This window comes from Clostridium beijerinckii (assembly GCF_008705175.1).
Classification (GTDB): Bacteria; Bacillota; Clostridia; order Clostridiales; family Clostridiaceae; genus Clostridium; species Clostridium beijerinckii.
This window is the reverse complement of record NZ_CP043998.1, coordinates 202,672-260,342: the sequence shown is the minus strand read 5'-3', so window position 1 is coordinate 260,342 and position 57,671 is coordinate 202,672. Positions and strand designations below refer to the sequence as shown.

Below are 57,671 nucleotides of genomic sequence, written 5' to 3'. Positions count from 1 at the left end.
CTATAAGTATTGCCTTTGTATTTTCCTTTATAGAATTTAATATATTTTTAGTAACTGTAGTATCAACGAAGGTAGCTTCTAATCCAAAATCCCTAAAAATATCATCAAACAATCTATATGTCCCACCATATAAATCATCAGATAAGATTATATGATCTCCAGCCCTAAATAAATGTATACAGGCTGTAATTGCTGCAACTCCTGAAGAAAACCCTATCGCTGATTTTCCACCTTCTAAAACAGCTAATGTTTTTTCAGCTTCTTCCCTGGTTGGATTTTGAGCCCTTGCATAATCATATCCGGTGCTATTATTAAGACCATGATGTTTAAACGTAGCAGCCTGATATATCGGAAAGCTTATAGCACCAGTTTCTTTATCTCCACCTGATACTCCACTGACTGCGATTGTTTCAAAAGATTTTTTTAAAGTCATTATTTTGCCTCCTTTAATTTGCTTTGCTTAATGCATTACTTATTGCTAATATCAGAAATAATATTAATAAAAAAAGCCACTTCCAAAACAAGAAGTGACTTTATAGTCATATTATAAGTTCTACAAAAACTTAATTCCTCTCATTTTTCAAGATATTCTCTTGCAGGATTTAGCACCAACGAAAAAATTTTTATATAAAATCTTTCAGGTTGCCGGGCTTCAAAGGGCCAGTCCCTCCACCGCTCTTAATAAGATTAACTTATCCAGATATTTTTTTGTTAATACTAATTATACATAGTTACAGAAACTTGTCAACAATTATTAGTAAAAATATCGACTTTCTATGTAATTAAATTATGAAAGTTTCATTCCTACCTTAAGACTTCTTCTAAATAAAAAAACAGATAGATATTTTAATTCTTAATAAAATATCTATCTTCACAAATTTAACCTTCATAACACTAATCATATTTTGCATATACATTTTAAATAATACAATTCATTCTTTATAGAATATATAATTTTTACTATTCACTAGTTTAAGGTGAACTTCGATGAATTAAACTTCTTTAGGATATATGTGTTTTATTTTTTATCTACTACTTTTTCATACTGCTTACTCATATCTTAAGGCTTCAATCGGATCAAGGCTAGCCGCTTTTTTAGCTGGATAATATCCAAAGAACACACCAATCGCCATTGAAAAAGTAAAGCTTATTAAAATTGTTGGAATAGATATCGATATTGGTGATTTTAATACTATACATGCAATTATTCCCATCCCAATTCCAAGTATTATACCAATTGTTCCACCAATGGTGCATATTATAACTGATTCAATTATAAATTGCATCTTTATGTGACTACTTTTAGCACCGAGAGCCTTTCTTGTTCCTATCTCTCTTGTTCTCTCTGTAACAGATACGAGCATTATATTCATTACTCCTATTCCTCCTACAAGTAATGCTATAGCTGCAATTACAGATATCCCCATAGATATCATACCAAGCACTGATGTTATTTCTGCAGCATCAGCTTCATTATTCTGAACCATTAATGTCCAATTCTTATTATTCTTGTACATCTTATTCCCATACTTTTGCATATCGCTAACTAATTTCCCTTTGTCTATCCCCATTTTAGGGACTACAGTAAAATACTCAAAGTTTTTATTTTTTTGTAGTGCTTTTTCAGTTGTTATAGGGATATATAAAGAAGTTCTTCTGTCCTTTTCTGATGTAGAACCTTCACCCATTCCAAATAATGATGAATTTTCATATTGATATACACCAGCTATAACATATGTCTGAATATCATCATTTGCATAGACTTTAATTTCTTTACCTAACGGATCAGTTTTTCCTTTAAAGATATTATTAACAAGCTTATCAGAAACTATAGCGACTTTAGAATTTGCTTTAACATCCCTATCAGTGATAAATCTTCCACTAATTAGTTTCAAGTTTTTAACCTGTTTGTATCCTTCATTTACTCCTGTGGTGCTTACATTTGCATAAGAATATCCATCTTTTACTTTTCCTTGTCCTAATTGTTCCTGTACACTTATACTATTAATTTTATCTTTAAATACTTCATTAAATGAATTTATCTGTTCCATTGTTATAAGATCACTATCTTCTGGCTGTTTACTAGTCCCATTCCCACTAGCAGTTCCGTCTTCTTTTTTTATCGCTATACCAATGTCTATATTATTTGCACCCATTTTATCCATTTGAGATGATACTGTAGATGTAATTGCACTTCCAATAGAAACAATCCCTATAACAGATGATATTCCTATTATAATTCCTAGCATAGTTAATAATGAACGCATTTTGCTTGATTTTATACCTGCTATCGCAAGTGCTATATTCTCTTTTATAAACATAACTTTTCACCATTTTGAAACCTTCTAGTATATTTGTCGTTATGTTCTTCTGATACTATTTTCCCATCCTTCAATGTTATGATTCTCTCTGTTTCTCCTGCAAGTTCATAATTATGAGTTATAAAGACAATTGTCTTCTTCTCCATTTCATGTACCTTATGAAATAAATCCATAACTAGCCTACCAGTTGATGAATCAAGTGCTCCTGTTGGTTCATCAGCAAGTATTATGCTTGGATCATTTGCAAGTGCACGTGCAATTGCCACTCTCTGTTTCTGTCCACCTGATAATTCATTTGGAAGATGCTTCATTCTATCTTTCATTCCAACAAGTTCTAGAAGCTTTTCTGCCCGTTCTTTTCTCTCCTGCTTTCCCATTCCATAATAAAGCATTGGTAACTCAACATTTTTCAAAGCTGAACTCCTCGGTATTAAGTTATAAGTTTGAAACACAAATCCTATCTTCTTATTTCTAACTTCTGATAATCCATTATCTGTTTTTTCACCAACATTTGTTCCACTTAAAATATATGTTCCAGATGTTGGTCTATCAAGTGCTCCTATAATATTCATTAAAGTGCTTTTTCCTGACCCTGACGCACCAACTATTGATACAAATTCGCCCTCTTTTATTGTTATATCTATATTCTTGAGAATATCTAATTGATTGGGAGTTCCAATATAAAAGCTTTTTACGATGTTTCTCATTTCTATTATATTATCATTCAAAAAACTCACCTTCCACTTATTCGAATTTTTTCTCCAACTTTATGAGTTGAAGGGTCATCAATTATGATAATTCCATCTGATATTCCTTCACCTGAAATTTCTACACTGAAATCAGATTCAAGTCCTGTATCTACTGGTAACTCTTTAATTATATATTCATTTGGTTTTTCACTGCTTTTTTCTGCAACATATATGCTCTTCGTATCTCCACTTTCAACTATGCTATTAGATGCAACTGTATAAATATCAGATTTTTCATTTGTAATAATATTTATTCTTGCACTCATTCCTACCTTCATATTCTCATTTGTATCATCTACTTTAATTTTTGCCTCAAAACCTGCATCTGAGTTTGCTCCTTGAGACTGACTTTGTGAATTCTCTGATTGTGCTTGAGGTGCAGATCCCCCTCCTTTTTTAGCAGCTGGACTAACACTTTCCACTTCTCCTGCAAAGGTTTCATCCCCTGTTGCATCTGTTTTTATTTCTGCTCTCTGTCCTACTTTAACATTAGCTATGTCGACTTCCTTAATTGGCACAGTTATTTCTATATTATCTAAATTTTCGATCTGAAATAAAACTCCATTTCCTGAATTTCCAACAACAGCATTTACATTTGTAACTATTCCATCACTTGTAGCCTTAATAGTACAATCATCTAGCTGCTGTTTTTGCTTCTCAATCGCAATTCTCTGGCTTTTATTATTATAGTTTGTTTGTGCTGTTTCATAGTCACTTTTAGCCTTATTAAGAGCTTGGTCAACTTTAACCTTAGCATTTTCAAGAGCTGTTTTTGCCTTCTCATAATCTGATTTAGCAGTGTCATAATCTATCTTTATCTTATTTAAGTCGCTCTCAGAAATTGCTTGAGCGTTAAATAAGGCTTTATTCTTATCATATATTTTCGATTTATCATCAAGAGTAATTTGTGCTAAACTTAGTGTTTCTTCTGCATTTTTAATATCTGCATTTGAATTGTTATTATATAAATTCAATTCATCATTATATTCTTTTTGAGCTGAATCAAGCTGTGTCTTAGCATTAGCTTCAGTTGCATCTGCTGTAGCTGTAGCCTGTTCAATATCTTTTTCTAACCCATTTGAATCTAGTACCGCTAGAACATCTCCAACTTTAACCTTATCTCCCTCTTTTACTTTTACCTCTTGGACTGGATTGTTCAAGGTACTGTATATGTTAGTTGATTCTTTACTTTTTATTTCTCCCAAAACATTAACACTATTTACAATCTTCCCCTTAGAAAGAACTGTACTCTTTACTTGCGGAGCTGACTTAGGCATAATAAACTTTCCTATTATGATAGCTCCAATTAATATAAATATTGTACATATTAATATTACTTTTTTGCTTGGCTTCTTTTTTAGTTTCATCCCCTTAAGACTTATGCCCTTAGGTTTTAACTTTTTTACATCTAATTTCGGCATTTTTAAAACTTCCCCCTATTCTTAACAGCCTTTTTATCCATGTAATAGTAATTAACTAACATTGTCATATATATGTTACTCTTTAAGCATCATTAATTCTTACACTACCCTTACAAACTTCCACTATATTGAATTTATGTAACTTTACCAATCTAATATTCATCAGTATATCACTAATGCTTTAACATAACCCTTAATAAAACATTAATTTTTCCTTAAATAAAAGCTTAATATAAATCAGTTCCTGTCATATCACTTATATAATAACCTAAGTTTAATTATTCTTATATTGATAAACCTTACATTTACCTTTCAATTCTGTAACAATAATATGGATAAAGACATATTATGAATAATTCCACTTAACATAAAGGCTGCTTCGAAGTAATTATTTCAAAGCAGCCTTTTATATTTATTAACAATAAAAACTCTATTTAATTTTAAAAAACTCATCTTTAATATTCCCATTTAGCGTCGGTGATAATTCATTTAATTTCCTTAATATGCTAGTCTTATTCTCGCCACCTGCTAAAGTTGGAATATAATCATTTTTATCATTTCTTGAAGAAATCATTGCTGGAATTACTTTATACTCAAGACTAGATAATTTATCATCTTCAATATTAACTTTAATTTGAAGTATGAAAGTTCTTTTATCTGATGGATTGGAATTTCCTCCGAAACAAAAGTTTCCCATAGAGTATGCTATAAATTTCCCCTTATAATCTTCCATACTTTCAATTACATGTGGATGAGAACCAATAACCGCATCAGCTCCATTATCTATAGAAAATCTAGCTAAACTTTTTTGGACATTATCTGGTTCATATTTTTTCTCTACTCCCCAATGAAAATATGGAATGACAACTTCTGCTCCCTGCTTTCTTAACTCACTAATATCGGTTATTATTTTAGATTTTAAATTATTAGAATATTCCCAACCTGTATATCCTAAAAATCCAAATTTTATTCCTTGAATATCCTTTAATATTTTATATCCTTCACCACATATATCAATATTCTTTTCTTTTAAAGTATTAATCGTATCATTTATACCTTGCTTTCCATAATCATAAATATGATTATTTGCTATCGTAACACCTTCTATTGATCCGCTAGTAAGAATGTTAACGTATTCCTTAGGTCCTTTAAAATTATAAAATACTTCTCCATCTTTATGTGCTTTATCTTTGGAATCTGTAAATGTAGTTTCTAAATTCACTAATGTATAGTCATCTTTACTAAATACGCTCGATACATTTTGCATAAAATAAGAATAATTCTTTCCACTGCCTATAAACGCTGCTGGTAGGCTACCATCATAAGGGAATTTAGTGTCAGTCCCTAAAGTGAAGTCCCCTGCAAAAGAAATAACAATCGTTTTCTTTATTGGTTCTTTGAGTTGATTAGTTTTATAATCATCATCAGTTGACTTATCAGTTTCTCCATTTACTTTATCGTTAGCTGTATTTTCTTTATTGCTTAATCCTTCTCTATACCTTAAATAGATTAAAGAACTAGTTAATACTAATATAGTTACCAATATAAAAGTTATATATTTAAAATAATTACTTTTTTTCTTCTTATCTCTTATGTATGTTTCTCCATGGCTGATCCTAGAGTTTTTATCATTCATATATAGACACCTAACCTTTTAGTTTTGAGTTATCTTTATACAAATGCTAACATATTATACATTTTGATTCTATATTTTATATGTAATACTCCATCTAAATCCAAACAATATTTGTTCATAAAAGAATTCTTTTATTTAAAATGTATTTCTAATATTTAATGAAACCCAATAAGTGTTGATAAAGTTCTAACTCTCATCAATTACCTGCAACCATATGAACACATACTAAATTTAAATACCACATTTTGTTACTTAAACGATTCTCTTTTTACTAGCTTAGTATCTATAATATAGTGATTTATCGCCGTATCATTATTTTCTAGAAAATCTATTAAAATTTTTGTAGCATAATACCCTAGTTCTTCAGATTTAATGTCAACTGATGATAATGATGGTATTTGAAGCTCCGCTAATGGACTATTATTAAATCCCACTACATCTATATTTTTAATTTTTCTGTCATTGAGTACCTTAAGCGTACCAAATGCTAGTACATCATCCTCTGCTATTATGGCTGTAGGAGTAATATTTTCTAACAATTTAATTGTTCCATCTATTCCTTCCTGTTCATTAAAATCATCCATAATCGCAAAATTTTTATCCTGTATTGAAATTCCGTTAATTTCGCATGCAACTTTGAATCCTTTAAATCTATCTTTTGTAACATTCCATTCCTTCTTTGCGCCTAGAAAAGCAATAGATTTATGCCCTTTCTTTACAAGTTCATTTACTAAATTGTAAGTAGCCTGAAAATTGTCATTATCAACCCATAGCAAATTTTCCGATTCTTCCGGTCTTCCTATTACTACAAATGGGAATTGTGTTTCCTTAAGATATTTAATACTTCTATCATCAGTTCTTGCACGTAATAAGCATATTCCATCAACTAAGTTACTTGTTATGAAATTATTTATATATTCCAATTCAGCTTTTTCATCCTCACTAAATGCATATGTAATATAATACTTTTTGTTTTGAGCGTATTTGCTCATTCCCTTCATAGCTTGAATAAAAAACGTATTAGTTATCAAGTCTTGAGCTTCATTAGGTAAAACCACACCTAATATTCTGCTTTTCTTATTTGCCAGACTCCTAGCTATCGCATTTGGCTTGTATTTCAATCTCTTTATCGCATCTCTAACTCTTTCCTTAGTTTCTTCACTTATCTGTGAACTATCTGATATAACTCTCGATACAGTTGATGGAGATACATTCGCTTCTCTTGCTACTTCCTTTATTGTAACTTTCATAACTTACTCCTATTCTCAATAATAAATTACTTATAAAGTTTACTAACATAAAAACATCTTAATCACATTCTAATATACTATCTTTTTAGGAATAATCGCTTAATGACAGTAAAAACTTATATATGTCACGCTTTATAACTATTTTCCTTTAATAATTTTAATATTAACATACTTAAAATAATGTTACAATTGCCATATATATGGTTTTATTAAACAGCAATCAAATAATCTTTCTTGCTATTACTAGGAATCATAAATTGAGGCACGCTATCTAATTAACAAATAAATATGTAGTTAATCTCCACCATAATTAATGAGTATATATTATTGTAGAGATTATCTTTCATATAAATTATCACTATCCTTTACTTTTGCTATAGTACCTCCTAATTATCACACCTTCCATAAGTTCTAGTGATCTGATGAATTTTTTCTGCTAATTGATCTGTCAATGCATCTTTCCTTACTCTCCAACGCCAATTATTCCCCAATGTTGAAGGCAAATTAATTCTGGCTTCATTTCCCAAATTCAAGAAATCTTGCATTTGTGCCATGGAAATATTCGCGATACTGCTCCAAGCACCCCTAATAAATCCCCAGTTATACCCCTCTTCTTTATTTAGACCTAAATACGTTATTGCTCTTTGAACTTCTTCTTTAGGTGCTGTTTTTTCAATCCATCCTCTTACAGTATCATTATCATGTGTACCAGTATAAACTATAAAGTTCTTTTCATAGTTATGAGGTAAAAAAGGATTTGAGCTATCTGAATCAAATCCAAATGTCAATATCTTCATTCCAGGAAACCCTGTATCATTTCTGAGCTTTATTGTTTCTTCAGTAAGTGTACCTAGATCTTCTGCAATTATATTAACTTCACCAAGCTCATCTTTAATTACATTGAAAACTTTTATTCCAGGGCCTTTAACCCATTCACCATTTTCTGCTGTTAGATCTCCATAAGGAATAGACCAATATGATTCAAATCCTTTAAAATGATCTATTCTAAGTACATCATATAAGTTCAAACTTTGTCTTATGCGATCAACCCACCATTTATAGTCCGTTTTCCCCATATAGCACCAATCATAGATTGGATTTCCCCATAATTGTCCTGTGGCAGCAAATATATCCGGTGGACATCCAGCAACTTTTAATGGTTTTAGTGTATTTTTATTAAGTAAGAATGCTTCAGGATTCCCCCATACATCAGCACTGTCCTCTGCCACATATATAGGCATATCTCCTATTATTTCAATTCCCAAATTATTAATATAGGCTTTTAAATTATTCCATTGTTTATAGAACTCATATTGCAAAAACTTCCAAAATCCTATTTCATCTTCTAATAAGATTTTATACCTATTTATTGCCTCTGTTTCTCTTAACCTAATGTCTTCATCCCATTCATACCAGCTCTTCAAATCAAAATGTTTTTTTATTGACATATACAATGCATAATCATCAAGCCAATAGGCCTCAGCTTCTTGAAATTTAATTAAATCCTTATCTTGTCTTAATTTAAATTTTTCGTATGCTATTTTTAATACCCTTAATTTTTCTTTAAAAATCAAGCCATAATCTATATCCTCTGAACTTTCCCCAAAGTTCACTGAATAATAATCGCTCTCATCTAAAAATCCATCCTGTCTTAAAATATCAAAATCTATAAAATATGGATTCCCAGCAAATGCCGAGAAAGATTGATATGGTGAATCTCCAAAACTTGTAGGCCCTAGCGGAAGTATCTGCCAATACTTCTGACCCGCCTTTTTTAGAAAATCTCCAAATTTATATGCTTCTTTACCAAATGTCCCTATCCCATACTTTCCTGGCAGAGAAGCAATGTGCATTATTATACCACTACTTCTATTCATATATTCCTCCTAATTTCCAACGTTTGTTTTAAATTTATTTCTATAACTAATCTCTACTCTCTTCATGCTCAAGCAACCGCTTGCGCAAAGACACATATTAAACTACATTAACAAGAATATAGTAACAATAGCTAATATACGCTCTCTTAATGACTATTTTATAGATCCTTGAACAATACCTGCAATGATATGTTTTTGAACAAAGAAATAGAATATGATTATTGGAATTATTGCTAAAATTAATGCTGCCATTGCTAATTCCCATTGTTTTGAAAACGCTCCGAAGAAATTGTTCATGGCTAATGGTATAGTATTTATCTTTCCGTTTATAGTTAAAAATGGTAATAAAAAATCATTCCATATCCATATGCTATTTAAAACTGCAACTGTAACGGTAATTGGCTTTAATAATGGCAATAGAATTTTCATATATGTCTGCCATTTACTGCATCCATCTATAGTTGCCGCTTCTTCGACTTCTTTTGGTACTCCTTTAATGAAACCATGATATAAGAATATGCTCATGCTAACCCCAAACCCTATGTACATAAAAATAAGCCCATAGTGTGTTCCTAACATTTGAAATGGTCCCAACTGGATTTTTGCCATCCATTTTACAAGTGGTATCATTACTGCTTGAAATGGAACAATCATTCCCGAAGTAAATATATAAAATATTATCTTACTCTTTCTTGACTGATCCCTTACTAACATCCATGAAGCCATTGATGAAAAAAGAATTATTAGTACCACACTTCCTATAGTTATTATCATAGAATTTGCAAATGAACTTATTATACTCATTTTTTTCATAGCATCTAAATAATTCTGAAAATTCCAAGTGTCAGGAAGACCAGTTGTGTTTGAAAAAATCTCTCTTCTTGTCTTAAATGAATTTATAAGCATCAAGTAAAATGGTGTCATATATGCTATCAATAGTAACCATGAAAATACTTCTAATAGTTTTAATCTGCCAGTATAACTATCTAGTGTCTTTAGCTTTTTATTTACTTTAACTTTTTCTATGTTATTAACAACTTTACTTGGCTCCATTATACCTCTACCTCCTTTTTCTTATTAAAGTAAACTTGAGTTAAAGAAATAGTAGTTACTAGTACAAAGAATATAATAGCTTTTGCTTGTCCTATTCCCATATTGTTCACAATAAACGCTTCATTGTAAATATTTAATGCTAACATTTCAGTGGTTTTCATTGGTGTAAGTGAAAAATTTAAATCAAATAACTTAAATGAATTTGCTAAAGTTAAGAATAAACAAATTGTGACTGCTTGTCTAACCATAGGTATTGTTATATTTTTAAATGTATGCCACCCATTAGCTCCATCAATATGCGCTGCTTCTATTAAGTCAGTCGGAACATTTTCAAGAGCTGCCACATAAATAACCATTATATATCCAGCATATTGCCATGTCGAAACGATTAGCATTGCTAGCATTGCCGTAGTTGGCGCTTGTAAAAGTGATGTCGAAAGTGTTGCACTTCCCAATGCTTTACCAACTCCTGTAAATACTGAATTAAACATAAATTGCCATATAAAACCTAAAATTAATCCTCCTATTAAGTTTGGCATAAAGAATCCGGTTCTTAAGAAACTACTAGTTTTTAATTTTCTAGTTACTATATACGCTAGTCCAAACCCTATTATATTTATAGTTATTACGCTCGCAATTGTATATAACACTGTTATCTTTAGAGAATATATAAATTGTACATCTTTAAAGATTCCTGTATAATTTTTTATTCCAACAAAATCATAATGAGGATTAGCACCATTCCAATTTGTAAATGTATAATATATACCTATTATAAACGGAATTATTACAACCATTGTCATAGCAAATAAAGCTGGTCCGACAAAAATCCAAAACTCTTTAATATCTCGTGATTTCTTACTCATACACTTACTCCTTTCTTAATAATAGTTAGCTCTATCTTATAATTTAAAATACTTATACAAAATTCATGAGGAGGTATTAATCCCCTCATGAATAAATCTTATCTAATATTATTTAGCTTTTGTAGCATCTTGAATTCCTTGTAACATATCTTTCTTTGCTTGTGGCCCCATATCTGTATTAATAAATTTAGAGAATAAAGGCGCTAAGCTATTCTTGTTAAATCCATCTGGTAGATTAGTGAATGCCCAATGAAGAGTCTTTCCTTCTTTGTTATATTCAGAAATTGATTTATTTAATTCATTATCACTTTCAACTGTAAAGTTTGTAAATGCTGGAATCATATTCATATCCTTAACTAATGCCTCTTGACCTGTTTGACTTGTAACCATCCAGTCCAAGAATTCTTTAGCTTCTTTATTAATTTTAGAATCTTTATTTACTACCCAATACATTGGAACGCCTACTGGAATAGACCCACTCATTTTTGGATCATTATTAATTGCAAGTGGTGCAAATCCCATATGGAACTTATTATTCAGATCTTCCAGCTTTTGTAAATCCCCAGCAACCCAGTTACCTTGATGCAAGAATGCAGTCTTTCCAAGTGCAAAGTTACCAACTTGAGTACTATAATCTATAGTGTCTAGATTCTTTCCTCCACCATATTTACAAAGTAATTCAACTAAGTTCATCCAGTCATTAAATTGCTTATTATTAACTATATCTGCTTTCCCTGCAAGATAGTCCTTTGTAAATTGAGCTGGATTATCTTGAGTTGCAAGTGGTATATTAAATGTGTGATTACCAGTAACCCAGAATTCTTTTGTTGTATAAGAAACAACATTATCAAGTCCTAATTCCGCTTTTTTACTATCTAATGTCTCAAACGCTGCTTTTAATTTATCAAAGGAATCTAGAGATTTGGGATCTATACCAGCCTTGTCCAAAATATCTTTATTATATAACAAGCCATACCCTTCTGTTGCTGCTGGCATTCCATATACTTTTCCGTCGATAGTTACTGTATCTAGTGTTCCTTTAACAGCATTTTTAACCCAGCCTTGATCGCTTAAATCATCAATTTTATGTTTCCAAGTTTCATAATCCCCAGCTCCTTGAATCATAAATATATCTGGTTCCGTACCCTTTTGAAATTCTGCCTTTAACGATGCGCCATAATCAGCTCCACCGCCCACTGAAGTAACTTCGACTTTTACGCCTTTTTCCTTTTCATATTTTTTAGCAAGTTCTTGAAGTGCATCATTAATTTCAACCTTTAATTGATATACTTTAATTGTTTTTCCACTTCCACCATCGCTTGAACTTTGCGAACTTGCTCCTGATGAGCTTCCGCATCCAACCATAGTACCAGCCAATAATGTAGAAGCTAAAATTGTTGATAATATTTGTTTTGTTTTCATTTAAATACCCCTCCATTAAAATTTTGTTTAACATTCTAAATGATTTTCAAGAATACCAAACATATATTTATATAACACATACCAAAAAATTTATTTAAGCATGTATGTTAATCACTTCACTTCGCAAACGATTGCGAAAGTTTTAAAAAAATGCAGTCTTTTTAGCATATCAAGCTATCCAGACCCTATTTGTTAACCTTTTCTCAAGTAAATCTACTTCCTAATGATATAAGTATATCAATCAAAGAAAACTTTTACAAATTATATTATCCTTTGTTTTTGATTAAATTTGATGGCTTTTCTATGTTTTATTACCATTTACTCAATTATAGGCCGCTTTATAAAAACGGTTGCATAGATTCTTCTCATTTATTCATACCTATTTTCGGCTTTATACGTACTTATTAATATTAACTTATCTTTTCTTGTTAACTTTTTTATTTCATATTCTCTTTTCATTGCATCTTTTCTATTTTCAAACACTTCATGATATACTAATTTAACTGGCCCTCTTCCCCTTGTATACTTTGCTCCACATCCATCCGAATGCATTTGGATTCTTTTTCTTAAGTTATTTGTCCATCCTGTATAAAGTGTTCTATCTGAACATTCTACAATATACACATAATTCATGTATTACCTCAACTCTTGACTTATAATTTACTATCTTAATCCAATTCTAAATTCTCTCTAATAAAATTATACCAAAAAAGAAGACGATCATCTACGAATCTCGTCTTCTAAAAACTTTAAATATTAGTCTACTTTAGCTGTATCAATCCAGCTCATCATTCCTCTTAATTCCTTACCAACTTTTTCAATTGGATGTTCTGCTTCCATTCTTCTTCTTGCATTAAATCCTGGTCTATTAGTTTGGTTTTCTAACAACCAATTCTTAGCAAATGTACCATCTTGAATTTCAGTAAGAACTTTCTTCATTTCTTTCTTAGTTTCATCTGTGATGATTCTTCTACCAATTTGGTAATCTCCATATTCAGCAGTATCTGAAATTGAATATCTCATCATGCTTAATCCACCTTGATATAATAAATCAACAATTAATTTCATTTCATGCATACATTCAAAGTAAGCATTTTCTGGAGCATAGCCTGCTTCTACTAAAGTTTCAAAGCCAGCTTTGATAAGTTCTGAAACTCCGCCACAAAGAACTGCTTGTTCTCCGAATAAATCTGTTTCTGTTTCATCTTTAAATGTAGTTTCAAGAACTCCTGCTCTTGCTCCTCCAATTCCATTAGCATATGCTAATGCATATTGTTTAGCTTTTCCTGTTGCATCCTGATGTACAGCTATTAAACAAGGTACTCCAGCACCTTCAGTATATGTTCTTCTTACTAAATGCCCTGGACCTTTAGGCGCAACCATAAATACATCAACATATGAAGGTGGAACCACTTGACCGAAGTGTATATTAAATCCATGAGCAAAAACTAATGCATTTCCTTCTTCTAAGTTTGGAGCAATTTCTTCATTATATATTTTTGCTTGCTTTTCATCTGGTAATAAAATCATGATTAAATCTGCTGCTTTTGCCGCATCTGCAACAGTTGCAACTTGCAACCCTGCTGCTTCTGCTTTAGCCCAAGATTTACTTCCGTTATACAATCCAACAACAACATCTACTCCACTTTCATGAAGATTTAATGCATGTGCATGCCCTTGGCTACCATATCCTATTATAGCAACTTTCTTTCCTCTTAATAAATTTAAATCTGTGTCTTTTTCATAATACATTTTTGGCATTTTAATGACCTCCTAGTTAATATTAATATCTTCTTCACTTATTATTTGGTTAATTGGCGCACCAGGTGCAACCATAGGAAAAACTTTTTTATCACTGTTTATTAGATAATCTATAAGAACTGGACCTTCTGAATCCAGAGCTTTTCTAAGTATATCGTCTATTTCATCTACTTGAGTTATTCTAAATGCTTTAGCTCCAAAAGCTTCAGCAAGCTTAACATAATCTGTAGGTCTATCTAAAGTTGTCTCAGAATATCTTCCTTCGTAGAAGAAATCTTGCCATTGCCTTACCATTCCTAAACAATTGTTATTCATAATAACTTGAATTAATGGAAGATTGTTTTTAACAGCAGTAACTAATTCATTGCAGTTCATTCCAAAACTTCCATCTCCTGCAATATTAAATACTCTTTTATCAAATCTGCCTATCTGAGCTCCAATTGCTGCTCCAAGACCATATCCCATAGTTCCAAGTCCACCTGATGTTATAAATGTTCTTTCACTTTTAAAATTGAAATATTGAGCAGTCCACATTTGATGTTGCCCAACTTCAGTAGAAATTATAAAACTTCCGTCATTTAATTTATTCAACCTATCAAAGAACAATTCCGGAGTCAAGTCACAGTATGGCACTAATTTATTATTCTCTTTTAAATTATTTATAGTATTCAACCATTCGTCATTTTTCTTTTCATCAATTATTGGTATTAATTGATTCAGTGCCACCTTTAAATCTCCTACTATACATGTATCAACTTTTATATTTTTATTTATTTCTGCTGGATCAACATCTATTTGTAATATCTTTGCATTTTTTATATGATTTTGATTACTTATAACTCTATCACTAAATCTAGCTCCAAGAGTTATTAATAAATCACATTTAGTTGCAGCAATATTTGATGCTTTTGTTCCATGCATTCCTATCATACCAGTATACAATTCATGATCATTTGGAAACTCAGACATACACATAAGCGATGTTGATACAGGACAATTTATCTTTTCCGCAAATTTTATTAATTCAGATGTTGCTCCAGATATACCTATACCTCCGCCTGCATATATAAGAGGTCTCTTGCTTTGATTTATTAACTCAACAGCTTCCTGTAATGATTTTTCTGTAATATGCTCTGATTTTCTAATTACCTCTTTAGGAATTATTTTATTATATTGAGTTTTTTCAGCAGTAATATCTTTTGGAATATCTATTAATACCGGCCCCGGTCTACCTTCCTGAGCTATATAAAAAGCTTCCCTTATTACGTCCTGAAGTTCATTAATATCCCTTACAATATAATTATGCTTTGTTATAGGCATTGTAATTCCAGTTATATCAACCTCTTGAAAACTATCCTTTCCAAGTAATGGCTTTGCCACATTTCCCGTAATGGCAACCATTGGAATTGAATCCATATATGCAGTAGCAATACCTGTTACTAAGTTGGTAGCTCCAGGTCCTGAAGTTGCAAGACAAACTCCAACTTTTCCAGTGGCCCTTGCATATCCATCAGCCGCATGTGATGCTCCCTGCTCATGGCAAGTAAGAACATGACGAATTTTATCCTTATATTTGTATAACTCATCATATATATTTAATACCGCCCCACCTGGATATCCAAATATAGTCTCTACCCCTTCATCAAGCAATGACTTTATTAATATTTCAGCCCCCGTCACTAACATTTTATTCACTCCTTTGCTTATAAAATGATCTCTGTTTGATAACTAGCAATTTATAAATTGATTTAGATTCTATTTTGTTGTCTCTAATTTCTCGCGAACTAGATTTCCCATTTCAATTGTTCCAACTTTCTTCTTACCTTCAGTCATTATATCTCCAGTTCTATATCCATCTTCAAGAACTGCTAAAACTGCATTTTCAATAGATTTTGCTTCTTCCTCTAATGAAAAACTATACCTAAGCATCATTGCTGCCGAAAGAATAGTTGCTAACGGATTAGCAATTCCTTGTCCTGCGATATCAGGAGCACTTCCATGAATTGGTTCATACATTCCAAGAGTTCCTTCCCCAAGCGATGCTGAAGGTAACATACCTATTGAACCTGTAACCATACTTGCTTCATCTGATAATATATCTCCAAATATATTTGAAGTTACAATTACATCAAATTGATTTGGATCTTTTACTAACTGCATAGCAGTATTATCAACATACAAATGATTTACTTCAACTTCTGGATAATCCTTAGCCATCTCGTTAACTACACTTCTCCAAAGTCTAGAACTTTCTAATATGTTAGCTTTATCTACACTTGTAAGTTTCTTATTTCTTTTCATTGCTGTTTCAAATCCTATTTTAGCGATTCTAGTTATTTCATTTACATTATATCTTTCAGTGTCATAAGCACTCTTTACTCCATCTACTTCCTCCAATCCTCTTTCTCCAAAGTAAATTCCACCTGTTAATTCTCTAACTATGCAGATATCTATCCCATCTTTAACAATGCTATCTTTAAGTGGTGATTCATTTTTTAGTGGAGCATATAGTACTGCTGGTCTTAAATTACAATAAAGATTTAATGCACCCCTTAATCCTAGTAGTGCTTGCTCTGGTCTTATTTTAGCAGTAGGATCATCCCACTTAGGGCCTCCAACAGCTCCGAGTAGAACTGCATCACTTTTTTTACATGCTTCTAAAGTTGCTTCTGGAAGCGGAGTTCCTTCTTTATCAATAGCGCATCCACCTGCTAATACATATTCATATTCAAATCTATGCCCAAATTTATCTCCAATAACTTTTAAAACCTTTATTGTTTCATCTATCACTTCTGGGCCAATTCCATCCCCTGGTATTACAGCTATATTACATTTCATTATGATAATCCCCCTCTTATAATTGCCTATTTCTTATTGCTTTTTAATCAAAATTTAATTATTAATTCTAGTTATTAGTATCCTTCTCTTAAGAAAATATATTAGTTTAATTTGATTCTTCTTTTAATAATCAATTTTTCTATCTATTTCTTATATATCCAATCAATCCATCATTATCGATGATTTTTTGCATAAATTCAGGGAATGCTTCCCCTTGATACTCTTGGCTCTTAGTTAAATTTTTAATAAGACCTGTTGAGAAATCAACTTCTAATTCATCTCCTGCATCAATATTTTTTACAGCTTCATCACATTCTAAAATTGGTAACCCAATATTGATTGCATTTCTATAAAATATTCTTGCGAAAGTTGATGCAATAACACAGCTAACCCCTGCTGTCTTTATTGCTAAAGGTGCATGTTCTCTTGAAGAACCACATCCAAAATTCTTATTTGCAACAATTATATCTCCACTCTTTACATTTTTAACGAAATCCACATCTATATCTTCCATACAATGTGCAGCAAGTTCTTTAGCATCCGAAGTGTTTAAATATCTTGCTGGAATTATTACGTCTGTATCTACATTATCACCATATTTGAATACTTTACCTTTTACGCTCATTACTAAATACCTCCTACACTAATTCAGGATCAGTTATTTTTCCGGTTAAAGCAGACGCTGCTGCCACTGCTGGACTTGCTAGATATACTTCTGACTCAACATGCCCCATTCTTCCTACAAAATTCCTATTTGTTGTCGATACACATCTTTCACCCTTAGCTAAGATTCCCATATGTCCACCTAAACATGGTCCACAAGTCGGCGTTGAAAATGCAGCTCCAGCCTCTACCAAGTCAGTAACTATTCCTTCTTTTATTGCTTGTAAATAAATTTTTTGAGTTCCAGGGATAACTATACATCTAATACCCTTTTTAACTTTCTTTCCTTTTAAGATATCTCTAGCTATTCTTAAATCTGAAATCCTACCATTTGTGCATGATCCAATTACAACCTGATCAATAGCTACATCTCCAGTATTATCAATTGTTCTTGTATTGTCTGGTAAGTGAGGAAATGAAACTGTTGGTCTTAATTCACTTAAATCAATTTCAAATACTTTATCATATTCTGCATCTTCGTCAGCTTCATAAACCTTCCATTCCCTAGAAGCATGATCTTTTAAATATTCTTCTGTTTTATCATCAACTGGGAAAATTCCATTCTTTCCACCAGCCTCTATTGCCATATTTGCCATTGTAAATCTATCATCCATTGAAAGATATTGTAAGCCATCACCTACAAATTCCATTGATTTATATAGAGCACCGTCAACACCAATCATTCCGATTATGTGTAAGATTATATCCTTACCACTTATCCATTTTGCTGGTTTATTCTTAAGTACGAATTTTAAAGCAGATGGAACCTTAAACCAACACTTTCCTGTAGCCATACCAGCTGCCATATCAGTTGATCCTATTCCTGTTGAAAAAGCCCCAAGTGCTCCATAAGTACATGTGTGTGAATCAGCTCCTATAACAACATCTCCAGCAACTACTAGACCTTTTTCAGGAAGTAAGCAATGTTCAATTCCCATTTCTCCTACTTCAAAGAAATTTTCTATCTCCATATTTTGAGCAAATTCTCTAATATATTTAACTTGTTCTGCTGCCTTTATGTCTTTGTTAGGAGTAAAGTGATCTGGTACTATAGCAATTTGGCTTTTACTAAATACTTTATCTGTTCCAAACTTCTTAAATTCATTTACAGCAACTGGCGTTGTAATATCATTTCCTAATACTAAATCAAGATTTGCTTCAATTAATTGTCCAGCTTTTACAGCTTCCAATCCCGCATGAGCTGCTAAGATTTTTTGAGTCATTGTCATTCCCATGTTTTAATCCCCCTTAAAAATATGCTTTTACTTTTCTTTCAATATCTTTTATTAATTTATATTCTATTGAATCTACTAGAGCTATCCAACTAGCTTGAATTACATCCCGAGATACCCCAACAGTACTCCAACTTTCAATCCCATCTGTTGATTCAATTAATACTCTTACCTTTGCCTCAGTTGCACTTTCTGAATCCAAAACTCTAACTTTATAATCCACTAATCTTGCCTGTTTTAATTCTGGATAAAAAACTTCTAGTGCTTTCCTAATAGCCTTATCTAAAGCATTCACTGGTCCTTCGCCTTCTGCTGCTGTCATCTCATTTTGTCCATCAACTGTAATGTTTATTACTGCTGTTGATGAGAACTCCTCTGATCCATAGGGTTGTTCACCAATGATCTTAAAATGATTCAATTTAAAGAACGGTTTGTACTTTCCAATAATTTTTCTTATAACTAATTCAACTGTTCCTTCTGCTCCTTCAAACTGATACCCATCATATTCTAGTTCTTTCAATCTATCTGTAATCTTTTGAACTGATTTATCATCCTTAGATATATTAGGAAATATCTTTTGTATTTCCTGTAAAATTGTACTTTTGCCACTTACCTCAGATACTAAAAAGCGCCTCTTATTCCCTACCAATTCTGGCTCTATATGTTCATATGACTTTGGTGATTTAGTTACTGCATCTATATGCATTCCGCCTTTATGAGCAAACGCTGAATTTCCTACAAATGGATCTTCATCTGATAAAGTGATATTACAAATTTCAGCAATATACCTAGATGTTTTTGTTAGATTTACTAGCTCGTTATCATTTAAAACTTTATATCCAAGCTTTAGTTTTAATGTAGGTATTATTGTGCTTAAATTAGCATTCCCGCATCTTTCTCCTATTCCAATAAAAGTTCCTTGAATCTGACTCGCTCCTCCCTCCACTGCCATGATCGAATTTGCAACTGCCATCCCCATATCGTCATGACTATGAATTCCAAGCTCAACCTTCACTGTTTCTTTTATGGTTTTAGTTATACTATATATCTCTTGAGGTAAAGCCCCTCCGTTAGTGTCACATAGTACAACTACTTTTGCCCCTGCTTCTTCTGCTGCCTTTAAAGTTGCCATCGCATACTCTTTGTTGGCTTTATATCCATCATAAAAATGTTCTGCATCAAATATTACTTCTTTCCCCTTAACACACAAATACTCAATTGTGTCTTTTATCATATTTACATTCTCACTTAAAGAAGTTTTTATAATATCTGTTACTTGAAAGTCCCATGACTTCCCAAATACGACAATTGTGTCTGCCCCTGATGACAGTAAGTCTTTTAGATTTTTGTCATCTTCTACGTTAATTTTAGGTCTTCGTGTAGATCCAAATGCTACGACCTTTGCGTTCTTAAGTTCCACATCCTTAAGCCTTTTAAAGAATTCCATATCTTTTGGATTTGATCCTGGATTACCAGCTTCAATGTAATCAACTTTCATCTCATCCAAAACTTTTACTATTTTAATTTTATCTTCTAATGAAAATGAAATTCCTTGACCTTGGGCTCCATCTCTTAGAGTCGAATCAAATATTTTCACCTGATTCTGAGCCATATATGATTATCCCCCTTTTCATTTTATTGCCTTATTGCTTTTAGATTATCTTTATTTAATGTACATTAATAAGATTCAATGGAATTTCTTATAGTTTTTTCCCCTCTTTGTAGTGCTGTCACACCTGTTCTAACCAATTCTTCTATTCCATACTCCTCCATCAGGTTTATTAATGCTGATATTTTATTTTCATCCCCAGTTAATTCTATCGTTAAAGTGTCTGTAGACAGGTCAATTATCTTGCTTCTAAAAATATTTACAGTTTCATTTATTGCGGCTCTGTTTTCTGCACTTGCCTTTACCTTAATTAGCACCAATTCCCTATAAACAGAGTCATCAGCTTTAAAGTTTATAACCCTTATAACATCTTCTAATTTATTTAGCTGCTTCTTAACCTGTTCTAATACATTCTCGTCTCCCATAAGTGTAATTGTCATTCTCGAAATTGAAGGATCTTCAGTTCTACCAACAGTTAAACTATCGATATTGTATCCTCTTCTTGAAAACAATCCACTGACTCTACTCAAAACACCAGATGAATTCTTTACTAAGACAGATAATACATGCTTCTCCATTGCCTTCCCCCCTTAAAAATGGTTAAAAAAATCCACCCTTAATGATATAAATCATAAGAAGTGGGATAATATTCCGCCTTACATAATATCACTAGGTTCTAACAAACCCTTGCATATAACGGATGCACACCGGATATCTTTTACTCAAGGAACGTTATTCCTCTTTCTGGATTCTGCTCAGGAGTGATAATTATAGAGCTAAAGTATCGATTCTCACCAGCCATCGACTCTCTGCAACTTATCTACTAAATAATTTTCTCCATCTCAGCATTTTATAGCTTAAGGACCTATTTGATTTTCCTGTTAGACTAAATTGTACTCTCGGTTTTTATTGTTGTCAACATTTTAATTATATATTTTTCATTATCATTTTTTTATATATTTACAATATATGAAAATTAACTATTTATCATTTTTTTATATGTTTTTTTAACTATTTGCCAATACACAAAGGCTTAATTTAATTGTATTAATTTTTATAGTAGCTTAAATTAACAATTTAAATAAGGTCACTTTTATTGTTTTTTTAATTTAGAGTACTACATCCTGCTAATCTTTGTTCCATAATCATCCATATATTCAACTTCTTGAATGTTTGCTAAAACTGCATCTAAACTATAATCATATATGTTAAAATTTATTTTTGCTTCACATAACTTTGAAATTATCTCTTCCTTCTCATCTTCAAAAACTAACTCTTTATTAATTTCTTCAATGAATGACACTGTTTTATATATTTCGCATTTTGCTCCCTCTTCGGCACCTAACTGCGTAAATACGTTGTACCTATATTCATCTCCACCTATTTCAGTAGCATCATTATAACCATCCTTATGAAAAACATCATCAAGACGCAATTCATAATACATATTAATATATGCTTTTACTCCTTCTATATCATTAAATCCCTTGCAATTACCGGTTGGCATCACTACTAGATATTCATTATAAGGTTCTTTGTCCATATAAATGCCTCCTTTATCAACGTATTATTATTTTATGTATTAATCTATTTATCCCCTTATTGTTCATTTGTTATTCATAAAAAATTATATGTAAAAAGACAAATTTTCAAGCAACTTTATAAACTTATAGTAATTTAAAATTAGTTTTATTTATTTTGGGTAAATAAATAAAAAGGAACTCATTTAATAGAGTTCCTCTTAACAAAATTATATATACTTTATTTAATTAATTATATTTCTTCTCGATTAAGTTTGCTAAATTATGAGCCATTTCATCTATCTCAGCTTGATTTTCTCCTTCAAGCATTACTCTTACTAGCGGTTCAGTTCCAGAGGGTCTTATAAGTACTCTTCCAACACCATTTAAAGCTGCTTCTATTTTTCTTATTTCGTTTTGTATTTCATCATCTGTCAAATATAAATCTTTTTTATCGTTTGGTATTGTTGCATTAGCTAAAACTTGTGGTAATTCCTTCATTATTGAACATAATTCAGATAATGCTTTTTCCTTTTTCTTAACTATCCCTGCAATTTGAAGCGCTGTTACTAATCCATCTCCAGTCGAATTATAATCTAAGAATATAACATGACCTGATTGTTCTCCACCTAAGACATATTTGTTTTTAACCATTTCTTCTAAAACATATCTATCTCCAACAGCAGTCTTAACAATGTTTATTTTTTCATTTTTGCATGCAATATCTAATCCAAGATTACTCATTACAGTTACAACTAATGTATCATCTTTTAACTTACCAAGTTCTTTTAAATATTTTGCACATAACATTAATATAAAATCACCATTTATTAAATTACCTTTTTCATCAACAGCTAAACATCTATCTGCATCTCCATCAAAAGCAAAACCCAAATCGCATTTCTTTTTAATTACATATTCCATTAATTCTTCTGGATGTGTAGATCCACAATTTTCATTTATGTTTGTTCCGTCTGGATTGTCATTAATTACAAATACATCAGCGCCTAGTTCTCTAAACGCTTTTACTGATGATTTATATGCAGCTCCATTGGCACAATCTAATGCTATCTTTAATCCCTTCAAGCTATAAGGTATAGTGTTTTTAGCAAATTCTATATAATCATCTAATGCTGACACTTCAATTGTCTCTCTACCCAAATCTGTGCCTGTTGGACTTGGAACTCCTTCAAAATCACTTTCAATGACTCTTTGAATCTCATCTTCCAATTCATCCGAAAGCTTGTATCCTTTATCGTTAAAGAACTTAATCCCATTATATTCTACTGGATTATGTGATGCAGAAATCATAACACCCGCATCTGCTCCATATTTCCTTGTTAAGTATGCAACAGCTGGTGTAGGTACTACTCCAAGCACTATTGCTTCAGCTCCAACTGATAATATTCCTGCTATTAATGCTGATTCTAACATATCTCCTGATATTCTTGTATCTTTTGCCACTAATATTTTAGGCTTATGAGCTCCTTCTGTTAATACATATGCTCCTGCTCTTCCAAGATCATACGCAATTCTTGCTGTTAATTCTGTATTTGCAACTCCTCTAACTCCATCAGTTCCAAACATTCTACCCATAATTTTACCTCACTTTTTTATTCTGTTATAGTCACTCAATTACTATAATATACTTAATCACTTACAATGGATAATATTATTTGTAATTTCTTCAGTGCCTACCTTAAATAGTATAATATTTTTAACACGTATTTACAATCTTCTCTTTCTGTTATAATATTACTATTTTACAATCAATTACACATAAGAATAATATTTTTAGAATCAGCGTCTATTTAGTCTATATTTTCATCTTTTAATCTTTCTAAAACTAAATTATATCCATCACTGCCATAGTTCAAACATCTATTAACTCTACTAATCGTTGCAGTGCTCGCTCCAGTTATTTCAGCTATTTCTGAGTAAGTCTTTTTACATTTAAGCAGCTTTGCTACATGTAATCTTTGTGCTAATGATTTAACTTCATTTATTGTCGCTACATCTTCAAAGAATTTATAGCATTCATCTATATTTTTAAGTTCTAAAATTGATTTAAAAAATAAATCTAATTCTTTACTTTTTAGCTTTGACTCTAAAGAACTCACTTTATCACCTCTTGTAATACTTATTTTCTCTTTAATTATAACCATCTAAAGCTTACTTTACAACTTTAATATATCAAAGCATATATTAATATGGATTATATAAAATCCGTAAAACAAAAAAAGAAGCTTATTACAAAATAAAATTTATAATACACTTCTTCTTTAATTAAATTTATAATAATATATTGATATATTCTAATTATAGATCTTCAACATTACTTTCTGCGTTTATACCACTTATCGCGTCCAATCCTTTAATATTTAAATCCTTGTATATGCTTTTTGTAGGTACTAGCCAAACTTCTCCGGTGCCTCTATATACATTAACCATACCTTCTCCACTAACTGCAGTTCCTATAATTGATTTAGATGATTTCTCCACTGAGAATTCAATGTTTCCCGTCCTTAATATAGCAAAGTTTCCATCCACCTTTAAAGTATCGTTAATTAATATACATTTAAATATTTCACTTTCTGGAACTGGGACCTTAAGAACAACTATTCCGCTACCTTCTATCCTAGTTTGATACAGCCCCTCATTCCCTAGAAAAGCTGATGATACATTTTTTTGTATTGTTGCATCAATTTCTATACCTTCTTCACATGCATAAAACATATTATCTCCCACAACTATTTCATCATCCTCTAATTCTATTAATGCAAAATGACCAAAAGAAGGCTCTAAAAATATTTCCCCAGTCCCACTATAAGTAGGCCTAAATATACTTTCCCCTATTAGTTTACTTGATATTATCTTTTTGCCAAGTCCCAACAACCCACCTGATTTATTTGTTATTTGAATCTTCCCTTTCATATAGCTCAAAGAACCTGGCTCAAGTGTTACCGAACTATCTTCTAGCAATATTCTCACTTGTTTTAATTTTATCCCACTCTTTTTCATTATGTTAAGTCCCAAAGCAGTTTGAACATCAGTCGCTCCATCTAAATTCTCGTATTCTAGGATTTGGAACCTTGATTCACATTCCATTTCAGATAACATATTTAATTTGTTAGTAAACTTTAGTGAACTTCTCATAAAATTACCCCTACCTTATAATAAGCTGTTTAATGTTTTTAATTTCCCCTTTTCTCTAACTCCTCTAAAAGAGTGAATACTCTCTTATTGAGCACAGGATGCATAAGATATGGTGCTATTTCACTTAATGGTTTTAATACAAACTCTCTCTCATGCATTCTTGGGTGTGGGAGAATCACCTTTTCATTTGAAGAAACCACTGAATCATATATAATAATATCCAGATCAATAGTTCTAGGTCCCCATTTTATAGTCCTCTTTCTATCTAGATCTGTTTCAATGCCAAGTAATACATCCATAAGTTCCTCTGCTTCTAATATAGTTTCTATTTCAACAACACCATTTAAAAAATCTTCCTGTTCTAAGTATCCCCATGGTTTTGTTTTAATAAACGATGACTTTCTTATTATTTCAATATTTTTTTCTGCAGATATTTTATTTATTGCGTCCTCTAAATACTGTTCTTTATTCCCAATATTAGATCCTAAACTTATATATGCTTTGTGCCTTCTTCTTTCAATCATTATTTCTACAGTATCTAAATGTTTTTTTATAGGTGCCCAAGGCTTTTTTAAAAACACCTTAACACCTTCTATTATCTTATATTCGTTAAGAATAAAGTCAGCTAAATTTAAAGTTGCTGTTTCTATAAGCTCATAGTTCTTTCTTTTAAATTCATCTTCAATTTTTTCACACAATTCACCATAATGAACTGTTTTAGTTAAATCTCCAGTTTTTCCTGCTAATTTCAAATCTATGTCTAGCTCAAAAGATAAAATGAACTTTTGACCTAATCTTTTTTCCTCTTCGAAAACTCCATGAAATCCAAATAACTCTAGCTCTCTTATATACATCTTATCCAAAACTCATCCATCCTATCTTCTTACGATTGCATCAGTCATCTTTGCTGCTCTTGAATTTTCAAGCACATCATGAACTCTTACAAAATCGCAAGCATCTTTCATTATTCCAATAACTGTTGTTGCAACTGTCCCCTCTATTCTTTCCTCTACAGGTAAATTAAGAGCTAACCCTATCATAGACTTTCTGGAAGTGCCAAGTAATATCGGATATCCCAAGTCCTTGATTCTTTCTAAGTTATTCATAGTTTCTAAATTTTGTTCATAGGTCTTTCCGAAACCTATACCTGGATCTAATATTATATTTTCATCTTTTACTCCAGCATCCTTAGCAATATTAATACATTCTTTCAGATCATTTAATATATCTTCCACTAAATTTTTATAATCTGTATTATCTCTATTATGCATTAGACAACAAGGTACATTATATTTTGCCGCAACTTTTGCCATATCTTTATCTTTTTTAAATCCCCATATATCATTAATAAGGTCAGCACCAGCTTGTATTGCCTGCTCTGCAACTTTAGCTTTATATGTATCTATTGATACTGATATATCAAAATTTTCTTTTATAGCTTTTATTATAGGTACAACTCTTGAAATTTCTTCTTCTTCACTTACTAACTTATATCCCGGCCTTGTAGATTCCCCTCCTACATCTATTATGTCAGCTCCATCATCTATCATTTCTTTCACATGTTTTACAGCAACATCGATGTCATTAAATTTTCCTCCATCTGAGAAAGAATCTGGAGTAAAATTTAATATTCCCATAATATATGTTTTTTCCCCTATATTAAATTCCTTGCTTCCTATTTTCATTAACTTATAGCTCCTTCTAATAATATATTTTAAAATTTTTCTTTTCATCTCCCCAATTACATTCATCAATAGACTTACAGCTAATACATAGCCGTGAGAGTTTATCTGCTCTATACATGAGCTGTGCAAAGTTTTCACTTTTTTTATCTCTATGGCCTAGTATTCCTTGTCTTATAATTTCAATTTCTTCCTCATTATATCTGTAATTATGTAAAATTTCTTTTGAAATCTCCCATGATGCTATTTCATGAGGTGTTCCAGTTTCATACTGAAGCGACTTTCCTATATCATGGAGAATTGCAGTCGTATATATGATTTCTTTGTTAAATCCTAAACTTTCTTCAATATTTATTAATTGTGCTATTCGTGCTACATCTAAAAAGTGCTTTAAATTATGCTTGCAGAACTTTCTATCTTTTTCAAACTTTTTATTTCTTTTTAGATAATATATATATTCTGTGTCATTCAAAATACAATTAAATCTATCCATATCATACCCCAATTAAACTTATTCTTTACTAAATATCATTACGATTATTTTATTATATCATTTGGTCACAGTTTAGCGATATACATATGCGAATTTTATGTAAAAAAATACACCTAGAAAATATCTCTAGGTGCATCTTTACGTCTAGTAAACCTTAGCTTGTTCTTCTCCATCAAGTACTCTTATAGCACCTTGAGCTAGAGCAAGTAATTCATCTTCTCCAGGATAAACTGTAACTGGGGCTATCCATTCAACTTTTGCTTTAAGGTCTGGAACAAGTGTTGGTGAGTATGCAATTCCTCCCGTAAAAATAATTTGATCAACTTTACCTTCTAATACAACTGACATTTCTCCGATTGCTTTTGAAATTTGATAAACAAATGCTTTGTATATTGATTCACATTCTTTATCTCCTTCTTCCATCTTATCAATAACACCTTTTACATCATTTGTATTTAGATAACCAACAAATCCACCTTTTCCTACAACCTTGCCATATACTTCTGCTTCACTATATTTTCCACTAAAACACATTTTAACTAAATCACCAATTGGAACTGATCCAGCTCTTTCTGGTGAGAATGGGCCATCTCCATCTAATGCATTATTTACATCGACAACTTTCCCATGATTGTGAGCACCAACCGAAACGCCTCCACCCATATGTACAACTACAAGATTTAGGTTTTCATATCCTTGTCCACTTTCTTTTCCATATCTTTTAGCTACTGCTTTTTGATTTAAAGCATGGAATTTACTTTTTCTTGGTAATTCTGGTACTCCAGATAGTCTTGCTACATCCGCTAACTCATCTGTAACAACTGGATCTACTATAAATGATGGAATATTTAATTCATCTCCAATTGACTTAGCAATTATTCCGCCAAGGTTAGAAGCGTGAGGTCCTTGAACTCCAACTTTTAAATCTTCAACCATTGCATCATTTACTGCATATGTTCCCCCTTCAACTGGTCTAAGCATTCCACCTCTACCAACAATAGCACTTAAAGTCTTTATATCAAAATTCTTTTCTTTAAGAACATTTAATATAACTTCTTTTCTAAATTCGAATTGATCATATATTGTATCATATCTCTTTATTTCTTCATTTGTGTGTCTTAAAGTTTCTTCAAATAGTTCCTTTTCTCCTTCGTAAACACCAATCTTTGTTGATGTTGAACCTGGATTGATTATTAATAGCTTATATGACATTCTGAATCCCCCTTAAATTTAATGCATTCTATACAGTCATAATGCATAATTTTCGGAAGAAATTATTATAGAATCTAAAAGTGCATTGCAAATTCCATATAAATCTCTCCATTAATTATGCATTAATTATTATGGATTGATTTATTACTTATTTCTTGCTGCAACTAATGCTGCAAGAGCAATTGAATTAACTTTAGTTTCGAACGAATCTGCTCTTGAAGTTAAAATTACTGGTGCTGATGTACCTACTAAAAGTCCACCATTTCTTGATTTCGAGAAATATGTTAATGTCTTATACATTACATTTGCTGCTTCTATATTTGGTAATAATAATATATCAGCTTTACCTGCTACTGATCCTGTAACACCTTTATGATGAGCTGCTTCTTCTGATATTGCATTATCTAAGGCAAAAGGTCCATCAATTACGCATCCTTTAATTTGCCCCCTGTCACTCATTTTAGCTAACAATGCTGCATCAACTGTTGATTGCATACTTGTATTTACAACTTCAACTGGGCATATAGGTGCTACTCTTGGAACATCTATTCCACATGCATGAGCAACTACAACTGCATTATTTATCATTCCAACTTTATCCTTAAATTCTGGATATGTATTAAATGCTGCATCAGTTAAAAATAATAGTCTATCCCAACCTTCCACATCAAACACAGCTACATGGGACATTAATTTTCCTGTTCTAAGACCAACCTCTTTGTTTAATACGCTTCTTAGGAATGTTGCAGTATCAACTAGACCTTTCATTAACATATCTGCATGACCACTAGAAACTAATTTTACTGCTTCTAACGTTGCTTTCTTTGGATCTTTAATATCCATTATTTCATAATCAGATAAGTCCAAGTTTATTTTCTTTGCGATTTCATGGATTTGTTGTTTATCACCAACCAATATTGCTTGTGCGATGTTATTTTCTGTAGCTTCTTTTATAGCCTCTAATACTGGTTCATCTTGTGCTACGGCTACAGCCACTTTTTTTGTTGGAACTTCCTTTAATCTTGATAATAACTCATCAAAGTTTTTACTCATTTTTTGCACCTCTACTTTAATAATTTTTAACTTTTATATATAATTAATTTAGTTGTTTGTTAAATTTATATCAATCAATGCCATGAATATTTCTTTATACCTTATTGTAACAAAAAAATATTGGAAATGTTGAATTTTCAGAATATTATTTTTATTATATTATTAATTTTATATATTCATTTTTATAAGATTTCACAACATGAACGTAATATAATATATCTTCCTCATCTTCTGAAAAGATTATACTAATTCCATTCATGTTACTTATAATCTTATTTTGGTAAATCGAATTTTTCAATTATATGTTCGGCAACCCTTATCCCATCGACAGCCGCTGATATTATACCACCTGCAAATCCTGCTCCTTCTCCAGTTGGATAAAGTCCGCATACATTTATACTTTCAAGTGAAGCATTTCTATTCAATCTAACTGGTGCTGATGTTCTTGTCTCTATTCCAGTTAAAATTGCATCTTCTCTTGCATACCCTTTTATCTTTTTATCAAAATTTATGATTCCTTCTTTAAGAGCCTCTACAACATAATCAGGTAGACATTCTTTTAATTTCCTAAATTCATACCCTGCAGTATAACTCGGGATGACCGCACCCAACTTAGTTGACACTCTATCTTTCATGAAATCTCCTACTAATTGAACAGGTGCTTTATACTTTCCACCACCTAGCTTAAATGCTAAACTTTCATAATGCCTTTGGAATTCCATTCCTTTAAGAGGTGAACTTCCTTCAAAGTCTTCTGGAGAGACAGTCACCACTAGTGCTGAATTCGCATTATCTAAATCCCTTGCGTGATAACTCATACCATTAGACACAAGTCTTCCTTCTTCTGATGCTGCCGCAACCACTACTCCACCAGGGCACATGCAAAATGAATATACACCTCTTTTTAGCTTTTCACTTTGATATGTAAGTCTATAATCTGCCGCATGTAATTTAGGATGATTATGATTGTTGCCATATTGGTTAACATTTATTAATTCTTGTGGATGTTCAATCCTTACCCCTATTGCAAATGCCTTTGCATCCATTGATACATTTTCTCTATATAACATTTCATATGTATCTCTTGAACTATGTCCTATAGCTAGCACTAAAGCCTCACATGTAATATTCTTTCCATTGACAACTATGTTCTCTAACTTTCCATCTTTATATGTTATTTTCTCTAACTTAGAATTAAAGTTAACCTCTCCTCCAAGTCTCTTTATTTCTTCTCTGATATTCTTAACCACACCTTTTAAAAGATCTGTTCCAACATGAGCTTTGCTCTCATATTTAATTTCTGTCGGTGCTCCTGCCTTTATTAGTTCATCAAGAACGAATGAGCATCTGTGATCTTTAATTCTTGTAGTTAATTTTCCATCAGAAAATGCACCTGCTCCTCCTTCTCCAAATTGAACATTTGATTCTAAATTAAGACGTCCATCCTTCCAAAACTTTTCCACAGTTTCAGTTCTTTTATCTACATCTTCCCCACGTTCATACACAATTGGTTTATATCCATACCTTGCTAATGTTAATGCTGCAAAAATTCCTGCTGGCCCAAATCCTACAACTACTGGTCTCGCTTTAATTTCTTCGGTACCACTTTTTATTGACTCAATTTCTCTAATTTCTTCAAAACTTATATCCTTATCATGTATTCTTGATAGTAACATTTTCTCTTTTTTACAAAATAAATTAACGCTAAAGCTTACCTTTATATCATTCTTTTTTCTTGCATCTATACTTCTCTTGATTATATCTAACCTACTAATATCTTCTTTTGATATATTAAGCTTTTTACATATTTTTTTCTCTAAAACATTTAAATCATCGTCTAAACTCAGATTTATATTATTTATTCTTATAGCCACAGACTTATCACCATATCCTTTCAACAAGCAATCTATAATTATATATCTATTCAATCAAACTTCATATTTTATTTATTATTTCCCATCCTACCTTACTCCAAACTAATTCAAAGAAATTATATCATAAAAAATCACAGTATTAACAAATTAATTAATACTGTGATTTTATTATTATCCCTTTTTCTTTATTGTTACACTAACATTTCCAACATCTGATACTGTTACATTATTAGCATTAACAAGTGTTGCCTGAGGTGTGTAATCAAAAGTCCCTTCTTCTTTTACATTAGCTAAATCTAGTATGACACTTAGATTTTGTGAACTTATCTTATCTAATGCTTCTTGTGTACCTGATAATTTTACATTGGATACTAAACTTTGATTTGTAACCAAAAATGTATCACTTAAATTCTTGTACTGAACATTACATTCTATATTTTTAGTTGTATTCTCTTCCTTCTTTAATTTAAATTTAGCCTTAATTGATCCATCTCCATCACCTATCGAAATACCTTCTGGTAAGTTAAGTTTGACATCGACTTCACTATCAGGCTGCAATGACGACATGTCCACGGCCTCTGTATCTATTGATTCCAACTTATTTAAAACCTGACTATCACCTAATACAGTTACATTATTTTTACTTAATTCATACCCATCTAAAACAAATCCTTGAGGTACATTTCCTTTAGTCTTTAAATTAACTGGTACGGTCTTTCCATTCGTAACCGTAATTGATAGCTTTGCGGTTTTTATATTAGATTCAATATTGCTAACTGCATTTCCAAATGAGTCTATAAATTGTATATTATAATCACCTTGCTTATTTTTATCTACATCCTTTTCTTCGCCAGTCAAAATAGCTTCAGTAACCTTATCTACGGAACTTTTACCCCCTGTTATTGTTACGGTCTTTGGATTTATATTTTGCTCTTTTTCATAAATGTTTTCTTTATAAGTTACTTTTACTTTTGAACTTATAGTAAGTTCCTTTTGGGTCAATTCCTCTAAGTTAACTTTTATACCTAACATCCCATTATTCTTTATAGTTATATTTTCAGGATAACTCATTATTTGAACTGGTATAGTATTTTCCCCTACTTTAAGTGCATAAGCCGACATATCAGCTACAATCTTAAAATCTTCTTTCTTCACCTTTAATATTTCACTTGATGGCCCCTCTAATTTTAGATCCACCGTAAATGGCTGTTTATTTACAATTGCGAATTTTGAATCTACTAGGGAGTCCTCATTAGTTAATTCTACTGGTATTCCTTTTAATTCATATGTTCTGAGCGGGTTCTCAACATTCGAGATATATAGCCACAGAACCACTGATAACAGTAAACAAATAATTTTAACAATTAACGTTCCGTTTTCACTTTTATCCATGACCTCACCTTCTCTCCCGCCGTTTTAACTCTTTTCTGGTTTCTATTTTCTACTACTTTAGTAAGTATAAGTTTTAATCTATCTTTATCATAACCTCGTGTAATTTTTCCATTGATCGCTAGCGATACTACACCAGTTTCTTCAGATACGATTATAACTAGCGCATCAGATACTTCTGATAAACCTATCGCTGCCCTATGCCTTGTTCCTAATTTCTTATTTATAGAATTATTACTAGTAAGCGGTAAAACGCATCCAGATGCTAAAATTCTATTATTTCTTATTATTGTTGCTCCATCATGTAGAGGAGTATTAACAACAAATATATTTTCCAAAAGATTCGAGGTGATTTTGGCATCTAATACTGTTCCTGCGCCAATTAATTCATTCAACCCGGTACTTTGCTCCATTACGATTAAAGCTCCTGTTTTGCTCTCTGCTAAGTTTTGTACAGCAATTGTAATTTCATTAATCATAGTATTAAAATCTTCTCTATTATTAAGATAATGATCATCGAAAGCACTTCTTCCCAAATGTTCTAAAGCCCTTCTAATCTCTGGTTGAAAAATTATAACTACAGATAATACCCCGATGGTTAATGTCTTATTTAATATAAAATATAACATATCTAGCTTTAATAAATAACTGATTGGAATAAGTGCTATAATTAATACTATTCCCTTTAATAGCTGTTCTGCCCTGGTTTCCTTTATTAGCATATATCCTTTATAAAATATATAGGACACTACTAGTATATCTAATATGGACCATATCGATATATTAGAAAAGCTTTTTATTAACATTGTTAAAAGTTCTTGCAAATTTCTCACCTCTTTTTCTCTCACAATAAAATTATACAACAAATACTATGATATTAGATATAAAGAGAATTATTATTTTCTTACTTTTTAATTATTTTTATAGTAATTTTTTATTACTATTAATTAATTATAGTTTATATCGTTATAAAATCCTATAAATGATTATACGAATAAATAGTGTATATAATTACTTTCTTTGGCAATAATATTATTTGTTGCATTATACCGAAGGAGGTTTTTTATGAAAAAGACATATAGTATTTTTGTAACTGCGTTAATACTATATCTTTCCGTTATTAATATGAATCCAGCATTCGCGTCTAATTTGGCTGGATCTCATGGTGAAATTAAGACTACTTATGAAAATCCAAAAATGAAAGTAAACTACTTAAGTGCTAATATAAACAATTCTCAGTCTGATGAGAAAAACAACGAAGTTTTAGAAGTTTTCAAACATGATACTCAACAATTATATATAACGGGTGAAGATATAGATCTAATGGCAAAACTTGTATCTGCTGAAAGTGGTGGTGAACCATATGCTGGAAAGGTTGCTGTAGCTTCTGTAGTATTAAATCGTACTATTGATCCTCATTTTCCAAATACTATTAGAGAAGTTATATTCCAAAAAAATGCCTTTTCATGCGTTAAGAATGGTAAAATAACTGCTAATCCAGATCAAGATTGCTATAATGCAGTATACGATGCGATTAGGGGCGCTGATCCAACAAATGATGCCTTATTTTTCTATAATCCGGCTACCGCAACATGTCATTGGATGAAAGAAACACAAAAAGTGAACGAAAAAATTATAGGGCATCACACTTTTTTCAAAGTAAAAGTGTAGCCTCTATATATTGATTTAAAAATAATGGGTTATATCAAATAAAAATGATATAACCCATCTCTTATTACAATTACTTTTCAAAAAATCCTTTTACAATCACTTCTCCATTCTCCATCATTTTCTTTCCATTTGCAAAAACCATTTCTATATCTAAAGATTTTTCATCCACTATCACTAAATCTGCATCTTTTCCTAACCCAATTGCTCCTTTATTAGCTAATTTCATGATTGAAGCAACGTTCGATGTTACTACTTTAATAGCGTCTTCAATTGGCACATTTTGTTCAGTAATTGCATATTTAATTTCCCTGTATAATGTTGAAACTGAGCAAATTTCATATCCTTCTAACTTTCCGTCCTTATCAAATTTCTCCATGCTTCCATTTCCATCTGAAGTGAAAGTTATATGATCTATAGGTAATTTTTCATCTAAGTATTTTTTTAATCCTTCACCAGCTCTAAGTTCACCTTCTCCTAAATTCTCTAGGTCACAGCTAGTTGTTAAATCAATGAACCCACCTCTTTTAACATACTCTAAACCTTCCTTAAATAGCTTACCGTTTCTATTGATATGAGTCGGCAATAACTGAGTCTCAGGAATTTCTGTCTTATCTAGTAATTCAAATAAATAATTTAATTTCCTGTTTCCTTCACCTAAATGTATGTTAACAATTCCACACTTATTTGATAGAAGACCTCCAACTCTACTTTCTGCTACTGCATTTGCAAATACTTCAAAGGTTTGCTGAGAACTTCTATGATCTGAAATAGCTATTTCCCCTATTCCGATTATTTCTTCAATCAACATTAAATCGCTTTTAATTGAGTCTGTTACAGTCTTAACAGGCAGCTCATATGAACCAGTAAAACAGTATGCAGACATGCCATCTTGTTTTAGTGCTTTCGCCTTTGCTATCAATGATTTCATACTTCTGCATGTTCCATCTGTTCCTATACATCCTACAACCGTGGTTATTCCTGCCTTAACCAAGCTAGATAATGGCATTTCAGGAGTTCTTGTGTTATATCCACCTTCGCCTCCAGCACCTATAATGTGAACATGACCGTCTATAAACCCTGGGAAAAGTAATTTATTTCTTCCATCAATAACCTCAACATCTATCGGAGCAATTTTAATATTAAGATTTTCATATATACCTTCTATTTTGCCCCCGGCTATCACAACATCTTTTATTCCAAGGTGTTTAGGTGCATACACGTTACATCCTTTAATTATTGAAATCATATTCTCACCTATCCTTTATTTAAATAAATACTCTAAATCATCACATCTAATAATAAAATGCCGATTATGTGATTATCTTTTCCTAATAGATATATTAATATGACAGTAATTTACTTTTAAATTAAGAAGAATAAGTAATTTCTAATTTGAAACTTATTTCTTATTCCTTAAGTATATTTTTTATATTATTATTAGCATACATTGAATCTGGATAATTATTTATTAGTATACTTGCATACTGCTTACTCTTATCCATATTTATAGAACTGTTTAGTAATGCCAGATCATAGAGTGATTCCTCTACATATACACCATTAGGATACTGACTATAATATTCCTCATATTGTCTTATTGCTGCAGAGTTGTCAGATAACTTTGAAGAGCTGCTTGCTCTATAAAACAATATATGTTCTTTTAAACTATTCCCTTCACAGTATGCATACGCTTTATCTAAAAAAGCTTTAGCATCTGAATATTTATTTTCATTAAAACTCTTTAATCCATTTTCATAAAATCTTGAAACCCCTTGATTTTTTATTAAATCAACAGCTTGCTTATATACTTCTTGATCATCACTAGTTATAGACTCCTGTTTAATATCCTTTATTTGTTCATATATACCATCTAAATCATTGGTATTTATTAATGCTATCATCTTATCTTTATTAAAGTTAATATTATTATTATTATGTTCATCTTTTACTTCTTCTTTTAATATCTCCGGAGCGGATTCTGTATTATCCTTTACCTCATATGTATCAGCTTCTTTATTAATATCACTTTCATCTTTCGTTGTTTCTTCAACGGTATTATTTAAACTCTTATATTTTGATACAGCTGCATATCCACCCACTACAATAGCGACCACTATAACCATAATTATTATTCCAAATAACCCTTTTGAGGAATTTCTTTCCTCTATAAATGTTCCACTGTCTTTCAATTCTTTCTCGATTTTTTTTGCTGTAATTGCATTCTTATCGATATTTAGTACTTTCTCTGCATATTCTCTTGCTCTGTAGAAATCACCTTTCCTTTGATAGCACATAGCAATTCCAGTATTCACCTTAATGGCATTAAAGTCACTTTCTGAACATCTGATAAATATATTTAATGCCTTATCAACCTTTAACTGCTTTAATGCTTGTTCTCCCTGCCTAAATAACTCTAATCTCTTTCTATCTAAAATAGAATCATTTATGTAACTTTTTGCAATATCATCATTATTTAAATCACTATTCATCTTCCATACTGTAACTGCTTCGTCTAAATTACCCTTTTGATATAGTAAGAGCCCTTTAAAGTTCAATACATTTGGGTTATCTAAACCTTCTAGTAATATATCTTCACATATTTCTAAAGCTTTATCTATTTGTCCTATCTCATAGTAACTCATAGCTTTATCATGAGCCCTTTTAACCTTTTTATTCATAAAATTCCCCTTTGTAATTCTTAATGCAATATGTTCTATCAGTTCATAATATATATTATATCGCACTCAATTATAATAATTAAGTATAAAAATTAAAGCTACCTCAATTAATTTTGAGATAGCCTTAATTATATAAACGATATATTATTCTTGTTCTAACATTATCTTTTTAGCATTTAAGATTGATGTAGCACTCATTGAGAATTCATCTAATCCATATTCAACTAATGTTGGGATAGCTGCTTCATCTCCAGCCATTTCTCCACACATTCCAACCCATTTACCGTGTTTATGAGCTCCATCAATAGTCATCTTTATTAATCTTAATACTGCTGGATGCATTGGATTATAAAGATATGAAACTTTTTCGCTCATTCTATCAGCTGCTAATGTGTATTGAATTAAGTCATTAGTTCCTATTGAGAAGAAATCAACATGTTTAGCTAATTCATCTGCATAAACTGCTGCTGCTGGAATTTCAACCATTATGCCCCATTGGATTTTTTCTGAATATTCTTTTCCTTCAGCTTTTAATTCTGCTTTACATTCTTCAACAACTTCTTTTGCTTGCTCAAATTCTTCTAATCCAGAAATCATTGGGAACATAACTGCAAGATTTCCATATATAGAAGCTCTAAGCAATGCTCTTAACTGAACTTTAAATATATCTTTTCTATCTAAACAAAGTCTTATTGCTCTATATCCTAAGAATGGATTCATTTCTTCTGGTAATGGTAAATATGGAAGCGTTTTATCTCCTCCGATATCTAAAGTTCTTATAACAACTTGCTTACCTTCCATTTTTTCAAGAACAAATTTATATGATTCATATTGTTCGTCCTCTGTTGGAGCACTATCTCTATCCATGTATAGAAACTCTGTTCTGAATAATCCAACACCGTCTCCACCATTTGCTAAAACACCTAGTACATCTTCTGGTTTACCAATGTTTCCGCAAACTTCTATTCTTCTACCTGATTTAGTAGTTGTTTTAACATCTATTAATTTCTTTAATTCTTCTTGTTCTGCTTGGAATTTTGCTTTTTTCTCTCTATATTCTGCTAAAACTTCTTCTGATGGATTTATAATAACATCTCCTGTTATTCCATCAACTATAACTGCATCCCCTGTTTTAACAGCTGTAGTTATATCACCTAATCCAAGTACTGCTGGAATCTCTAAAGTTCTAGCCATTATAGCTGCATGTGAAGTTCTTCCACCTATATTAGTTATAAATCCAACAACCTTAGTTCTATCTAATCCTGCTGTATCAGATGGAGTTAAATCGTGAGCTACAACTACTGTATTTTCTTCAGTAATTGCAAAAGAATCTCCGCCCTTACCTGCAAAATTTGATAATATTCTCTTAGATACATCTTTAATATCAGCAGCTCTTTCTCTCATATATTCATTATCCATAGATTCAAATATAGCAACAAAAGTATTAGCAACACTCTCAATAGCCTTTAATCCATTTATACTATTGTTTTCAATTTCCATCATCATTGCTCCAGTAAATTCTGGGTCATCTAATAATGTAATGTGTGCTTCAAATACAGCTGCCTTCTCTGCACCCATTTCTTTTTCTGCCTTATCTTTAATAGCTTCTAATTGTACTTTAGAATCATCCAATGCTTTTTGCATTTTTGCTTTTTCTGCATCTATATCTGCAATTTTACTGTCATTTATAATGATTTCCTCATGCTCTTGTAAAAATACTTTTCCTATTGCATATCCTTTAGAAGCAGCAATACCTTTTTTCATAATATGGAACTCCTCCTTGATTGTAAATTTCATTTATTAAGTAAGTATTTCTTACATTAATTCGTGTATTTGCAAGTTTTATTTTAAGTATAAACCTTTTCTATTATAACATAATTCACAAAAAAATTAACTTAAATTTAATCGTTTTTTATGATTTTTACTAAAAAAAGTATCTCTCCATTTATCTATTACCATCTATTCCCTATTATTTTTATATTTTATAAATCTATTTATAAATCATCAATCAAAGTTGTCACTTTTGCATACGCAGTAGATCTTGCTTCGAAGAAATCAGTTTTAACAGAATTTGCATTTGATAGAGTATCTACCCATGAAGCTGGGTTCTTATCTTGTTCTTTGAATAATGGAGATAAATTTATTTCTTTCAATCTTTTATTTCCTAAATATTTTATATAATTTTCAATTAATTGCTTATTTATCCCTTGTATCTTATCTCCTATAACATAATGTCCCCATAAAATTTCTTGTTCTACACCAATCTTCATCATATTTCTTAATTCATTTTTTACTTCTTCAGTAAATAGCTCCGGATTTTCATTTTGTAGCTCTTTTATAATATTTCTAAAAAGCCACAGATGAGTATTTTCATCCCTATTTATATACCTAATTTCTTGTGCAGATCCTGGCATCTTACCATTTCTCTCCAGGTTATAGAAGAACATAAATCCAGAATAAAAATATATACCTTCTAATATGTAATTAGCCATAAGTGTTCTTAATAAATTGTATTCCGTTGGATTCTCTATAAATTCATTGTATAAGTCTCCTATGAATTTATTTCTTTTCAAGAGTATCTCATCATCTTTCCATTGATATAATATTTCGTTCCTTTTTTCAGGAGAACATATGCTATCAAGCATGTAGCTATAGCTTTGCGAATGTACTGCTTCTTGAAAACTTTGAATTGTTAAACACAGATTTATCTCACTTGCTGTAATATAATTATTTATATTACTTAAGTTTGCTGTTTGTATAGAATCTAGAAATATTAAAAATGACAATATCTTATCATATGCAATTCTTTCTTCTTCTAATAGGTTTTGATAATCCTTTAAATCTTGTGAAAGATTTACTTCCTCCGGTATCCAGAAATTATTCATTCCTTGCCTATACCAGTCTGAAACCCAGCTATATTTCATATTATTAAAATCATTTAAGTTTGTAGTATTACCGTTTATAATTCTCTTTTTACTGATTTCTCTATCTCCCAATTCATTAAAAAGAGGTTTTTTATTTATAGTCATATCTGCACTCCTATTCTCTAAGCATTATATAGCTAACATGTGTTAGTTATATAGCAATTAATTCTAAACATTTTATATCTAAATATATCATAATTATTCATATATTTTAGTTTTCATAAGTTCAAATAACCAATTAGTATCAAAGAACTAAATTAACTTGAGAACTCAAATATAAAATTTGAGTTCTCGTTTATCAATCTCACTATGTATACCCCCTAATACTAAGTATTGATACATAGATTATAAAGTACACTTACGCTGAACAATTTTCACATTCTGTCACTTCTAATGATTTTGATCTGACATAATATATAGATTTAACACCACATTTACATGCTTCTATATATAAGTTCATTATTTGCCTCATTGTATAGCTACTCGTTATATAAAGATTAAAGGATTGACCTTGATCTATATGCCTTTGACGTATTCCATTCATTTTAACACACCACATTTGTTCTATATTATAAGCCGAATTATAATACCAATAATTATCTTCTGAAAGATTTGGTGCAGTCTTAGGAATTATACTTCCCTTTTTTTCTTCTAAATAGAATCTCGCCATAATAGGATCAATTCCTTCTGTTGTTCCTGCAATTGTTGCCGTCGAACCATTTGGTGCTACTGCAATTAAATATCCATTTCTAGTTCCAAATTCATGAACTAGCTCCTTTAGTTCATTCCATTTAGAGCTATTGTAGTTTCTTAATCTGAAATACTCTCCAGTATCCCAATCAGATCCCTTAAACAATTCATAGCATCCTTTTTCTTTTGATATGTTCATACTGGCTTTTACAGCATAGTAGTTTATCTTCTCATAAATTTTATCCACAAAACTTTTATGTTCTTCTTCCGTCCAATGTATCTTATTGTTAACAAGCATATGATGATATCCACTAGTTCCAAGACCTATTGCCCTATACTTTTTGTTCGTAATCTCAGCAAAAGGAACTGAATAATAGTTTAAGTCAATTACATTATCCATTGCTCTAATCTGAGTTTCAACAACATATTCTACTTCTTTATCATTACATACATCTATATTTCCAAGTACTACTGATGAAAGATTACATACAACAAAATCTCCTGGTATTATTTTCTCAACCACAGCATATTCATCTTTATCACTAAGAATTTGACTTTTTTGTATCTTCATCGGACTCATATTCTGCATAATTTCAGTACATAAATTTGATGAATATATCATTCCGTTATGCTTATTAGGATTCATTTTATTTGTCATATCTCTATAAAATGCGAATGGTGCTCCTGTTTCAACTGCACTCTTTATGATTAATCTCACTAAATCTTTTACTGACATTACTCTTTTCTCTATTCGCTCATCGCTTACACATTCATAATACTTTTCTTCCCATTGCTCTCCATAAAAGTCTTCTAATGCATATCCTTTAATGTTCTTAATCTCATGTGGACACATCATATACCAATTAGCATCTATATCATTTTCAGCAAGCCTCCAAAATAGGTCTGGATAACATATACCTGGAAATACGTCATGTGCCTTTTTCCTATCATCCCCATTATTAGTCCTTATTTGAAGAAACTCAGGAATATCCTTATGCCATGCATCTAACCATATTGCTACCGAGCCATTTCTCACACCTAACTGATCTACAGCTATTGCTGTATCATTAAATAATTTAACCCACGGTATTACCCCTCCAGATGCTCCCTTAAATCCTCTTATTGGTGAACCTAATGCTCTAATTTTCCCCATATATATACCCATTCCACCGCCAAATTTAGATACTTTAGCGAAATTATCAAGGGATTTATAGATTCCCTCTAAACTATCTTCCACTGAATCTATAAAGCATGAACTTAATTGATAAAATGGCTTTCGTGCATTAGACATTGTCGGAGTTGCCATAGTGGCTTTTAACGAACTAAGTACATCATAAAATCTCTTTGCCCAATATACTCTATTTTCCTCTTTCTCTGGAATTGCAAGATGCATAGCTATTCCCATAAACATTTGCTGAGGAAGTTCTATAGGACTTCTATTATAATCTTGAACTAAGTATCTACTTGCTAAAAGATTAATTCCACTATAATTAAATAGAAAATCCCTTTCTGGCTTTATATCCTTCTCCAGTTCTAAAATATCATCTCTTGAGTAATTCTTTAAAATATATTCTCCATAAAGACCTCTTTCAGTTAGAGATTCAATAAATTCGTAATAATCCTGGTATAAATTCTTATCATCCTCTAAATTTCTAGAACTTCTAACTCTATCATAAAGTTCATATGTATACGCCCTAGCTGCTACATATTGCCAATTAGGCTCCATATCTGTAGTTAATTCCAGAGCTACTTGTATCAATGAATTTCTTATTTCTCTTTTATTCATATCTTTTCTTATAATTGGATTTAAAGCATCTAATAGTTTATCTTCTGTATAAAGCCCCTCATTATCTTTAATTGCATTAATAGCATCTTTGCATAATTCACTCAAAAGCGACATTCAATTATCTCTCCCTACTACATATTGTGTTTTTTGTATGTAATTTAATTTTTCTATACAACATATCGTATATTATAATTGTTAGCATCATAATTGTAAAACCTTAAAATTTATAGATATATATGAAAAAAGTAGCTAATCTTTAGTTTTCTATAGATTAACTACCTAATTGATAAAATTTATTTATTAATATTTTTTATCCCTTATTTATTGGAAGCATAAGATAAATTTTAAACATATCTCCTTCTTTTTTTATTTTAACTTCTCCACCATGAAGTTCAACTATACTCTTTGTGATTGCTAGACCTAATCCCGAACCTTCTACTTTCGAATTTCTAGACTTATCTCCTCTTGCAAATCTTTCAAACATTTCGTCTTCATTAAAATCCATTTCGTAATTAGCAATATTTTTCACGCCGACATTAACATAATCACCATCTATTTTTACATTAATATAAACCCTAGTATTGCTCATTGAATACTTTAGTGCATTAATTATTATATTTTCTAAGGCTCTTGACATCATCTTTCCATCAAGTTCCATATATACAGCATCTTCTTCACTTGTTACTTTAAAGGAAATATTTTTTTCCTCATATAAAGTACTGTATTCACCTATACCTTGATGTATTAATGATAGTATGTCTATTAACTCTCTATTTAACTTAATTTTCCCACTATTGATTTTTGACATTTCAAATAAATCTTCAATTAATACTTTTAATTTTAGCGACTTTCTCTCTAATATTAACAAGTATTCTTCTCTTTCTTCCTCCGTTATATCACTATTCTTTAGTATGTTAACATAATTTATAATTGATGTTAAAGGCGTCTTTAAGTCATGCGATACATTCGATATTAATTCTGTTTTCAGTTTCTCATTGTGGACACCATCTTCTAATATTTCCTTATATCCCGCTTTTATTAAGTTAATATTTTTTGCAAGTTCTTTTATCGCAGGCGATCCATCCAATTTAATATCATCTTGCAAATTTCCTTCACTAACTCTTCTGAGTGCATCATTTACGACTATTATGTCTAGAGTCTTCTTTAATGCATACATCATAGTGAAAAATAATATTATAATAACAAATACACTTCCTTTAAACGGATACGTTTGAAAAAACTTCACAAATATATTATTTTCATATCCTCCAGTAGCAAGAAAATATAAATATGCAATTAACAATATCAATGCTAATGCAATGGATATTATTAATTTGCTCCTTGTTTCTTTATAATGAAATCCATTTTTAATTACAAAAATCACATTATTAACAAAATCAGATTGTATTCTAGGTGAATTTTGATTCTTTTTCAATATGAAAATAATCTTTGTAATAAACGCCACATATATGGCAGCTAAGAAAATTAGTCCTCTTAAATCACTTTTAATTCTATTAACTGCTAAGCTGTGTTGCGACCTATTGATCTGTATATAATCACCCAATGCTGAAAGTAAAAATAATGTTATCAATGCTACGATTATTATATCTACTAAATAGATGCTACTAAAATATAGCTTAATCTTCCTTTTCAATCTTGTATCCAATCCCCCACACCACCTTGATATATTCAGGCTCTTTTGTGTTTATTTCAATTTTTTCTCTTATTCTCCTAATATGTACGGTTACTGTATTTTCACTTTTGTAAAATATCTCTTCCCACACGTTTTCGTATATCTCTTTAATAGAAAATACTTTTCCTAAGTTTGATGCTAGCAAATATAATATTTTGTATTCTGTAGCTGTTACCTTAACATCTTCCCCTCGCAAAGTAATCTTTTTTGCAACGGTATCTATTACTAAATCTTTAACTTTAATTATATCCTTACCCTCTTCTACATTTAGAGGTTTCTCATACCTTCTTAATTGAGATTTAACTCTTGCTACCAATTCTAAGTGGTTAAATGGTTTAGTTATATAATCATCCGCCCCTACATTTAATCCTAATATTTTATCTGAATCTTCGCCTTTTGCAGATAACATTATTATAGGTAAGTTTTGACTTTCTCTTATCTTTAAACAAGTACGTATCCCATCAAATCTAGGCATCATTATATCTAGTATAATTAAATGTATTTTTTCTTTTTCAAGAATATCTAAAGCTTCCAATCCATCCTCAGCCTTAAATACTTTTAAATTTTCGCCTCTTAAATATATTTCAATTGCATCTCGTATTTCCTTTTCGTCATCAACTACTAATACATTGAACATACAAATTCCTCCTAAAGTTCACGTCTCACATAATATTGTTTTACAATGAACTTATCTTCTAAATATTAATTATACACTGCTTTTTTAAATTCTTCTGAATTTTTGACTGGATCAAAATCATGTTCTTCTTTTGCTATTTCCTTTATTGATGCATCTATTTGTATTGCTTTATTCAAATACAGCATTGTATTTTTTATGTCTCCTCTTCTTCCATAAATAGATGCTATACCATAATAACTCCATTCATAATCTTCAACATCTAAAGCCTTATTATACCATTCAAGTGCATCATCCATTCTTCCATATAATTCATATGTAAGTGCTTTATTAAACCTTGCATATCCATAATTGTTATCAATACTTAATGCCTTATCTATATCATCTATACCACTATTGAAATCTCCATTATAAGACTTCGCAATTCCTCTTATATTATATCCCATTGCATTACTTGGAAATTCATTTATAAGCAAATCTGCTTTGCTAATTGACTCAGTGTACTTATGTGAAAAAAATAAATTATATGCTTCGTCGTATAATTCATTTTCCCTTTCCGAATAACTAGACTTTTCATTTGTTTTATCATTAACAGCCTTTTTAGAATCATCCTTCATATCTATACTTTCTAGTTCTTTATTGGCTACATTATTATCTGATTGTTGCGTTCCCTCAGGCATTATTATTTCTTTTTCTTCTTTATATTTCTTATCCTTTCCATTTCCATTTTCTATAAATTCATGAGATATTATTCCCAATGCTATTAGCACTAGCACAAATAATAGTATTCTTTTATTTTTCTCTTTTCCTGGTAACTTAATTCTGCTCATATATTTCTCCTTTTAATACGGCTTAATATATAACTTCATTTTATTTTACCGAATCTAAATATTCTCTTTGACCAATTTCATACAAGTTATTTCCTTGAGCATCTATAATAACAACTAGAGGCATATCCTTAACCTCCATTTTTCTTATAGCTTCAGCACCTAAATCTTCATAAGCGATTATTTCAGACTTAATAATACTTTTTCCTATTAATGCGGCCGCCCCTCCAATTGCTCCAAAGTATACTGCCTCATTGCTTTTGATTGAACTAATTACTTCACCGTTTCTTGCACCTTTACCTATCATTCCTTTTAGTCCAATGTCCATTAATTTAGGTGCATAAGCATCCATTCTGTAGCTAGTTGTTGGACCAGCAGATCCTATAACAGTACCTGGCTTAGCTGGTGATGGTCCAACATAGTATATAACCTGATCTTTTATATTAAAAGGCAGTTCCTTCCCTTCATAAAGCAATTCTATCAATCTTTTATGTGCGGCATCTCTAGCAGAATATATTATCCCACTTAACAAAATACTATCTCCTGCTTTTAATTGTCTTATCTTTTCTTCATTAAGAGGTGTCTCTAATTTAATTTCCATACCTTTTCTCCAATCATACATATAATTTCAATTTTTATTTCTAATGCATTCTTACCAATTAGACTTTTAATAAAATATATGACTCTAAAAAATTTAATTCATCAAAGCTTCATCTTAAGCAGTCAAATAATGAAAGTTAGATAGTTCATAAAGAATTAGCTATGTTATTTAGAACTTATATATATCTTATTTAAATCATAGTTTTTATAGTATTACCTCTTTATGTCTGGTAGCATGACAATTTATATTTACCGCAACAGGTAACCCCGCAATATGCGTTGAATAAGTCTCTATATTTAACCCTAATGCAGTTGTTTTACCTCCGAAGCCTTGTGGTCCAATTCCCAATTTATTTACTTCTTGTAATAGTTCCAATTCTAATTCCTTATAAAATTCATCTTCATTCCTTATATTGATGGGTCTTAATAATGCTTTCTTAGCTAAGTATGCTGCCTTATCAAAAGTCCCTCCAATTCCAACACCTATTACCATAGGAGGACATGGGTTAGGTCCTGCCGCTTTAACTGTATCTATTATGAACTTCTTCACTCCATCCAGTCCATCTGATGGCTTTAACATACCTATTTTACTCATATTTTCAGAACCAAATCCCTTTGGTGCTAATATGATCTTAACCTTATCACCATCCACTATGTCATAATATATTATAGCTGGAGTGTTGTCCTTTGTATTAACTCTTCTTATCGGATCTTTTACTACCGATTTTCTTAGAAATCCTTCCTCATATCCCCTACGTACTCCTTCATTAATAGCATCTTCAATCCTTCCACCAACTAAATGAACATCTTGTCCTATTTCAATAAATACACATGCCATTCCCGTATCTTGGCACATAGGCATTTTTTCATTTCTTGCAATTTCTGAATTTATTAATATCTTATCTAAAACATCTGATGCTAATTTCCATGGTTCTTCTTTCTTAGCATTTAATAATGCATCATTAATATCTGATCCTAAGAAATAATTAGCTTCAATTGATAAATTTTTAATAGCTTCTGTTATAAGTTCAACATTTATTTCTCTCATTCTTACAGCTCCTTTATTATCGCTTATAAACTATACATTTATACTTATTACTACATATAAGTTTAAAAGTATTTCTTACTATTTACAACCCCAAATAAATTTTATTTGATCCAATAATTCTCAGACCTCCATACAAGCAATTGCGGTATATACTGTACATCATAATCATAAACGGAGCATTCTCTATGATGATTTTTAGTATTTTCCTGCTTAATATTACTAAATACTTTTTCTATTTTTAAATTTATCGCTCATAATTATAGTTCATTACTACTATAATTATATATATATGTTGCAATAACTGGCTTACATTTAAAATACTTGTAAGCCAAGTATTGAATTTTAAAAATGCAAGAATTCAATTGCAACATATATAATTATTTTATATATTTGAGAGGTTAATTTATGAACCCTAAAAATTTAGATAAATTCCTTACTATACTAATTTACTTTTTAATTGTTCTTTTAACCTGTTTGTTATTGTATAATCTTTTTTTATTAGTAGACAAATTATACCACTCTTATGACTATCCAAAAAACAGCATAAAAGTTGGTCCCATTTTTATGAAATTAAATAACTAGCTATCTTTACTTTCAAAATATTTATTGATACCAGCTGTTATTCCTTTTGCTATTTTGTCCTGATGTTCATCACTTTTTAGTTTTTGCTCTTCCTCATAATTAGATAAAAAGCCACATTCTACGAGAACACATGCACCCTCATATCCATCTCTAAGTATTCTATATTGTTCCTTTGCTGCCTTGGGAACTCTCTTATTATTATCATTTATTGTTTCTTTGAGTGATGCTTGAATATTTTCTGCTAAAGACTTGCTGATCTCATTCGATGAATACCAAACTTGAGACCCAAAGCAACTGGACTGTGGAAACATATTCTGATGTATAGATATAAATATATCACATTTAACATCTTTCTTCATTTGACATCTGGCATTGAGATCTTTAACTTTCTTCGCATCCAATTGAGAATCTCCTTCTCTTGTCATATACACAGCATATCCAGCATCCTCCAGCTCCTGTTTTAACTTTAAGGATATAGATAAATTTATATCCTTCTCTATAGTTCCACTCTTTGATTTTGCTCCCCCATCAATTCCTCCATGACCAGGATCTATCAATATTATCCTTTTATCTTTATTTTCTTCGGAATTTGTTCTTACTGGAATTCCAGACATTAAGCAAAATATGCAGAACAATGCTATCCATTTTTTCATTCTCATAAAACTATTCCTCCAAATCATTTAGACTTACATAGTGTATTGTTTGCTATACAATCTTAATTATTCAAATTCATTTATATTAATAAACTTTTATTTTTTATTAAGCATATTTTATAGAACACCCAATAGATGTATCACCACAATTTTTAATATAATATCTAAAATATTTAATCAATTGAAATCCATTTGTAATTACCATATATAGAAATGTTAATAATTTTATTAAAAATGAATTATACCATTTAGAACTTATATATACATGAATATATATTGTATATAGTAGCGCCATATTTAGACTTGTAATAGCTAAAGAATTCATTTAAGGCAAAATATATAGGCTTAGTTTGAACATATATATAATAGAAGAATTTATAACTATATTAGGAAGTGGCACCAGAACCGCATTACTAGAAATGTAATAACTATTATTTATATTTGTTCTTTAAAATCACATATTTTTATATAAAATAAAAATCCCACAAACACCGCGTTTGTGGGATTTTTGATCTCCAAATATTATCTCTTTGAGAATTGTGGAGCTCTTCTTGCTGCTTTAAGACCGTATTTCTTTCTTTCTTTCATTCTTGGGTCTCTTGTTAAGAATCCAGCCTTCTTTAATTCTGGCTTTAAAGCTTCATCAGATTTAACTAATGCTCTAGCTATACCATGTCTAATAGCTCCTGCTTGACCTGTAAATCCACCACCGTGAACATTTACTAAAACGTCAAATCTATCCTTAGTTCCAGTTAAAACTAATGGTTGGTTTACGATAACTCTTAATGTTTCTAAACCAAAAAAGTTTTCTATTTCTCTTTTATTTACAAGAACCTTACCACTTCCTGGTACAAGTCTTACTCTTGCAACTGATTTCTTTCTTCTTCCAGTTCCCATGTATTGAACTTTTGCCATTTCTTTTTCCTCCTCCCGAGATCGTATTAGTATCTTAATTCTAGTACTTCTGGTTTTTGAGCCGCATGATTATGTTCTGCACCTCTATATACATTTAATTTCTTTAACATTTGTCTTCCTAAAACACCGTTTGGAAGCATTCTTCTTACTGCTTCTTCAAAAGCAAATTCAGGCTTTTTATCTAATACTACTCTATAAGGAGTTTCTTTTAATCCGCCTGGGTAAAGACTATGCTTTCTCATTAATTTTTGATCTAATTTCTTACCAGTTAAAACTACCTTTTCTGCATTAATTACAATAACAAAATCTCCGCAGTCAACATTAGGTGTAAATGTTGGTTTATTTTTACCTCTTAAAATTGAAGCAACTTGGCTAGCAACTCTACCTAGTGGCTTACCAGCAGCATCAACTACATACCATTTTCTTTCAATTTCACTTGCTTTAGCAATGTATGATTTCATCTGTTTCCCTCCCTGAACTTACATTAATTCTTTACTTATTATTTTAAGTAAGATTTTTTATGTCAAGACCCGGGGCTAGTGGATCTTATATACATAAATGTTTTAACAAACAAACCTATTATAATACACGCACACGGGCGTGTCAACACATTTTTATCATTTAATAGAAAACTTTTTCTAATATTAATCCGTTTGGCGGTACGCACATTCCTGCTTTTTTTCTATTTCCTTCTTCTATTATATCTTTTATATTTTCCGCTTCCAGCTTTCCATTTCCAATCTTTATTAATGTGCCTACTATTATTCTCACCATATTATACAAAAATCCATCAGCCGTAATAAATATTTTTATTTCATTTCCATTTTGCTCTATATAGAGATCCTGAATAGTTCTTGTTGTAGTTTTTATTGAGCTTCCTGGAGACATAAACGCCCTAAAGTCATGTCTCCCTATAAAATATTCACATGCTCTTCTCATCTCATTTATATCCAATTTATACTTATAATGATACAGATATTGATGACCTAAAGATAACCTTTCATATCTATTTACGATTGTATAAGAGTATGTCTTTCCCTTTGATGAATATCTTGCATGAAAATCTTCACTTACCTCTTCTGATTTAATTATAGATACATCTTCTGGCAATCTTGTATTAATAGCTTCTCTGAACTTATCTCCAGGTATTGAAGAATTAGTCAAAAAATTTGCAACCATTTCCCTTGCGTGAACACCAGCATCAGTCCTGGAACTTCCATTAATCATAATTTCCTCTCCAGTAGCCTTAAATATTGCTGTCTCTATTACTTTTTGAACAGTTCTTCCTTTAGGTTGCCTTTGCCATCCGCAAAAGTTACTTCCATCAAACTCAATAATTAATTTTATATTTCTCATTTAAGTTATCTTACTCCTATAGCATAATGAATCTTACAGCTATGCACCATAAAACTAAAATACAAAATACAATAAAAGCAACCAGGTCCCTATACGAAAATTCAAGTATTTTCATTCTAGTTCGCCCAGCACCACCTCTATAGCCTCTTGCTTCCATTGCCATTGCTAATTCATCTGCTCTTCTAAATGAACTGATAAATAGAGGCACTAATAATGGTACTAAACTCTTAGCCTTTTTTATTATTCCGCCTGACTCAAAATCAGCTCCTCTAGCCTTCTGAGCTTTCATTATTTTATCCGTTTCATCTATTAAAGTAGGTATAAATCGTAAGGCTATTGTCATCATCATAGCAAGTTCATGAGCCATTTCTTTTCCAATTGGCCTTAATAATTTTTCGATTCCATCAGTTAACTCAATTGGAGATGTTGTTAATGTTAACAGTGATGTTCCTACTATTAATAGAATTAATCTTATTGCCATAAATGCTGCAATACTTAACCCCTCTGGATATGCCTTTAAAAATCCAATACTAAAAACTTCTGTCCCTTCAGCTCCCCTAACCATAAATATATTTAGAGCAGCTGTTAAGACTATCAATAGAAAAATTGGCTTCAATCCATTAAAAATAAATCTAAATGGCACCTTTGCGATCAATATTATAGCTAGTAAAAAAACAACGACAAAAGTATAACCTATAAATTTATTTATGATAAATAAACATGCAATAAAAAGTATTGATATAAGTATTTTTGTTCTAGGATCTAACTTATGAACAAATGACTCTCCAGGTAAATATTGTCCTATTGTAATATTCTTCAACATAATTTTGTCTATTCCCCTTTCACTTTATTTATCCTCAAAGTAGACAAAAGTTGCTTTTTTGCTTCCTCTATCGTAAATATATTATCTGGAATGTCAAATCCTTTTTTTCTTAGTTCTCTTATTAGATATGTTACCTGAGGAACGCCAAGTCCTATCTTCTCTAGCACATCAACTTCTTTAAATACTTCTGCTGGAGTTCCTTGTAGTGCTACTTTTCCGCCATTCATCACAATAATTCTTTCTGCAATCTTTGCAACATCCTCCATACTATGACTAACTATAATTATAGTCATATTATAATCCTCATGTAGCTTTCTTATCTGATCTAATATATCATCTCTACCCTTTGGATCTAACCCTGCCGTAGGCTCATCCAATATTAGTGTTGTAGGTTGCATTGCTATAACTCCTGCAATTGCAACTCTTCTCTTCTGACCGCCGCTTAAATCAAATGGCGATCTATCTTTATAAGTCTCATAGTCTAGACCAACCATTTCCATCGCCCTAATTACTCTATCATTAATTTCGCTATCGGAAAGTCCTAAATTTCTAGGCCCAAATTCAATATCCTTAGCTATAGTTTCCTCAAAGATTTGATATTCTGGATACTGAAATACCAAGCCAACTTTTTTTCTTATATCCGTAAGCTTTGCTTTTTTATCAGTAATATTTGTTCCATCAACAATTATTTCTCCACTAGTTGCTTCTAGTAAACCATTAAAATGTTGTATTAAAGTAGATTTACCAGAGCCAGTATGCCCAATTAGTGCTACAAATTCTCCGTCTTTTATTTCTAAAGACACATTGTCCAATGCAATCTTTTCAAATGGACTCTTAGGCATATATATGTGTGTTAAATTTTCTACTTTAATTGACATAATTCATTCACCATCTCATCCACATTTAATATTTTTTCATTTATATCTATTCCTGCCTTTTTTAGCTCATAAGCTAATTCAGTAACCTGTGGAACATCTAAACCTATTTTTTTCATTCGCTCTACCTGAGGAAAAATTTCTCTAGGAGTCCCCTCCATTTTTACACTTCCACCATCCATTACTACAATTCTATCAGCTTGAGCTGCCTCATCCATATAATGTGTTATTAATACTATAGTAATACCATGAACTTTATTTAATTCATTTATGGTTTTTAGAACTTCTCTTCTTCCTGATGGATCCAACATTGCTGTAGGTTCATCAAAAATTATGCATTCAGGTTGTATTGCAAGTATTCCTGCTATAGCAATTCTTTGCTTTTGCCCACCAGATAAAAGATGTGGTGCATGCCTTTTATATTTGCTCATTCCAACTTTCTCTAGACTCTCATCGACTCTTTTTCTTATCTCTAATGGTTCTATTCCTAAATTCTCAGGTCCAAAAGCTACATCTTCTTCTACTATGGTGGCAACTAATTGGTTATCAGGATTTTGAAACACCATTCCTGCTCTAGATCTAATCTCCCAAACATTCTCCATTTTACTAGTATCCAAGCCATCTACAATCACTGTTCCCTCTGATGGTACGACCAATGCATTCATATGCTTAGCTATCGTTGATTTACCTGATCCATTATGCCCTAAAACTACTAAAAACTCCCCCTTTTTCACCTCTAAATCTACATCTTTTATCGCATATTTTTCTTGCTTAACTCCTTCTGTATCCTTTACATATTTAAAAGATACTTTTGCACACTTTATCATCGCATCACTCATAGTGTACCTCCCCATGATGTTTTATAGTTTTAATATATTATACAAATGTTTTTCAAAGACAACATTGTTATCTTTGATATTAAATTATTATTTTCATTATATCTCAAAATCCAGCATATTCAACAAAAAAATATATATCTTGAGTAAGAAAACATCTCTATAATAAATTAAGTTCCAATTTTATTTTCTATGTCAAAATGGGGATTAAGTTTAAACTTAATCCCCCATTAGTATTATACTAATTCAAGTATTACTATCTCAGCTCCGTCCCCTCTTCTAGGACCTTTTTTAATTATTCTTGTATATCCGCCATTTCTTTCAGTATACTTTGGAGCTACATTATCAAATAAATTCTTAACAACTAATTCTTCTTGAACATAAGATAATACTTGTCTTCTAGCATGAAGATCTCCTCTTTTTCCAAGAGTAATCATTTTTTCTGCTATTGATCTAGTTTCTTTAGCTCTTGTTTCAGTTGTCTCGATTTTACCATGTTTTAATAGACTAGTAACAAGATTTCTTAGCATAGCTCTTCTTTGGTCTGTAGGAAGACCTAATTTACGATGACCTGCCATGGATTTACCTCCTTACTCCTCGGTTAGTTTTAGGGCTAAACCTAATTCTTTAAGCTTTCTTTCAACTTCTTCTAAAGATTTCTTTCCTAGATTCCTTACTTTCATCATATCATCCATAGATTTTGTAGCAAGTTCTTGGACTGTATTAATTCCGGCTCTCTTTAAACAGTTATATGATCTAACTGATAAATCAAGTTCTTCTACAGTCATTTCTAGGACTTTTTCTTTCTTATCGTCTTCTTTTTCTATCATTATTTCAACGTCATTAGTATTATCTGTTAATGACATGAATAATTTAAAGTGTTCAATAAGTATTTTTGCTGATAAACTAATAGCTTCATCTATTTTTATAGTACCATTAGTCCAAATTTCTAAAGTTAATTTATCATAATCAGTAATTTGACCAACTCTTGTATTATCAACAGTAAAATTAACTCTTTTTACTGGTGTATAAATAGAATCAACTGCTATAGCAGAAATTGGTAATTCATCACTCTTATTTTTATTCTGAGTAACATATCCTCTTCCTTTATTAACTGTCAATTCCATATAAAGTCTTCCATCGTTATCTAAAGTTGCAATATGTAAATTCTTATTAACAACTTCAACATCACCATCAGTCTTTATATCTGCTCCAGTAACTTCTCCTGGTCCTTTAGCATCAATATAAATAACTTTTGGACCTTCACCATTCATCCTTAGAGCTAATGATTTGATATTAAGAATTAATTCAGTAACATCTTCTTTAACTCCTTGAACAGTAGAAAACTCATGAAGCACACCGTCAATTTTGACAGAGGTTGTTGCAACTCCTGGAAGGGATGATAATAGTATTCTTCTTAGGGCATTTCCTAATGTAATACCGTATCCTCTTTCAAGTGGTTCAACAACGTACTTACCATAAGTACCATCTTCATTAGCTTCTATACATTCTATTATTGGCTTTTCGATTTCTAACATTGACAAACCCTCCTTATTTTAAAAATGGCAACCTTATTATGAGGGCAACTGATTCTATATTTGCATATATTGTGATAAATTTCTCTAACAAATATAAATATATTATTTACTGTATAACTCAACAATAAGTGTTTCGTTAACAGGCACATCTATATCTTCTCTTGATGGCTCTGCAACTACTTTTCCTTCATAGTTATCAACATTAGCTTCTAACCATTTTGGTAAAGTTTTTGGATTTTCAACAAAAGTTTTGAACTTTTCACTTGATCTGCTCTTTTCGCATACAGTAATTACATCATTAACTGAAACATGATATGAACAAATGTCAACCTTTTTACCATTTACTAAGAAATGTCCGTGAGTCACTAACTGTCTTGCCTCATTTCTTGATGAACCATAACCTAATCTATAAACTATGTTATCAAGTCTCATTTCTAGTAATTTAAGTAAGTTTTCACCTGTTATACCTTTAATATGCTCAGCTTTTTCATAATATGTTCTAAATTGGCCTTCTAATATGCCATAAATTCTTCTTGCTTTTTGCTTTTCTCTTAATTGAACACCATAGTTTGATACTTTCTTTTTGTTAGCTCCATGTTGTCCTGGTGCATAGCTTCTTCTAACGAAAGCACACTTATCTGTAAAACATCTATCACCTTTAAGGAAAAGTTTCATACCTTCTCTTCTACATAATCTACATGTAGCGCCAGTATATCTTGCCATTAAATTACACCTCCTATTACTACATTTATATTAGACTCTTCTTCTCTTTGGTGGTCTACAACCATTATGTGGTATTGGAGTAACATCTTTGATCAAAGTTACTTCTAGTCCTGCTGCTTGTAAGGATCTTATAGCTGCTTCTCTTCCTGAACCAGGTCCTTTAACATAAACCTCTATACTTTTTAAGCCGTGTTCCATTGCTACTTTAGCTGCAGTTTCTGCTGCCATTTGAGCTGCAAATGGTGTGCTCTTTCTTGATCCTCTGAAACCTAGTGCTCCTGCACTTGACCATGATAAAGCATTTCCTACTGCATCTGTTAAAGTAACTATTGAATTATTAAAAGTTGACTTAATGTGTGCAGCACCATGCTCAACATTTTTTCTTTCTTTTCTTCTTCTAGTTTTCTTTACTGTTTTAGCTGCCATTATCTTCCCTCCTTACTATTTCTTCTTATTTGCTATTGTCTTCTTAGGACCTTTTCTAGTTCTTGCATTAGTCTTAGTTTTTTGTCCTCTTACTGGAAGACCTCTTCTATGTCTAATTCCTCTATATGATCCTATTTCTACTAATCTCTTGATATTTAAAGCGACATCTCTTCTTAAGTCACCTTCAACCATTAAATTCTTGTTGATATAAGTTCTGATTTCATTAACTTCTTCTTCTGATAAATCCTTAACTCTTGTATCTGGATTAATTCCTGTTACAGCTAAGATTTTTTGTGAAGTTGATAATCCTATTCCATATATATATGTTAAACCTATTTCAACTCTTTTTTCTCTTGGTAGATCAATACCTGATATTCTTGCCATTAAAATTTACACCTCCTGATAATTGAAATGTATAAAAGTTGATTTTATAATTTATAATAAAATTTTAGGTCAATAGACGATTCTATTGACAGCCGCCCTAAAATTTATTTTTGATTAATTAAACGACTATATAATCATATTTGACTTTTGCTGAAATGTCAATATTATTTACATTTATTTTAATGTAAATAATATTGTAAACTTGATCATTAGCCTTGCTTTTGCTTGTGCTTAGGATTTTCACAGATTACCATTACTTTTCCTTTTCTTCTGATTACTTTGCACTTTTCACAAATAGGCTTAACTGATGGTCTTACTTTCATAGCTAACCCTCCTCATATTACTTTTGTAGTAGATCAATGTAAGTTATATCTACTTTATTTTGCTCTCCATGTAATTCTACCTCTGGTTAAATCATAAGGAGAAAGTTCTACTGTAACTTTATCTCCTGGTAAAATTCTTATGAAGTTCATTCTTAATTTACCTGATATGTGTGCTAGAATCTTATGGCCACTTTCAAGTTCAACTTGAAACATAGCGTTTGGTAAAGATTCTAATACCGTACCTTGCATTTCTATAACATCATCTTTTGACATAAGGTAATCAACCCTCCTTAACAATGCCTCTAAGCTTTAGGAATCTCTTAATCTTTAAATTAGTACTCTTATCGCATGAGTTTATTAATGATAATAATTCATCATCTACATCTTCTAAAATACTTAAGTGTTTAATTTTTTTCTTCTTAGGCATCTCAATTAATTTTGTATCTCCATTAGCTAGTAATACATAATCATCATCTATCTGCCTAACAACAACATATAAGTGATCTTTATCTCTTCCTGCTTTTGAAAGTACTACTTTTCCAATCAAGTCATTGTTTTGCAAATTTTTCACCTCTATGATTACCTTAGTATAAATTAACACTACCACAA

General features: G+C 31.0%; 56 protein-coding genes and 1 riboswitch (1 of these 57 running past the window's edge). Of the genes, 1 reads left to right on the top strand and 55 read right to left on the bottom strand.

Annotated elements, in window-relative coordinates; all coding sequences use genetic code 11:
* The 30 genes from F3K33_RS01310 to cdaA form a co-directional block, all read right to left on the bottom strand.
* Window positions 1-433, bottom strand: partial view of a trans-sulfuration enzyme family protein gene (locus F3K33_RS01310; protein ID WP_039772667.1) — the 5' portion only. It extends 716 nt beyond the left edge of the window; the window shows 433 of its 1,149 coding nt (coding positions 1-433); the start codon lies at window positions 431-433; the stop codon falls past the left edge of the window.
* A gap of 137 nt (window positions 434-570) precedes the next feature.
* Window positions 571-688: riboswitch (SAM riboswitch) on the bottom strand.
* Window positions 689-1,049: 361 nt separating this feature from the next.
* Window positions 1,050-2,321 (bottom strand): ABC transporter permease, encoded by a 1,272-nt coding sequence (locus F3K33_RS01305; protein ID WP_039772669.1) that lies wholly within the window; start codon window positions 2,319-2,321, stop codon window positions 1,050-1,052.
* Window positions 2,312-3,049 carry an ABC transporter ATP-binding protein gene (locus F3K33_RS01300; protein ID WP_011967589.1) on the bottom strand — a complete coding sequence of 246 codons (738 nt, stop codon included), beginning with the start codon at window positions 3,047-3,049 and terminating at the stop codon, window positions 2,312-2,314. Before F3K33_RS01300 ends, F3K33_RS01305 begins: the two co-directional genes overlap by 10 nt.
* 5 nt (window positions 3,050-3,054) lie before the next feature.
* A complete protein-coding gene (locus F3K33_RS01295) occupies window positions 3,055-4,491 on the bottom strand; it encodes an HlyD family secretion protein (RefSeq protein ID WP_039772671.1) in 1,437 nt (478 codons plus the stop codon).
* Window positions 4,492-4,921: 430 nt separating this feature from the next.
* On the bottom strand, window positions 4,922-6,127 hold the full coding sequence (locus tag F3K33_RS01290; protein WP_039772672.1) for a CapA family protein: 1,206 nt from the start codon (window positions 6,125-6,127) through the stop codon (window positions 4,922-4,924).
* A 248-nt stretch (window positions 6,128-6,375) separates the two neighbouring features.
* On the bottom strand, window positions 6,376-7,377 hold the full coding sequence (locus F3K33_RS01285; RefSeq protein WP_039772674.1) for a LacI family DNA-binding transcriptional regulator: 1,002 nt from the start codon (window positions 7,375-7,377) through the stop codon (window positions 6,376-6,378).
* A gap of 386 nt (window positions 7,378-7,763) precedes the next feature.
* Complete coding sequence (gene malQ, locus F3K33_RS01280; protein ID WP_039772676.1) at window positions 7,764-9,254, bottom strand: 4-alpha-glucanotransferase; 1,491 nt, start codon at window positions 9,252-9,254, stop codon at window positions 7,764-7,766.
* Between the two features lie 153 nt (window positions 9,255-9,407).
* A complete protein-coding gene (locus tag F3K33_RS01275; protein ID WP_039772678.1) occupies window positions 9,408-10,307 on the bottom strand; it encodes a carbohydrate ABC transporter permease in 900 nt (299 codons plus the stop codon).
* Entirely contained in the window at window positions 10,307-11,173 is an 867-nt protein-coding gene (locus tag F3K33_RS01270; RefSeq protein ID WP_039772680.1) for a carbohydrate ABC transporter permease, read from the bottom strand. The genes F3K33_RS01275 and F3K33_RS01270 overlap by 1 nt, the downstream gene beginning before the upstream one ends.
* Window positions 11,174-11,281: 108 nt before the next feature.
* Window positions 11,282-12,595, bottom strand: coding sequence for an ABC transporter substrate-binding protein (locus tag F3K33_RS01265; protein WP_039772682.1), 1,314 nt, complete (start codon window positions 12,593-12,595; stop codon window positions 11,282-11,284).
* Window positions 12,596-12,964: 369 nt separating this feature from the next.
* Window positions 12,965-13,228 (bottom strand): GIY-YIG nuclease family protein, encoded by a 264-nt coding sequence (locus tag F3K33_RS01260; RefSeq protein WP_017209788.1) that lies wholly within the window; start codon window positions 13,226-13,228, stop codon window positions 12,965-12,967.
* 123 nt (window positions 13,229-13,351) lie between these two features.
* Complete coding sequence (ilvC, locus tag F3K33_RS01255; protein WP_011967570.1) at window positions 13,352-14,356, bottom strand: ketol-acid reductoisomerase; 1,005 nt, start codon at window positions 14,354-14,356, stop codon at window positions 13,352-13,354.
* Between the two features lie 12 nt (window positions 14,357-14,368).
* Window positions 14,369-16,042 carry a biosynthetic-type acetolactate synthase large subunit gene (gene ilvB, locus F3K33_RS01250; protein ID WP_039772685.1) on the bottom strand — a complete coding sequence of 558 codons (1,674 nt, stop codon included), beginning with the start codon at window positions 16,040-16,042 and terminating at the stop codon, window positions 14,369-14,371.
* 69 nt (window positions 16,043-16,111) lie between these two features.
* Window positions 16,112-17,194, bottom strand: a complete 1,083-nt coding sequence (gene leuB, locus F3K33_RS01245) for a 3-isopropylmalate dehydrogenase (RefSeq protein ID WP_039772687.1) — start codon at window positions 17,192-17,194, stop codon at window positions 16,112-16,114.
* Window positions 17,195-17,333: 139 nt separating this feature from the next.
* Complete coding sequence (gene leuD / locus F3K33_RS01240) at window positions 17,334-17,819, bottom strand: 3-isopropylmalate dehydratase small subunit (RefSeq protein ID WP_017209668.1); 486 nt, start codon at window positions 17,817-17,819, stop codon at window positions 17,334-17,336.
* 13 nt (window positions 17,820-17,832) lie between these two features.
* Window positions 17,833-19,092 (bottom strand): 3-isopropylmalate dehydratase large subunit, encoded by a 1,260-nt coding sequence (leuC, locus tag F3K33_RS01235; RefSeq protein ID WP_039772689.1) that lies wholly within the window; start codon window positions 19,090-19,092, stop codon window positions 17,833-17,835.
* A gap of 13 nt (window positions 19,093-19,105) precedes the next feature.
* Window positions 19,106-20,701, bottom strand: a complete 1,596-nt coding sequence (gene cimA, locus F3K33_RS01230; RefSeq protein ID WP_039772691.1) for a citramalate synthase — start codon at window positions 20,699-20,701, stop codon at window positions 19,106-19,108.
* A gap of 65 nt (window positions 20,702-20,766) precedes the next feature.
* A complete protein-coding gene (gene ilvN, locus F3K33_RS01225) occupies window positions 20,767-21,276 on the bottom strand; it encodes an acetolactate synthase small subunit (protein ID WP_011967564.1) in 510 nt (169 codons plus the stop codon).
* A gap of 539 nt (window positions 21,277-21,815) precedes the next feature.
* Complete coding sequence (locus tag F3K33_RS01220) at window positions 21,816-22,241, bottom strand: hypothetical protein (RefSeq protein WP_039772693.1); 426 nt, start codon at window positions 22,239-22,241, stop codon at window positions 21,816-21,818.
* A gap of 226 nt (window positions 22,242-22,467) precedes the next feature.
* A complete protein-coding gene (glmM, locus tag F3K33_RS01215) occupies window positions 22,468-23,814 on the bottom strand; it encodes a phosphoglucosamine mutase (protein ID WP_017209671.1) in 1,347 nt (448 codons plus the stop codon).
* 215 nt (window positions 23,815-24,029) lie between these two features.
* On the bottom strand, window positions 24,030-24,338 hold the full coding sequence (locus F3K33_RS01210) for a YerC/YecD family TrpR-related protein (RefSeq protein WP_039772824.1): 309 nt from the start codon (window positions 24,336-24,338) through the stop codon (window positions 24,030-24,032).
* 199 nt (window positions 24,339-24,537) lie between these two features.
* Window positions 24,538-25,374 carry an AIM24 family protein gene (locus tag F3K33_RS01205; RefSeq protein ID WP_039772695.1) on the bottom strand — a complete coding sequence of 279 codons (837 nt, stop codon included), beginning with the start codon at window positions 25,372-25,374 and terminating at the stop codon, window positions 24,538-24,540.
* Window positions 25,375-25,412: 38 nt separating this feature from the next.
* Window positions 25,413-26,237 (bottom strand): 2-amino-4-hydroxy-6-hydroxymethyldihydropteridine diphosphokinase, encoded by an 825-nt coding sequence (folK, locus tag F3K33_RS01200; RefSeq protein ID WP_039772697.1) that lies wholly within the window; start codon window positions 26,235-26,237, stop codon window positions 25,413-25,415.
* A 12-nt stretch (window positions 26,238-26,249) separates the two neighbouring features.
* Entirely contained in the window at window positions 26,250-27,059 is an 810-nt protein-coding gene (folP, locus tag F3K33_RS01195) for a dihydropteroate synthase (RefSeq protein WP_039772826.1), read from the bottom strand.
* Window positions 27,060-27,075: 16 nt separating this feature from the next.
* Window positions 27,076-27,549, bottom strand: coding sequence for an HD domain-containing protein (locus tag F3K33_RS01190; RefSeq protein ID WP_039772699.1), 474 nt, complete (start codon window positions 27,547-27,549; stop codon window positions 27,076-27,078).
* Window positions 27,550-27,693: 144 nt separating this feature from the next.
* Window positions 27,694-28,761 (bottom strand): butyrate kinase, encoded by a 1,068-nt coding sequence (gene buk / locus F3K33_RS01185; RefSeq protein ID WP_039772701.1) that lies wholly within the window; start codon window positions 28,759-28,761, stop codon window positions 27,694-27,696.
* 144 nt (window positions 28,762-28,905) lie between these two features.
* Window positions 28,906-29,814 carry a phosphate butyryltransferase gene (ptb, locus tag F3K33_RS01180; RefSeq protein WP_011967555.1) on the bottom strand — a complete coding sequence of 303 codons (909 nt, stop codon included), beginning with the start codon at window positions 29,812-29,814 and terminating at the stop codon, window positions 28,906-28,908.
* Between the two features lie 272 nt (window positions 29,815-30,086).
* Window positions 30,087-31,688: an NAD(P)/FAD-dependent oxidoreductase gene (locus F3K33_RS01175; protein WP_039772828.1), complete on the bottom strand. Its 1,602-nt coding sequence runs from the start codon at window positions 31,686-31,688 to the stop codon at window positions 30,087-30,089.
* 171 nt (window positions 31,689-31,859) lie between these two features.
* A complete protein-coding gene (locus tag F3K33_RS01170; RefSeq protein ID WP_039772704.1) occupies window positions 31,860-33,080 on the bottom strand; it encodes a CdaR family protein in 1,221 nt (406 codons plus the stop codon).
* Window positions 33,053-33,901, bottom strand: a complete 849-nt coding sequence (gene cdaA / locus F3K33_RS01165; RefSeq protein ID WP_011967552.1) for a diadenylate cyclase CdaA — start codon at window positions 33,899-33,901, stop codon at window positions 33,053-33,055. Before cdaA ends, F3K33_RS01170 begins: the two co-directional genes overlap by 28 nt.
* 241 nt (window positions 33,902-34,142) lie before the next feature.
* On the opposite strand from cdaA, the gene F3K33_RS01160 reads away from it, so the two are divergent.
* Window positions 34,143-34,748, top strand: a complete 606-nt coding sequence (locus tag F3K33_RS01160) for a cell wall hydrolase (RefSeq protein WP_011967551.1) — start codon at window positions 34,143-34,145, stop codon at window positions 34,746-34,748.
* Between the two features lie 70 nt (window positions 34,749-34,818).
* Here the strand turns inward: F3K33_RS01160 and iadA are convergent, their stop codons facing one another.
* The 25 genes from iadA to F3K33_RS01035 form a co-directional block, all read right to left on the bottom strand.
* Window positions 34,819-35,994 carry a beta-aspartyl-peptidase gene (gene iadA / locus F3K33_RS01155; RefSeq protein WP_039772707.1) on the bottom strand — a complete coding sequence of 392 codons (1,176 nt, stop codon included), beginning with the start codon at window positions 35,992-35,994 and terminating at the stop codon, window positions 34,819-34,821.
* Window positions 35,995-36,154: 160 nt separating this feature from the next.
* Window positions 36,155-37,426 carry a tetratricopeptide repeat protein gene (locus F3K33_RS01150; RefSeq protein ID WP_039772709.1) on the bottom strand — a complete coding sequence of 424 codons (1,272 nt, stop codon included), beginning with the start codon at window positions 37,424-37,426 and terminating at the stop codon, window positions 36,155-36,157.
* A gap of 144 nt (window positions 37,427-37,570) precedes the next feature.
* Complete coding sequence (gene ptsP, locus F3K33_RS01145; RefSeq protein ID WP_017209683.1) at window positions 37,571-39,190, bottom strand: phosphoenolpyruvate--protein phosphotransferase; 1,620 nt, start codon at window positions 39,188-39,190, stop codon at window positions 37,571-37,573.
* A gap of 230 nt (window positions 39,191-39,420) precedes the next feature.
* Complete coding sequence (locus F3K33_RS01140; RefSeq protein ID WP_039772711.1) at window positions 39,421-40,455, bottom strand: ribonucleotide-diphosphate reductase subunit beta; 1,035 nt, start codon at window positions 40,453-40,455, stop codon at window positions 39,421-39,423.
* A 253-nt stretch (window positions 40,456-40,708) separates the two neighbouring features.
* The gene (locus F3K33_RS01135) at window positions 40,709-42,940 is read right to left on the bottom strand and encodes a ribonucleoside-diphosphate reductase subunit alpha (RefSeq protein WP_039772713.1); all 2,232 of its coding nucleotides are present in this window, start codon (window positions 42,938-42,940) and stop codon (window positions 40,709-40,711) included.
* 196 nt (window positions 42,941-43,136) lie between these two features.
* A complete protein-coding gene (locus F3K33_RS01130; protein ID WP_023974807.1) occupies window positions 43,137-44,492 on the bottom strand; it encodes a sensor histidine kinase in 1,356 nt (451 codons plus the stop codon).
* Window positions 44,464-45,156: a response regulator transcription factor gene (locus F3K33_RS01125; RefSeq protein WP_023974808.1), complete on the bottom strand. Its 693-nt coding sequence runs from the start codon at window positions 45,154-45,156 to the stop codon at window positions 44,464-44,466. The genes F3K33_RS01130 and F3K33_RS01125 overlap by 29 nt, the downstream gene beginning before the upstream one ends.
* A gap of 65 nt (window positions 45,157-45,221) precedes the next feature.
* Window positions 45,222-45,983, bottom strand: coding sequence for a tetratricopeptide repeat protein (locus F3K33_RS01120; protein ID WP_023974809.1), 762 nt, complete (start codon window positions 45,981-45,983; stop codon window positions 45,222-45,224).
* 40 nt (window positions 45,984-46,023) lie between these two features.
* Window positions 46,024-46,581, bottom strand: a complete 558-nt coding sequence (locus F3K33_RS01115; protein ID WP_023974810.1) for a Fe-S-containing hydro-lyase — start codon at window positions 46,579-46,581, stop codon at window positions 46,024-46,026.
* 204 nt (window positions 46,582-46,785) lie between these two features.
* Entirely contained in the window at window positions 46,786-47,628 is an 843-nt protein-coding gene (locus F3K33_RS01110; RefSeq protein ID WP_023974811.1) for a fumarate hydratase, read from the bottom strand.
* 578 nt (window positions 47,629-48,206) lie between these two features.
* A complete protein-coding gene (gene cwlD / locus F3K33_RS01105; RefSeq protein ID WP_039772716.1) occupies window positions 48,207-48,869 on the bottom strand; it encodes an N-acetylmuramoyl-L-alanine amidase CwlD in 663 nt (220 codons plus the stop codon).
* A 516-nt stretch (window positions 48,870-49,385) separates the two neighbouring features.
* The gene (gene rpsI / locus F3K33_RS01100) at window positions 49,386-49,778 is read right to left on the bottom strand and encodes a 30S ribosomal protein S9 (protein ID WP_008426638.1); all 393 of its coding nucleotides are present in this window, start codon (window positions 49,776-49,778) and stop codon (window positions 49,386-49,388) included.
* Window positions 49,779-49,804: 26 nt separating this feature from the next.
* A complete protein-coding gene (gene rplM / locus F3K33_RS01095) occupies window positions 49,805-50,239 on the bottom strand; it encodes a 50S ribosomal protein L13 (RefSeq protein ID WP_011967539.1) in 435 nt (144 codons plus the stop codon).
* A gap of 160 nt (window positions 50,240-50,399) precedes the next feature.
* On the bottom strand, window positions 50,400-51,134 hold the full coding sequence (gene truA, locus F3K33_RS01090; protein WP_023974813.1) for a tRNA pseudouridine(38-40) synthase TruA: 735 nt from the start codon (window positions 51,132-51,134) through the stop codon (window positions 50,400-50,402).
* Between the two features lie 16 nt (window positions 51,135-51,150).
* Window positions 51,151-51,957 carry an energy-coupling factor transporter transmembrane component T family protein gene (locus tag F3K33_RS01085; protein WP_017209692.1) on the bottom strand — a complete coding sequence of 269 codons (807 nt, stop codon included), beginning with the start codon at window positions 51,955-51,957 and terminating at the stop codon, window positions 51,151-51,153.
* 8 nt (window positions 51,958-51,965) lie between these two features.
* Window positions 51,966-52,835 (bottom strand): energy-coupling factor transporter ATPase, encoded by an 870-nt coding sequence (locus F3K33_RS01080; protein ID WP_023974814.1) that lies wholly within the window; start codon window positions 52,833-52,835, stop codon window positions 51,966-51,968.
* Window positions 52,820-53,671: an energy-coupling factor transporter ATPase gene (locus F3K33_RS01075; protein ID WP_023974815.1), complete on the bottom strand. Its 852-nt coding sequence runs from the start codon at window positions 53,669-53,671 to the stop codon at window positions 52,820-52,822. Before F3K33_RS01075 ends, F3K33_RS01080 begins: the two co-directional genes overlap by 16 nt.
* A 233-nt stretch (window positions 53,672-53,904) precedes the next feature.
* The gene (gene rplQ, locus F3K33_RS01070; RefSeq protein ID WP_011967534.1) at window positions 53,905-54,246 is read right to left on the bottom strand and encodes a 50S ribosomal protein L17; all 342 of its coding nucleotides are present in this window, start codon (window positions 54,244-54,246) and stop codon (window positions 53,905-53,907) included.
* Window positions 54,247-54,258: 12 nt separating this feature from the next.
* Window positions 54,259-55,206 carry a DNA-directed RNA polymerase subunit alpha gene (locus F3K33_RS01065; protein WP_011967533.1) on the bottom strand — a complete coding sequence of 316 codons (948 nt, stop codon included), beginning with the start codon at window positions 55,204-55,206 and terminating at the stop codon, window positions 54,259-54,261.
* A 102-nt stretch (window positions 55,207-55,308) separates the two neighbouring features.
* Window positions 55,309-55,929, bottom strand: a complete 621-nt coding sequence (rpsD, locus tag F3K33_RS01060; protein ID WP_011967532.1) for a 30S ribosomal protein S4 — start codon at window positions 55,927-55,929, stop codon at window positions 55,309-55,311.
* A gap of 30 nt (window positions 55,930-55,959) precedes the next feature.
* A complete protein-coding gene (rpsK, locus tag F3K33_RS01055) occupies window positions 55,960-56,355 on the bottom strand; it encodes a 30S ribosomal protein S11 (RefSeq protein ID WP_011967531.1) in 396 nt (131 codons plus the stop codon).
* 15 nt (window positions 56,356-56,370) lie between these two features.
* Window positions 56,371-56,739 carry a 30S ribosomal protein S13 gene (rpsM, locus tag F3K33_RS01050; protein WP_011967530.1) on the bottom strand — a complete coding sequence of 123 codons (369 nt, stop codon included), beginning with the start codon at window positions 56,737-56,739 and terminating at the stop codon, window positions 56,371-56,373.
* Window positions 56,740-56,948: 209 nt separating this feature from the next.
* Window positions 56,949-57,062 carry a 50S ribosomal protein L36 gene (gene rpmJ / locus F3K33_RS01045; protein ID WP_003156543.1) on the bottom strand — a complete coding sequence of 38 codons (114 nt, stop codon included), beginning with the start codon at window positions 57,060-57,062 and terminating at the stop codon, window positions 56,949-56,951.
* A gap of 54 nt (window positions 57,063-57,116) precedes the next feature.
* Entirely contained in the window at window positions 57,117-57,335 is a 219-nt protein-coding gene (gene infA / locus F3K33_RS01040; RefSeq protein ID WP_002582630.1) for a translation initiation factor IF-1, read from the bottom strand.
* 7 nt (window positions 57,336-57,342) lie between these two features.
* A complete protein-coding gene (locus F3K33_RS01035) occupies window positions 57,343-57,624 on the bottom strand; it encodes a KOW domain-containing RNA-binding protein (RefSeq protein ID WP_011967529.1) in 282 nt (93 codons plus the stop codon).
* Window positions 57,625-57,671 lie beyond the last annotated feature (47 nt).

Bases quoted from the DNA above. Each gene is read 5' to 3' on its own strand.
- F3K33_RS01305 (WP_039772669.1), bottom strand. From the start codon at position 2,321: ATGTTTATAAAAGAGAATATAGCACTTGCGATAGCAGGTATAAAATCA.
- F3K33_RS01295 (WP_039772671.1), bottom strand. From the start codon at position 4,491: ATGCCGAAATTAGATGTAAAAAAGTTAAAACCTAAGGGCATAAGTCTT.
- F3K33_RS01290 (WP_039772672.1), bottom strand. From the start codon at position 6,127: ATGAATGATAAAAACTCTAGGATCAGCCATGGAGAAACATACATAAGA.
- F3K33_RS01285 (WP_039772674.1), bottom strand. From the start codon at position 7,377: ATGAAAGTTACAATAAAGGAAGTAGCAAGAGAAGCGAATGTATCTCCA.
- malQ (WP_039772676.1), bottom strand. From the start codon at position 9,254: ATGAATAGAAGTAGTGGTATAATAATGCACATTGCTTCTCTGCCAGGA.
- F3K33_RS01275 (WP_039772678.1), bottom strand. From the start codon at position 10,307: ATGGAGCCAAGTAAAGTTGTTAATAACATAGAAAAAGTTAAAGTAAAT.
- F3K33_RS01270 (WP_039772680.1), bottom strand. From the start codon at position 11,173: ATGAGTAAGAAATCACGAGATATTAAAGAGTTTTGGATTTTTGTCGGA.
- F3K33_RS01265 (WP_039772682.1), bottom strand. From the start codon at position 12,595: ATGAAAACAAAACAAATATTATCAACAATTTTAGCTTCTACATTATTG.
- F3K33_RS01260 (WP_017209788.1), bottom strand. From the start codon at position 13,228: ATGAATTATGTGTATATTGTAGAATGTTCAGATAGAACACTTTATACA.
- ilvC (WP_011967570.1), bottom strand. From the start codon at position 14,356: ATGCCAAAAATGTATTATGAAAAAGACACAGATTTAAATTTATTAAGA.
- ilvB (WP_039772685.1), bottom strand. From the start codon at position 16,042: ATGTTAGTGACGGGGGCTGAAATATTAATAAAGTCATTGCTTGATGAA.
- leuB (WP_039772687.1), bottom strand. From the start codon at position 17,194: ATGAAATGTAATATAGCTGTAATACCAGGGGATGGAATTGGCCCAGAA.
- leuD (WP_017209668.1), bottom strand. From the start codon at position 17,819: ATGAGCGTAAAAGGTAAAGTATTCAAATATGGTGATAATGTAGATACA.
- leuC (WP_039772689.1), bottom strand. From the start codon at position 19,092: ATGGGAATGACAATGACTCAAAAAATCTTAGCAGCTCATGCGGGATTG.
- cimA (WP_039772691.1), bottom strand. From the start codon at position 20,701: ATGGCTCAGAATCAGGTGAAAATATTTGATTCGACTCTAAGAGATGGA.
- ilvN (WP_011967564.1), bottom strand. From the start codon at position 21,276: ATGGAGAAGCATGTATTATCTGTCTTAGTAAAGAATTCATCTGGTGTT.
- F3K33_RS01220 (WP_039772693.1), bottom strand. From the start codon at position 22,241: ATGGACAAAGAACCTTATAATGAATATCTAGTAGTGATGCCAACCGGT.
- glmM (WP_017209671.1), bottom strand. From the start codon at position 23,814: ATGGGTAGAATGTTTGGAACTGATGGAGTTAGAGGAGTTGCAAATACA.
- F3K33_RS01205 (WP_039772695.1), bottom strand. From the start codon at position 25,374: ATGAGAAGTTCACTAAAGTTTACTAACAAATTAAATATGTTATCTGAA.
- folP (WP_039772826.1), bottom strand. From the start codon at position 27,059: ATGAAAATAGGAAGCAAGGAATTTAATATAGGGGAAAAAACATATATT.
- F3K33_RS01190 (WP_039772699.1), bottom strand. From the start codon at position 27,549: ATGGATAGATTTAATTGTATTTTGAATGACACAGAATATATATATTAT.
- buk (WP_039772701.1), bottom strand. From the start codon at position 28,761: ATGTCATATAAGCTATTAATAATCAATCCAGGTTCAACATCAACAAAG.
- ptb (WP_011967555.1), bottom strand. From the start codon at position 29,814: ATGAGTAAAAACTTTGATGAGTTATTATCAAGATTAAAGGAAGTTCCA.
- F3K33_RS01170 (WP_039772704.1), bottom strand. From the start codon at position 33,080: ATGGATAAAAGTGAAAACGGAACGTTAATTGTTAAAATTATTTGTTTA.
- F3K33_RS01160 (WP_011967551.1), top strand. From the start codon at position 34,143: ATGAAAAAGACATATAGTATTTTTGTAACTGCGTTAATACTATATCTT.
- iadA (WP_039772707.1), bottom strand. From the start codon at position 35,994: ATGATTTCAATAATTAAAGGATGTAACGTGTATGCACCTAAACACCTT.
- F3K33_RS01150 (WP_039772709.1), bottom strand. From the start codon at position 37,426: ATGAATAAAAAGGTTAAAAGGGCTCATGATAAAGCTATGAGTTACTAT.
- ptsP (WP_017209683.1), bottom strand. From the start codon at position 39,190: ATGAAAAAAGGTATTGCTGCTTCTAAAGGATATGCAATAGGAAAAGTA.
- F3K33_RS01140 (WP_039772711.1), bottom strand. From the start codon at position 40,455: ATGACTATAAATAAAAAACCTCTTTTTAATGAATTGGGAGATAGAGAA.
- F3K33_RS01135 (WP_039772713.1), bottom strand. From the start codon at position 42,940: ATGTCGCTTTTGAGTGAATTATGCAAAGATGCTATTAATGCAATTAAA.
- F3K33_RS01125 (WP_023974808.1), bottom strand. From the start codon at position 45,156: ATGTTCAATGTATTAGTAGTTGATGACGAAAAGGAAATACGAGATGCA.
- F3K33_RS01120 (WP_023974809.1), bottom strand. From the start codon at position 45,983: ATGAGCAGAATTAAGTTACCAGGAAAAGAGAAAAATAAAAGAATACTA.
- F3K33_RS01115 (WP_023974810.1), bottom strand. From the start codon at position 46,581: ATGGAAATTAAATTAGAGACACCTCTTAATGAAGAAAAGATAAGACAA.
- F3K33_RS01110 (WP_023974811.1), bottom strand. From the start codon at position 47,628: ATGAGAGAAATAAATGTTGAACTTATAACAGAAGCTATTAAAAATTTA.
- cwlD (WP_039772716.1), bottom strand. From the start codon at position 48,869: ATGAGAATGAAAAAATGGATAGCATTGTTCTGCATATTTTGCTTAATG.
- rpsI (WP_008426638.1), bottom strand. From the start codon at position 49,778: ATGGCAAAAGTTCAATACATGGGAACTGGAAGAAGAAAGAAATCAGTT.
- rplM (WP_011967539.1), bottom strand. From the start codon at position 50,239: ATGAAATCATACATTGCTAAAGCAAGTGAAATTGAAAGAAAATGGTAT.
- truA (WP_023974813.1), bottom strand. From the start codon at position 51,134: ATGAGAAATATAAAATTAATTATTGAGTTTGATGGAAGTAACTTTTGC.
- F3K33_RS01085 (WP_017209692.1), bottom strand. From the start codon at position 51,957: ATGTTGAAGAATATTACAATAGGACAATATTTACCTGGAGAGTCATTT.
- F3K33_RS01080 (WP_023974814.1), bottom strand. From the start codon at position 52,835: ATGTCAATTAAAGTAGAAAATTTAACACACATATATATGCCTAAGAGT.
- F3K33_RS01075 (WP_023974815.1), bottom strand. From the start codon at position 53,671: ATGAGTGATGCGATGATAAAGTGTGCAAAAGTATCTTTTAAATATGTA.
- rplQ (WP_011967534.1), bottom strand. From the start codon at position 54,246: ATGGCAGGTCATCGTAAATTAGGTCTTCCTACAGACCAAAGAAGAGCT.
- F3K33_RS01065 (WP_011967533.1), bottom strand. From the start codon at position 55,206: ATGTTAGAAATCGAAAAGCCAATAATAGAATGTATAGAAGCTAATGAA.
- rpsD (WP_011967532.1), bottom strand. From the start codon at position 55,929: ATGGCAAGATATACTGGCGCTACATGTAGATTATGTAGAAGAGAAGGT.
- rpsK (WP_011967531.1), bottom strand. From the start codon at position 56,355: ATGGCAGCTAAAACAGTAAAGAAAACTAGAAGAAGAAAAGAAAGAAAA.
- rpsM (WP_011967530.1), bottom strand. From the start codon at position 56,739: ATGGCAAGAATATCAGGTATTGATCTACCAAGAGAAAAAAGAGTTGAA.
- rpmJ (WP_003156543.1), bottom strand. From the start codon at position 57,062: ATGAAAGTAAGACCATCAGTTAAGCCTATTTGTGAAAAGTGCAAAGTA.
- infA (WP_002582630.1), bottom strand. From the start codon at position 57,335: ATGTCAAAAGATGATGTTATAGAAATGCAAGGTACGGTATTAGAATCT.